We start from the raw sequence: 56956 nt of genomic DNA on the forward strand, positions 1-56956 counted from the left end.
GCAGATGCCTGTCGCGCGGAAGGAAGAGATTTAGCCGATCGGCGAAAATGCCGATCAATAACCAACCGAACCCAAGGAAAAGCCGCCAATCGAAGGCGTTTCGCCCCTTGTGTTCTTTCATTGGAGATAACAATGTCCAACAATGTACAGAGTGGTGGCGACGCGAAGTCCACCGGCGAGAGCGATACGGAGTTTGGCAGATCGATGGAAAGCAAGGCCCAGTTTGCTGACGCGCGGCGCCAATCGACCGATTTTGTCGGGGATGACGACACGTTGAACGTCTATCGGCTGGTGCCGGTGGCCGCACCCACGGACCCGCGGTGGCAGAATGCCCTCAATCAAGGTGAGGTGCTGGTGGCCGCTCGTTCGGCGGGTGATGCGCGTGTCGTCGCTTCGGGATGCGAACTCGACTACATGGAAGTCGATGCAGCACCCGCCGAAGGCGTCAGCACGCTCGACGCAAGCGCATTTCGTGACGAAAAGCTCTATACGGTCATCGAAGTCGAGCATGCCAAACCGGGGTTGGTGCGCGGCCTGATGGAAGGCGACATATCGGTTGCGATGATCAAACCGGTACAGATCTGAGTGTCACGCTAAGAGGAGCTCGGTCTGTGGACGATGGCGGGAGCCTGAATAGTTCACGAACCCTCTACTCTCCCGATGGCCCGGTCTCCGACGGGGGCTCGCAGCCGAAGACACTGCGTCCGCCAAGTGAGGCGGAGTTTCGGAATTCGCCGGCAACGATTTCCTTCAGGTCGGGACCCGTCACGTAGTGTTCGAGGCGACGCGCCTGCTCGTCAAGGCGCCGAAGTGCCTCGAGCTCTTCCGTGTGACCGAGCTTGCCTCTTGAAACGGCGGACTTCATCACCCTGAGTGTTTCATCGTAGACTTTCAGCGGAACAGGGAACGGATGACGATCCTTGCCGCCATGAGCGAGCGAAAACCGTGCGGGGTCGGAAAAGCGGCAAGGTGCGCCGTGGACGACCTCGGCGACCATGGCCAGTGCTTCGACCGTTCGCGCGCCGACGCCGGGGGTCAGAAGCAGCTCCTGAAAATCTTTCGGTCCCCGCTCGGCTGCAGAGGCGAGTGCTGCATGCAGACGGCTCATGTTGACGTCCTTTTCCTGCACGTCGTGGTGAGCCGGCATGATTAGATGCGGGAGCGACAGCTGATCTGGCAGACTTTCGATAACGGGCCCTGCCCGCCGCACGGCGAGGGCCTCGCGGACGATGCGGTCCGGTCCCATATTGGCAAGCAGATCAAGCTGTCCTTCTCGCGATCGCGCCGCCCGTCGGTCGGCGAGATTGACGATGACACCCTGGGTGGTGTCACCTTCAATTGCCGCATGCGGGGAATCGAGAAAGCTTTCCAGGTTTTCCGACAGCCAATGATAGCGCCTGGCCTGTCGTTGATCGCCGTTCATGCCTTGCTGGACGACGACCCATTGTCCGTCGTCGGTGACAATGAAGCCGTGCAGGTATAGATCGAATCCATCCTGAACCGCGGCGCTGTCGATCTTGGCAACGAGGCGGCTGGTGGTCACGAGACGCTGCGCGTCGAAACCGACCCGATCGCCGATCGCAAGCAGTTCCGCCGGGGTTTGGCGCGAGTGCGCACCGCGCCCGCCGCAAACATGAATTCCAAGCTCCGCGGACAGCGGCGTCAGCCCGCGCTTCAGCGCGCCAATGACGCTGGTGGTGATACCGGAAGAGTGCCAGTCCATGCCCATGACCGCGCCAAAGGACTGAAACCAGAAAGGGTGGGCCATTCGACGCAGGAATTCGTCTCGACCGTAGTACAGGATGACGGCTTCGGTAATGACGGCGCCGAGCTTCGTCATGCGATCTCCGAGCCACTTCGGCACGCGCCCGCCGTGGAGCGGAAGATCGGCACTACCGGAACGTTTTGCCATGGGCTTATCCTGTTGATCCGCAATGACGGATGGTGCGCTTTAGCATTTGCGGTGCGGGCTTGGGAAGTTTGCGCATGAGACCGGACGGTCACGGGCTGGATGGTCAGAAGCTCGACTGCCTTTTCGTTGGCCAAAAGGTGAAAGCGGAAAAACCCTGATGTTCTCCATCCCCATCGCGTCCGCTTGGCACAGCCTGCGACCTTTATAGGGAATGCGACCGGTGCTGGAATGTTCCACCGGTGACGCTTGCCCGCCAAGTTCCGACAAAGCCGTCGGCTCAGGAAAAATGCGGCTTAGAAAACCAGAACCCTTTGCGCCTTCCGATCCACGTGGGCGATACATATCGAGTGCGCCGGACCAAGCGGTCCGATGGACTTGGATGACGTCAGAGACCGGCGCAATCGCTAGCGCCGTCGGATAGACGCCCCCCAGAGGTATCCTATGGTGCCGGCTGCAATCAGAACGGGGGCGAGGTGGTCCCTGATCCGGTTCTGCGTTGTTTCAAGAGCGATGACGGCCTCAGTCACGGCCAACCGGGATGTTCCGGCAATGATCGCGGCGAGTTCCTCGCGCAGGTTCGCAATTTCTGTTCGCAGCGCCTCAAGTTGGGCCCGTCGTGCCAGTGTGGCGTCATTTCCTGGAGCCGTCTCGAGTGCCTCGTCGACGGCCACGACTTTTGCGAAATCGTCATCGCTTTCGTAGCCGGTCTGATCCATCATTGCTGTTTCCTCTCACGTGAAGGCGATGCCACCCAACGGTGGAAACGTCGTGTTGTTCCATCGGAAAGGACCGTGGCGCCCGTTTACAAATGCCAGCATCCCAAACCGTGCCATCGTCACGAATGAACCTGTGGCTTTCGTTAGCGTTAGGCTCACCAAACAGCATTTTAAGGTGACGACGATGTCTAAGCCCAAGGAAAGGTCTGATAGCGAGTCCCGTCTTGGCGCCACAGCGAAATTTGCCTACGACAGAATGACGGTGGAGCGCTTCCGCAATGCATTCCCGCGTGCTCGCTGGAACGAGGAGCAACGCAGCTGGTTCGTGCCGGGCAAGACCGCCGGCAAGCGCATTGCAAAGTGGCTGGCGCGCGAGAGCGAAAACCTCGATCTATATGCGGATGCCAAAGGCCACGATGCGTACGCTTTCGATCCTGTTTCCAGTCAATACCTTCAAATCGAAGAGGATATCCAGATACGCACCCCCTATTCCAGGGACGTTGTTGCGCATTTGCGGTCGATCCCTTGGGCTCGGTGGGATGATGAGATGCGCGCCTGGCGCGTGCCGTTCCGATCCTACGAAGCGCTGCGACGATCATGGCCTGATATAGAGGCCGCTGCGCGCGCGAGCGAACCTGAAGAGCGCAAGCGCCGAAAGGAAGCGGAAAAACATACGCCGAAGTACGCGCGCGCGAAATTGCGCTATGACGAACGCCGCCGCCGGCGTTATCCGGTTCCAGCCGGGTCGCTACCACCGATCGGTCAGGCGGTGATGACGTGTTCCTACGGCGTGGTGATTGTAGCCGAGGTGGCGGGAGAATTCGCCGAGCCGGATGATATCAAGCGCTTCTATCCCCATGCTGCAGCCGATCCGCGCGATTTTGTCTGGGTTCGTTGGCGCCCGGCATCACTAGCCGAACTGGTGGCAACCTGGCCAGCGCGTGAGGAGCCGAACGCGTTCGAGAAGGGACGTGGTTGGTGGAGGCCAGATCTGGACGAGTTGCGTGAAGCGCGATCGCAGGCGCGCAGCCTGGAGCGGAAAAAACAAAGGAGAAACACGCCCTCGAGTGAGACGGCTCGTGGCACTGCACGCGAAGGCACACGTTGAGCGCGCCAAGCAGTCGGAAGATTTCCAGCGTAAAAAGTCGTTCGACAGAGGCAGCGTTGCACTAATGGCTCGTCATCCCCAGAAGGACGGGAACAATGATGGCTTTTCCGGCTTTTTCCTCTCGATTGGAGGTTGAGCTTGATGACGCGCTATTTTTTCGATCTGCAAAACAGTGACGGCGAAACACGAGATGAGCAAGGCGTCGAGCTTGGTTCGCGGGATGCTGTGATGCAGGAAGTCACCCGCATCCTCATCGACGTTGCTCGGGACGAACTACCGGATCGCAACCGTACTGATATTTCCGTTCTGGTTCGCACTGACATCGGCAAAACCGTTTCGGTCGCAACGCTCACGTTTCGCAATCAATGGCTCGATTGATTGTCGCGACGCGGGCAGCCTTTAGGATTTACCGCCCTTACGCTGATGCGGTCGCGGTTAGTGCCACATCCAGATGGAGGAGGATGACGTGCGATTTCTACGAGACAACGGCCTGACGATCGTCCTCGTGACCGCAACACTCATGACCATCGCCGGCATGTACATAGCCGGCTGGCTGGCGAACAATGAAGAGTTGACGGCCCACGGATCGCCGGCGCTGACATTGATGCAGTATGGCTTGAGCGGCGATTTTCTATCGGCCGTCTTCGAGAACTGGGAAAGCGAATTTCTGCAAATGTCGGTTTATGTCGTGTTGACCGCCTATCTCTATCAAAGGGGTTCTGCGGAATCCAAGGATCCTGACGAGAGGCCGCCTCAAGATGAAGGACTTGCGGACCGAGAAGAAGATACCGAGGCGCCGTGGCCGGTCAAGATGGGCGGTATAGTGCGGCTCCTATATGCCTACTCGTTGGGAATTGTCCTCACTGGTCTCTTCCTTGCGAGTTTTGTACTCCATCTTGTCTCCAGCGCCAGATCGGAGAGTGAGACGGCGCAATTGCATGGACAAGCGACAACGACGTTCGTGCAGCATCTTGGCAGCGCTGAATTCTGGTTCGAATCTCTTCAGAACTGGCAATCGGAATTCCTGTCTACGGCGGTGATTGTCGTCCTGTCGATCTTCCTGAGGTACCGGGGATCTCCCGAATCGAAGCCTGTCGGCTCGCCTCACCGCGAGACCGGGTCATGAGAGCTGCGTTTGGCTGTGCGATAGTCCGCCGATGCGGTGCGGTGCGGATCGTTGCCCGGACCGACCGCGGTCGGGAAGAGCACGAACGCAGTTGCTCTTACTGCGGTCGGTGGATATGCCGATGCGGTGGAAACAGGTCGGATCTAGTCGCTTTGTTACCAATTGCCGATCGGAGCGCCACTCTTCTCGCACCGAGCTTTCCGGGCAATCGCTGCTAATGGATGAAAGCGAGTTCGCCTGAATCCGCCTTCACTACCAACGCCGGAGGAAATGACGGCGGTTGCCGATCGACGACAACGCCTGGACGATTGAGGAATCGCCTTTGGTGTGAAGGTGAGAGTGCCTATAGGGATCTTGTGCACCCGGACTGGCGCCTATCGGCATTCTCCGGGCTCCGAAATCAACGAAAGCATCCGACAATCGCCCCGTTGGGACTGGATCAGGATGACGGAAAGGTGTTTTGCGCAGCCGTCGGACGACGTCATGGGTGCAGCATCAGCAAACGCCACATACCGACTAACTGGGGCTCGGTGGCGCGACGAGCAAGGCGGACACGCGTGACGGCCTGCGGACTATCAATTAGACGCTCCACTTATTGAAAATGTGCAGTGCAGCATTATCTTGTGCAATGCAGCAATCGCCCTTGATGCTGCACAAGGCCGCTATGACAGCCATCCTGGCCGTTACGGCCTGGAGGTATCCCACCATGCGCTCCCTATCGGACACTCTGGCACGGCTCAACCACTTCCGCCCAACTCCATCTGCACTTGATGGCAAAAGTCGATTGGCCACGTTTGGAGCCTTCGGAACAAACCCGGGCGAACTTGAGGCAAGAATTCACGTCCCGGCAAAGCTGACAAAGTCACCGGCACTCGTGGTGGTATTGCATGGCTGTACCCAGACCGCGGCGAACTATGACAAGGGCTCGGGCTGGAGCAAGCTCGCCGACGAATACGGCTTCGTCGTTTTGTATCCGCAGCAGACGCGCACCAACAACGCCAATCTTTGCTTCAACTGGTTTCAGCCAAACGATATAGCGCGCGATCGAGGCGAGGCTCTTTCAATTTGCCAGATGATCAATACCGCCGAAACGCGCTACGACATAGATCGCAGTCGTGTCTATATCACTGGCCTGTCGGCAGGCGGGGCCATGGCCAATGTGATGCTGGCTACCTATCCCGAAGTCTTTGCCGGCGGGGCGATCATCGCGGGCCTTCCCTATGGGACGGCGCGCACTGTGCCCCAGGCGTTCGACCGCATGCGCGCGCAAGGTATTCCCGACGGGCAATCTCTTCAAAAGGCACTCCGAGGCGCATCGAAATCAAACGGTCCTTGGCCGGCGATCTCGGTCTGGCATGGTACCCAAGATGCTACCGTCAATTCCGCAAACGCAGACGCGATTGTGGAGCAGTGGAAGGTTATTCACGAGGCAGAAGCTGCCGTTGCATCGGACACATCGAGCGGGCCGCTCGAACGCGCGATTTGGGTTTGCCCCGATGGCAAGGAACGTCTCCAACTCTATCGCATCAAGGGCATGGGGCACGGCACGCCGATAGACGTCAAAAGCGGTTACGGGCAGGCAGGACCCTACATGCTCGACGTCGGCATTTCATCGACCGAGGAAATTGCACGGTCATTCGGAATTGTCGCGCCGTCTTTGAGGCAGGCAAGTGCGGACGCCAAAGTAAACGTTCTAGCCCCCGCGTCGCGCAACGCCGACAGCCAGCGTCAAGAGGGACCCGCAGACGGCATTCGTCGCACCATCGAAGACGCGTTGCGTGCAGCGGGTTTGATGCGCTAGCGGCAGTTACGCCTCTTTTAGCAAAGCGCCTGAACGGGCAAACAAAATCCCGGCTCCCGCGTTGTCTAAGCACAGCGAGAAAGGAGACGTCGCAATGACAAAATCAGCAACCGCCGCAAAGCAACGGGCCATCCAGAATGAAGTTGCCAATGAAAATCAAGGTGCGTGTTCCCAATGAATTGCCCACCATCGCTCTTGGTCCAGAGGTATGGATCGAATTTTTCGGGGATTTGCGGCTGTGCTGGAATCTCGCTTTAAAGCAAAGTGCATAAACAAGAAAGGCCGCCCATATGGACGGCCTTTCGATGTTCTGGTTGTTTAGATCAACGTCCCGCGACTTGCGTATCGTGAGCGTTCTTCTTCAATCTGCGCTGGGCTATAGGGATCGAGTGTCTCGTCGAATCGGTTCCAACCTTGCTCGCGATAAGAGGAGCGACGCTCTTCGAGATCCACCCAGTTTGAGCGCCTGAGGATCGCCTCCGCTTCGGCGGTATCGCTCTCGGTAACGCGCGCCGTGACCAATGTACCGCCGCGGCGGACACCTTCGGCATAGACGTGTGCATCTTCTTCAGGCACGCCGGAATCCGTTAGCGCGCCGATAATGCCGCCGACTGCACCACCGGCAACCGCACCGGCAGCAGCACCCGCAGCCGTCGCCGCAAGCCAACCGGCCGCAACGACCGGCGACGCCCGGGATCGCCATCAGCCCAAGGCCGGTCAGAAGGCCGCCTGCACCGCCGACCGCAGCACCGATGCCGGCGCCAGTGCCAGTGCCAGCCCCTTCGGCCGCACCTTCTGTGTCGTCAACCTCGTATCGGCCCTCGGCATTGCTCACGACCATGCTGATATCTTCATCGGGAATGCCGGCCGCTTTCAGCGCTCGCACAGCTTCAGACGCTTGGTCATAGGTGTCGAAAAGTCCAGTAACGGTTTTCATATTGGTTTTCCTTCGTTCGGTTTGCTGAGATCTTTCGGCCAACATCAGTTGGCGACGATGTTGCCCTGGTAGTCGAGCGTGACGGTCACGGGCTTTCCGTCCTTGGTGGCCGAGGCGTGCCATATGCCCTTGTCGTCCAGCTTCAGCCCGGTCACGGATATGTAGCCATTCTCCTCAAGGCGGGCGCGCGCCTGCTCTTCGGTGAAGCTGTTGGCGCCCGCGACAGGGGCTGTCGGATTGGTGGTGTCGGGCGTGGCGATTGCTGGCGTTTCAGGGTCCGGCGACGGTGTTGCCGTCTGTGCATAGGCACTAAGTGCGCTTGCCGCCAGAAAGGCTGTCGCGACGATCACTCGTTTCATTGTTGTCTCCTCGATGCTGTCATTGAACGATGCGGGGACAACGCGAGTGCTTGGCTATGGTTCCTATTCCATCTGAAAGAATGGTATATTTATCTCTATATTACAACGACTTACGCAAACCACGCGTGTGCCAACCACCCTTCGTGGGTGAGGCCGAACTTCTTGAGAATTCGCCCGATGACGAGGCGCTTCAATAAAACTTCGACGCAAGTTGGAAGTTCCCCAAGTCAACCGTCGAAGCGCTCAAATCGAATGCTGGCGTAGGACGTGCGGGTGTCCGCATCGCGCTGGGAGTGGAACAAAGCTACAAGATGTCGGCGCCGAGGTGGAAATTGGACTGCCAATGTCCAGACTGGTGCGACGTTATCGATCACCACCACTCCCGAAGGCGGCAATAGCGCTCTATCGCGATCGCTGCCGGGTGGCTACAACGCCTTTCTTCTGTCCTTTCCCGCTCTATTTCTTAGACGGAACAATATCGCCGGCAAGAAATGACCCACTCCGCAGACAGTCCAAATCAGACCGATGATGAAGGTGCCAATTCTTCGACGATAGGGATCGAACCAGAACCCCTTCGGGCAGCGGTAGAGCCGGCTGTCAGCGCTAGCGACAGCGCATCAGCGATTGCATCGTCAGACGAGAGCGAGCCGCACCCACCAGCCTTCACGGAAAGCAAGCGCGCGCTTCGCCATCTTGCATCCGCTTTTCGCCGCGATCTCGGCACGGTCGTACAGCGTTGCTTGGCGGGTTCGTCCGCGCTGATCAAGAAACTCAAACCGGTCGCGAGCGCTTCGCGCGCCTGGATCCCGCATGATTTTCGACTGAGGGCGGCATCAGCCACAGGCCCCCTCCGCAAAGGCATATCCGGTGCAATAGGCATCATCTCCACGTCGGCATGGCTTCGTGCCTTGCGACCTCAGCCTCGATCCTGGAAAGCCGTGATTTTGATGGTGACGTTGACCTTTGTGATCTTCGTGACCGGAATGCTGATCTGGGCACTGAAGGATGTGCCGTGGCGAGAAATCGCCGACGGCTCCCTAAAACCTATTGTGGTCCTTGAAGCCGCTGACGGCCAGCCAATCGTAAGGCAAGGTCCTTTCCAGGGTCCCTATGCCCGATACGAGGAGTTTCCCGCGCATCTGGTCGATGCCGTACTTTCAATCGAGGATCGGCGGTTCATGGATCACTACGGTGTCGATTTGAAAGGGATCATGCGGGCCGTATTGAGAAACTTCCAGGCCGGCTCGGTCGTTCAAGGCGGCAGCACGATCACCCAGCAACTGATCAAAGTGCAGTATCTTGAAAGCGATCGCACGCTGAAGCGCAAGCTGCAAGAACTGGTCATCGCATTCTGGCTCGAGTGGAAGCTTGGCAAGCGGGAGATCCTCACGCGATACTTGAACACCGTTTACCTCGGTTCCGGCGCGACAGGAATGCCCGCGGCTGCCCGGATCTATTTCAACAAGGACATTGCCGCACTCAGCGTCCAGGAGGCCGCGATGCTGGCCGGACTGCTGAAGGCACCGAGCCAATTAAATCCGATCGACAATTTCGAAGCCGCACGCGAGAGGACGGCAACGGTCCTGGACGCGATGGTGGCAAACGGCAAGCTCGCAGCGCAAGATGCGTCCGCCGCCAAGGCGGAGTTTGCCGAGTTGCATCCGACCACGCCGACGCCACGCTCGGGCAGTTGGTTTGCAGACTGGATCTCGCCCCAGGCCGGCGAAATTGCAGGTGCCTCTCCAGGTTCGACAACAGTGCGCACGACGCTGGTGCCACGCCTTCAGCAGCTTGCCGAAGATGTCGTCGCTCGCAATCTTGATAAGGAAGGGAAAGCGCTGGGTGCTTCACAGGCCGCACTGGTGGCAATGACGCCGGATGGAGCAGTGGTCGCGATGGTCGGCGGACGCGACTACAAAGCCAGCCAGTTTAATCGCGCCGTTGCCGCCAAGAGACAACCGGGCTCAACGTTCAAGCTTTTCGTCTTTTATGCCGCATTGAAGAACGGACTTACCCTGCGTGATCGGGTCTTCGATGGCCCGATTGAAGTCGACGGGTGGTCGCCGCAAAACTCGACAGGCCGCTATCGTGGCTGGGTAACACTTGCGGAAGCCTTCGCCCGATCGCTCAATGGTGCAACCGTTGCGCTGGCGCAGGAAGTGGGCATCGAGAATGTTGTCGCGGCCGCAAGGGAGCTCGGCATCGACAGCCCCCTTAATCCGGTGCCTGCATTGGCGCTCGGATCATCCGAAGTCAGTCTGCTTGACCTGACGGGCGCCTACGCCTCGATCCGCCTTGGCAAATCGCCGGTCGAACCTTGGGGCGTGATCGATTTTCAGGCGTCGACCCAAGCCAAGGCGTTCCGCGTCGGCCCGCTCACAGCCGCTTCGACCGATCTCTCCATCTACCAACAGGATCTGGTGAGCCTATTGCAGCTCGTGGTCGAGCGCGGCACCGGACGGGACGCTTTCCCGGGTTCATTTGCAGCCGGTAAGACCGGCACCAGCCAGAACAACCGTGACGCCTGGTTTGTAGGTTTTACGGAAGATCTTGTTGCCGGCGTCTGGGTCGGTAACGATGACGACACGCCCATGAAGGGCGTCACCGGCGGCACGCTTCCGGCGCGCATTTGGCGGGATTTCATGCAAGCGGCAATGGCCCAACCTGCACCCCAGATTGATCCAGATACGGGGCTCATGACAAGCCAAGGAGGGCCCGCGGCGTCCTGCAATATTAGAGCTTGCGCGCGGAGCTATCGATCGTTTCGAGCGTCCGATTGCACCTACCAGCCTTATCGGGGAGAGCGCCGGCTGTGTGAGCGGTAGCTGTTTGTCTACTGGGCAGCCTTACGCGACCAGCCATAGCGCCTATAACAAAGACGAAGACTTTCAGGAAGAAGTGCGAAACGCCACACTCACACTGCGGGATGCAGTGATGGCTCAATATTCAGGCAAGCAGGTCGCTGCAGGATCTCAATTGGAGATGCCTCGACAGAAGTGACGTGGGAACACGAAACCCGACTGGTCCGGTCTGCTACGGGCTTCGTTTGCTGCTAGAGCAATACTATGTGCGATGTTGTCACCCCTATTGCCGCTGCGGAAGCATTGAGAAGGTTTCGCGACCTTGCCCCGTCGATATCAACGAACTCGTTGGGCTGTGGCGCGCGTCTGGTGTGCCAACAGGCTATCCCCTGGACGATGTTCTTGAAACCCTCGGCTGGTTTGGCAAGCGCTTCCACACGAACCTTCGTGCCGACGGCATGGGAGGAAAAACCGGACTGCTCACCCTGTGGGGGGGCAGGCACGATGAAAAGGGCGAGAGACCGTCCGGCTCACTCACAACTGCCCAAACTTCTTTCGCATACAAATGTTCCACAGGCCCAAGCATCTAACTGATCGCGTCGGCCACCCTCCCCGGCATGGCTGCCAGTTGCTTGCGGAGGTCGCGGGCCATCTTGTCGGTAAAGCCTGTACCGACGCCGCCGACATAGACCAACTCGTCGCCTCGCCGAGCCGCCAGCAGAAGCCGGGATATCGCACCGGTCACTTTCGTTGAAAGCTCGAACCCGACGACGACAAAGCCATCGCTCTGGATGCATTTCAGCTTGAGCCAATCACCGAGCCGACCGGGACGGTATGCGCTTGAACCCCTTGTTCGCGCGCCCGTCGTTTGGCAGCCGCCAAGGACATCCCCGCTGAAGCAACGACATGAACCTCGTTCCTCGCAAACATCGGGTCTGCGGCGAAGGGCGGCGAATTGCGATCGCTGTTGAACAACTCGACCACGCTTGGCGGAAGCGCCAGATGATCGAGGCGCCAGCTTCAGATCATCGGCTATTCCAGTTCGGGGAGCGTGAAGATGGCTTCGCGGATCGTCGCAGCTGCACCAAGGCCGCTCCGTCGGCGCCGAACTTGGCGACCGAGATTGGGGCGGGATCGAAACCTGGCAGCAGCTTCGAGGCTAGCTTCGACCGAACGAGACCGGCGACGGGAGGATAAAGGGCCGCGATGGGCCACCGAGGACGATGCGGCCGTCGCGCATCCTTCGAACTTCGAACGACCGGACGCGCACGTCATCAGCAACTCGCTGCCTGAGGGCAAGCCCCCACGAAAATTGAACTCGCGAGCACCTGCAGCACTTCTGCCGTCGCGAAGTGCCGGAACTCTTCCGGCTTCACCCCTTCAGCACGAGGCTTGGGACATTCGACTCGCCAGGCGGAGGGCCTATCCACACGCCTGCTGGTATCGCGGGGATACTGTTCGCCAGTCCATCGAGCATGCCTTGCAAGACGCTCTCGCTCAGCTCGTCCATCTTTTCGCGGGGGCCGACGAGGCGGTCTACCAGCAGCAAAGTGAGACCATGCATCTGCGACCAAAAAATTAGAATGGCACCATCAATCTCACGTGTGTTTGCCGCGGCGGTCGGAATGAGGCGCCCGAGAGCGCCATCACTTATCGCGTCCACCAGAAGCGCTTTCATGTTCTCAGCCGCAGTTCTTTCGATTGCAGGGCGCCCATCATCCTGACCGGTAAGATAGCCGCCGAACATCAATCTGTAGAGCGCAGGATTGTTGACGCCGCCGCGCACATAAGCGCGCGCCATAGCTGCCAACCGCTCGCGCGGACTGTCGTGTTCCTTCGTCGCATCGGTCATCTGCTTTGCAAGGAGCTCGAAACCAACTGCCGAGACCGCCGCCAACAAATCACGCTTATCGGCGAAGTGTTTGTAAGGGGCATTATGGCTGACGCCCGCTCGACGGGCGAGCTCTCGAAGCGAGAACTCTGTGCTTTGGGATTCGCTGAGCACATCGAGTGCGGCACCTACGATCGCCCTGTGCAGGTCACCATGGTGGTAGGGGCGCGGATCTGCAGTGGGGGTGGCTTTGATCATACTCGTCCGTCTAGGCCCTTATGTTGCGCGCGTCAACATTTTTGCCGAAGCGATGTTGACGTCGTCCACTTTAATCTCTAAGTGGGCACTGTCAACATCTGGCCATGGCCCTTCTAACCATCAGATTTGAAACCCGCAGGCGAACCGGCCTGCTCTCTGATGGGTGCAAATGGCAACGGAGAAAAAAATGCAGCCCCTTCGAATTCTGGGAATTGGTCTCGCCTGCGCCTATCTCGCCGCCTGCGACGACAAAACTGAAGCCGCGCCGCCGGCGCCGCAACAGGTGCGGGTCATTCCGGCCGCCTCTGTTCGATATCAGCCGAGTGCGGAAATTACCGGTGAGGTAAAGGCGCGGATCCAGACCGAACTCTCATTTCGCGTCAGTGGCAGGGTGATCGAGAGGCAGGTTGACGTGGGTGCGCACGTTCGCGCCGGCGAGGTCCTGGCGCGCCTCAACGATACCGAACAGCAAGCAGATATCAGCGTTGCAAGAGCTGCATTGGAGTCGGCGCAGGCGGTGGTCAAACAGAGGACGCTGGCATTTGAGCGATCAAAGGCCCTCGTGCAATCGCAGGTCATTTCGCAGGAGACCTTTGATGATGCTCGAAAAGACCTGACGAGTGCCCAAGCCTCTTTGGAAGCTGCCGCAGCCGCGCTGGCCACAGCCGAGGATGCGGTGTCCTATACGGAGTTGAAGGCTGAAGCCGACGGGATCATCACCGCCCGCGGCTTAGAAGTGGGGCAGGTTGTCTCGGCGGCGCAGTCGGTCTTCACGCTCGCCCACGACGGCCCGAGAGATGTGGTGTTCGATGTCTTCGAGGCATTCTTTCTGGACGGCCCGCCGTCGTCGGATGTCGCGGTGGCACCAGTCGGGGACCGGGCACTCGAAGTGCACGCGAACATCCGGGAGGTCTCCCCGGTGATCGACACCAAGACCGGCACAATCCGGATCAAGGTGGAGCTCCAGGAGAACTCTCACTGGCCTCTAGGCACACCGGTGGTCGGCAAACTCCACTCCGCGCCGCGCGACGGAATCGTGCTGCCCTACAACGCGATTGCCTCCGCCAAGGGTGAACCCGCCGTGTGGCTGATCAACAACGAAAACCTCTCCGTTACCCTCCGCAAAGTTTCGGTCGCCCGTTACCGCAAAAGCGATTTCGTCGTGACCGGCGGCATCGCCCCGGACGACCTGATCGTCACGGATGGCGGAAAGTTCCTCAAGGAAGGCCAGGCAGTAGCTTGGGAAGGCAAGTGAGATGATCCTTAGTCACCTATACACCACTCTTCCACTCTTTCTGTCGATCTCGCTCCTTGTCGGCTGCGAGCAAAGCTCGATCGCAGGGGAAGAGGCGAGCCCCCGTCCCGTCAAATCCGTGGCTACCCAAGGCGAGCGTGAAGTTGTCGAGAGCTTGCCCGGCATCGTGCGGGCCCGCATCGAGACCGACCTGGCATTCCGAACACTTGGACGAATCGTATCACGCAAGGTCGATGTTGGCGATCTCGTGCAGAAAGGTGATGTCGTAGCGGAAATTGATCCCCTCAGTCTCCGCCTCGCAGTCAGGAGTGCAGATGCCAACTTGCGTGATGCCAAGGCGCAGTTAGAGAACGCCGTACTGACAGAAGGGCGTAAACGAACTCTCGCCCACAAGAGCGCCTCGAGCATTGCCGATCACGAACTTGCCGAACAACAACTAAAGTCGGCCGAGGCCAACGTCGCAAAAGAGACGGCCAGCCTCGCCAAAGCGCACGAGCAGCTTGGCTACGCGGAGTTGAGGGCGGAATTCGACGGTGTCGTCACGGCCACATACGCAGAAACGGGCCAGACAGTCTCGACGGGCCAGCCGGTCTTGAAGCTGGCGCGTCTCGAACAGCGTGATGTGGTCGTCGATGTTCCCGATGCGCAATTTCGATCCGTTCGCCTGAATGACAAATTCAGCATTGCCCTTCAACTCGACCGTACGGCGCAGACTGTTGGCGTCGTGCGCGAGATCGCGCCGCAAGCGGACCCCAATACCCGCACCCACAGACTGAAGGTCGCCATAGATCAGGCGCCGGAGGTCTTCCGCCTGGGTGCCGTGGTGACTGCGACACCCTTGGTCGAAGGGCGAAAACGAGCAGTCGCCCTGCCGGGTTCTGCCATCAGCGACAGGGGTGGCGCCATCCACGTCTGGGTCGTGGATCAATCGACCGGCACCGTCTCACCAAGACCGGTCCAACTCGACACCCAGGCGAGTGGTTCCCGTTGGGCGCGGGTTCTGTCCGGGTTGCAGGAAGGTGAAGAAGTCGTCGTCGCCGGCGTCAACGAACTTGTCGAAGGACAGAAGGTAAAACGCGTACAGGAGCGCCACCCGTGACAAAATTCAATCTTTCAGACTGGGCGCTCGAGCATCGTTCTCTCGTCTGGTATTTCATGATCATCTTCGCAGTGGCAGGCGCCTATGCCTATGTGGGCCTTGGCCGTGAAGAGGATCCATCCTTCACGATCAAGACGATGGTAATCCAGGCCCAATGGCCCGGCGCCTCCGCCCAGGAAGTGACTCAGCAGGTTACCGACCGCATTGAGAAAAAGCTGCAGGAACTCAACAATCTCGAACATACTCGCAGCATCACCACCGCAGGTCAGACGATCGTCTTCGTCGATCTGTTGCCGGATACAAACGCGCGCGATGTAAAGCCCACCTGGTCGCGAGTGCGCAACCTGATCGACGATGTAAAGCACGAGTTTCCCCAGGGCGTGATCGGTCCTTTCTTCGATGACCAGTTCGGAGATGTCTACGGCAACATCTTTGCCTTCGCTGGTGAAGGGCTTAGTCATCGGGAATTGCGCGATTTCGCGGAGGACGCCCGGACGCGAATCCTCAAGATTCCGGACGTGGGCAAGGTCGACATTGTCGGTGCGCAGGACGAGGTCATCTACCTCGAATTCTCCACCCGCAAAATCGCCGCCCTCGGCATCGACCGCGCAGACGTCATTGCCACGCTGCAGGCGCAGAACGCCGTCACCCAGTCAGGCTTCATCCAGACGGGACCGGAACGCATTGCCCTTCGCGTTGGCGGACGCTTCATCTCCGAAGAGACCTTGCGCGGGATTAACCTCAGGGTCAACGATCGCTTCTTTCCGCTGACGGACGTAGCCAACATCACCCGCGGCTATGTAGACCCGCCGATTTCGCACTTCCGTTTCAATGGAAAACCGGCGATCGGGCTAGCGATTGGCATGAAGACTGGGGGCAATCTGCTTGCCTTTGGCGAAGCGCTCGAAAAGACGATGAGCAGGATCGTTCAGGATCTTCCGGTCGGCGTTTCGGTCGACCAGGTCTCCGACCAACCGAAGGTGGTTCACGAGGCAGTTGGAGGCTTCACGAAGGCCCTGTTCGAGGCGGTCGCCATCGTGCTCGCGATCAGTTTCATCAGTCTAGGGTTCAGGGCCGGCCTGGTCGTGGCGATCGCAATCCCGCTGGTTCTCGCCATCACCTTTATGGTGATGCTCTATTCAGGTATTTCACTGCAGCGAATCTCGCTCGGTGCGCTCATCATCGCACTCGGTCTTCTCGTCGACGACGCCATGATCGCAGTCGAAATGATGGTGGCAAGGCTGGAAATGGGTGACAGTCTCAGGAAGGCCGCCACCTACGTCTACACCTCCACGGCCTTCCCAATGCTAACCGGCACGCTTGTGACCGTCGCGGGCTTCATACCCGTTGCATTCAACAAAAGCAGCGCCGGCGAGTTCACCTTCACCCTCTTCGTCGTCATCGCCGTATCGCTCGTCGTCTCCTGGATCGTTGCCGTCTTGTTCACACCACTCATCGGCGTGACCCTGCTTCCCAAGACCATGAAGAAGCACTCCGACCACAAGGGACGGTTCGCCACGGCATTCTCCAGCATACTGCAGTTCTGCCTGCGCTGGCGCTGGATGACGATTATCGCCACGATCGCCCTCTTCGTCGGATCGCTCGTCGGCTTGTCGATGGTGCAACAGCAGTTCTTTCCGAGCTCCGACCGACCGGAACTGATCGTTGACTGGAACCTGCCGCAAAACAGCTCGATTGCGGAAACCAGCAGGCAAATGGCTCAGCTCGAGCGTGAAGTGCTGACCGACAACCCTGCGGTCGAGCATTGGTCTACATACGTCGGAAGGGGCGCACCGCGCTTTATCCTTTCGTTCGACGTACAGCCGGCTGACGTTTCATTCGGCCAGACCGTCATCCTGACCAAGGGGCTCCAGGATCGCGACAAGCTGAAGAGGCAAGTGGAGGCCTACCTACAGAAGACTTTTCCTGGAACTGACGCCTATGTGAAGCTTCTGGAAATCGGGCCCCCGGTCGGCAAGCCAATTCAGTACCGCGTGTCCGGCGAGAATCTCCAGACGGTACGCGACCTGGCACAGAAACTGGGGTCTGTTGTAGGCACCCACCCTTCACTCAAGAACCTCGCCTTTGACTGGAATGAACCGGCGCGCGTCGTGAAGATCGACGTGCTGCAGGACAAGGCACGACAGCTTGGTGTCTCCTCCCAGGATATCGCGATGGCCTTGAACACCGTCGTGCAAGGGGACGCGGTAACGCAGGTTCGGGACGACATTTATCTGGTCGATGTGGTCGGCCGAGCCGCGGCGAAGGAGCGAGAGTCGATCGACACTCTGCTCGACCTGCAACTGCAGAGCAGCAGCGGCCAGTCGGTCCCATTGTCATCGGTCGCAACGTTCCGATACGAGCTCGAACAGCCGACGATCTGGCGCCGGGATAGGGTTCCAACCATCACGGTCAAGGCGGGGATCGCCGATGCGACGCAGCCGGCGACCATTGTGAAGGCGCTCAGCGATAGGATTGCGGCGTTCGAAAAGACGCTGCCGGTCGGCTACTCCGTCGCAGTCGGCGGCGCGGTCGAGGAAAGCGCCAAGTCGCAGGGGCCCATCGCGCAAGTCGTACCGGCCATGCTCTTGATGATGGCGACGCTCCTGATGGTTCAGCTTCAGAGCTTCCACAGGCTGTTCCTGGTCTTCTCGGTTGCCCCGTTGGCGCTCATCGGTGTCGTGGTGGCTCTGGTCGCCAGCAATTCCCCGCTTGGGTTCGTCGCACTCCTTGGTGTGCTTGCACTCGTCGGCATCCTCATCCGCAACTCCGTCATCCTGATCGTGGAGATCGAAGAATTACGGGCAGTGGGTAAGTCGCCATGGAATGCGGTCGTGGAGGCGACAGAACACCGTATGCGGCCGATCATGCTCACCGCCGCGGCGGCGACCCTGGCGCTGATCCCGATCTCGCACGAAATCTTCTGGGGGCCCATGGCCTACGCAATGATGGGCGGCATCGTCGTGGGAACGGCGCTGACGCTTCTCTTCCTGCCGTCGCTCTATGTCGCCTGGTTCCGGATCCCGCGTGAAGTCGAGCAAAACTGATATGACAATTTCCAGGTTCTCTTTCCCCGGACGAAACGACGCCCGGGGACCGCAACGGACTGCCCGACCGTACCGGATCGCTGCAATATATGCGTTCCCGCGGCGGGCGCTTGCTTCCCTGCTGGTGCTATCTATCCTCGCACCCGGCTGCGCGACTCGGGTGGAGAATGTCCTTCAGCCCCCTGAGGTGGCCGCCCGCGACGCCAGCAGGGTGAACATGCTGGTTGCTACGACACGCAAGCCTTCGGAAAGCCCCGGCAAACTCTATACCGGCGAGCGCGGAACGGCGATCTCGCTCAACAGCGTCGCCGTCTCCATTCCTCCGGATCGGAACCGCAAGATCGGCGAGGTGCAGTGGCCTTCCCGCGTGCCGCCGAATCCGGATAAGGAATTTGCGGTACTCGAAGTCACCAAAGCCGACTCCGAACGTCAGGCACTGGAGTGGTTTCGCAAAAATCGAAACTCCAAGCGTCAGGTGCTCATCTTTGTACACGGCTTCAACAATACCTATGCCGACGCCGTCTTCCGCCTTGCGCAAATCGTTCACGACTCGGGAACAGCTGCGGCGCCGATCCTGTTCACTTGGCCGTCGCGAGGGCGCGCGTTCGACTACCTCTATGACAGGGAGAGCGCCAACTATTCGCGTCGCGCCTTGGAGGATTTGATCCTTCAGGTTGCAAAAAGTCCCGATGTTCAAGACGTCACGATTCTTGCTCATTCCATGGGAGGTTGGCTCGCGGCAGAGGCGCTGCGGGGTGTCGCGATGCGTGAAAAATCAATCCCGGCGAAGGTCAGAAATGTCATTCTGGCGTCGCCGGACATCGACATCGACGTGTTTCGTCGTCAGTTCGTCGAGATGGGGCCAAAGCGACCGCACTTTGCGATCTTGACATCCACACGCGATAAGGCGCTCGAGGTGTCTGGCTGGCTCTCGGGCGGCGTAGACCGTGTCGGTGGAACCGATCTCAAACCCTATGCCTCTGTGCTTGACGAACTGGGCGTTTCGGTCATCGACACCAGTGCCGTCGCGACCAAAGATCCACTCGGCCACAATGCCTTCGCCGACAGTCCTGAGATCGTACGCATGCTTGGGCGACGTCTGGCTGGTCAGACGCTGACGGGTGGAGAGGCGACATTCGCGGATCGTGTAGGGGTGGCCGCCGCCAATTTCGCCGGATCGGCAGCGCGCGTGGCCGTCGCGGCTCCGGTCTCGGTCATCAGCGGCGAGGCTCGCGAAGTATTGAAACGCGAGCTTACCCCGTCGACCGGCCAGATGGTGGACGGGCAGATCGCGTACTAGGTCAGGACTGGCTGGGCAGGCGGTCGACGCTGGCCTTCGCCTTCGCTGGGGTCGGCATACCGTGATCCTGCTCTCGGTCGCCTCGATCCATGACTGATGCCTGTTGTGCAAAGACGTCAGAGTTGTGTGCCGCCTCGTCGGCCCGCCGCGCCGCGTCGTCTGGTGTGCATCCCATCGCACGCAAAACGGCACGCACGATGTCCGGCACCGCCGCCGCGTCGATCCTGCCGTCGCCTGAGAGGTTGGAGAACCAAATGCGGCTCGACCTCACGATTTCAGTTGATACATTATGCAACTTCAGAGGTCTAAAACAGGAAACCGTCCGTCGAATGGACAGAGTGAATGCCGGCATACAACGGGTGATCGGCGCCGAGCGGCTCACGCCGACCTCTCCCAAGGGTTGATCACGGAGGCGTCTGTGTCTTCGAAATCCTTGACGTTGCGTGTGACAAGGATGAGATCGTGGACGATCGCGGTCGCGGCGATCAACCCGTCGATATCGCCGCGAGGGCGGATTGCCGCGATGCGGCCCCATTCGACCGCGATTTGGTCGGTTATCGGCAGAATGCGGTCGCCATGGTCGTGGCGCAGCTTGCGCAACCATTCGGTCAGGTGCGCGGCAGTCTTTGGATCCGACCTCTGTTTCAGGGCAATGCCGCGCATGATTTCGCCGAGGGTGAGCGCACTCAGGTGGACGCTGAGCGGATCGACAGAGCGCAGCCAGGACACCGCCTGCGGCGTGCCGCGTCGCGCCTCTGAGACGATGTTGGTGTCAACCAGATACATCAGAAGGCCACATCGCGGCTTGGCGTCTTGACGCGTACATTTACCACATCAGCGAGCTGATCGTCCCACACGGGACCGCCAAGCAGATCGTCGACCAGCGTTGGCCGGCCGGCGCGCAGAGCGTCGTAGTCGTGAGCGGACAGCACGACGGCCGTGCGCTCACCGCGCAGCGTGACAATCTGCGGCCCTTCATGGCGCGCCTTCTGCACCACCTTCGAGAACTGGTTCTTGGCGTCCTGCAGTTGCCATTCCATAGTTTCGCTCCAAATTGGCTAGACTGTCTAGCTATATAGTCCTATTTGTCTGCCATTGAAAGTGCCAATGTACCACGCGGCCGATCGACGGACGGCGCGCGATGCCGCACGATCAGCGATCTCGATAACCGAGCTAACGCTGGTTTGCGGAATTGACCCGCAAGCAACTACGACGTGGCGTCCATACTTCGACAGCTCAACTCGAGGCCGACATCAAAAACTTCATCGAGCGCCACAACGAAAACCCCAAGCCGTATCGGTGGACCAAATCGGCGGACGACATTCTCGCATCCGTCAAGCGCTTCTGTCAGAAGGTCGACAACAGCTTATGATACGAATTTCGGATTCAGAGGACTAGGGGGAACACGAGCGACTGCTTCCGCACATCCCATGCGGTATAACATGCCCGTAACATCGCGAGCGGCTTCGAACGGAAGGTCAATCTGCTGAACGTTTTTCACATACGGGGAGAAGCTCGCAAGGAACCCCACCCAGGCCGACTTGATGTCCCGCGACCGACTGCACTCCCCAACACGTCTCGAAATTGCCCGTTTACGCTCGCATTATTGAATGTCCATGAGCGTGTGATGGCTTGCTGCCACCTCTTCATGCCCCTTTCGATGCGATGAGAAACGATGTCGTCAACGTGGGAGGAAGTAATGAATGAGAATTGTAGAATTTTGTTCGCGGCGATAATCTCCACCATAGCAACCGCCGCCCCCCTTTCTTCTCTTGCACAAGAATGCGACGGAGATTACTACCCGGGGATTGGCGCAAACCAACACTACACTGGCGACAAACGCCAACCCACCAATGCCTATCTCTTTAAGCACAAGGCTAACCAGCAACAGCCTCAAAGAGCTACAGATGCCGCTCACAACCGGGCACCAACTTAATCAAGGGGGCCATTGAGGAGCCCTGCCGCAAGGCCTAGGAGGGGATGTTCGCTTCGGTCGAGGCGGAGCAATCATGGCTTGAGCGGCAACGACCGATCAGATCGCAACCGGTCGATAGGATTGGACGCGATTCAATGCGTCCATAATATTGTTCTTTGGCCTGCGGCGACTACCCATCAACGTCAGGCAGCGTCGCCCTCTGCCAGCAGCGCTGCCTCGGCCTTTTTGGTTTCCCGCTGGAGCTGGTGGGCCGCGGCGGCGGTCTCGCCGCTTCCTTCCACATGGACTGTCGGAACGGCGATCTTGATTCCGTTCTCGTCGAATGCCTTCTTGATCATGACGAAGGCACGTCTTCTGATGGGAAACTGCACTCCGGGCTTGGTCATGAGCTTGAGCCTCAGAACGATGGCAAAGTCGCCGAAGCTGTCGACGCCCTGCATTTTTAGTGGCTGCAGTGTGTCGGCGGCGAATTCCGGATCGGCTGCAAGTTCTTGACCGATCTTTTTGATAAGTTTGCGTGCCAACTCTACATCGGAGTCGTAGGTTACATTGATCGTCATCTTGTCGATCACCCAATCGCGGCTCAGGTTCTGGATCGCGCCAAGCTCCCCGAACGGAACCGTGAAGATGGGACCACGGTGGTGTCGGAGGCGAACCGAACGCAGACTGAACGATTCGACAGTTCCCTTGTAACTGCCGCTCTGTATGTATTCGCCGACACGGAAAGCATCGTCGAGCATGTAAAAAACGCCGCTCAGAATGTCCTTGACCAAAGTCTGTGAGCCGAAACCGATTGCGACGCCGAAAATGCCGGCACCCGCTATCAATGGTGCGATCTGGACGCCCAGCCCCGACAGGATCGTCAACACCGCGATTGCACCAATGAATACGGCCAACGTGTTACGGAAAATCGGCAGAAGCGTCCGCAACCTGCCACTTCGTGCCAATTCATCCGTGGTACTTCCGGAGTGCTCGGCAAGATCCATTCGATAGGCAATCAGCGCCTTGGACGATTGCCAAAGCAAGTCGGCAAACAGCAGGACGACAATGGCGTTCAATATGCCGTTGACTATGAGCCCGCCAATTTGGCTACCGGCCAACGCTGCAGAACTGAAGCGCCAGACATAGGCTAACCAGGCCACTGCGGCCACGATTACAAGTGCCCGGCACCCCTGACGATCGTCACATTGACAACCACACCAAGAGCGCCGGTCAGTCGTACCTTGTCGGCGATTACTTGAGCCACGTGTCCAACGCCGCGGGTCGCTGCCGGCAGAACCAGCGAATAGATGCCGATGAACAGCAATCCAACAAGTCCCCCAACCCAGGCAAGCCAGAGCGCGAGCAAATATAGGGTAAGGAGCGCGCGCACGATGGGAGTCCTTGCAGAACCCGGACGGCGCCAAACCACTTCAATGGCTGTGGCCAGGATCCCCAACCCTAAAACCAAGGCCGCGAGCCTCGTCACGTCCATCGAAAAGCCCAAGGAGGGCATGACGTTGACAACGGCCCAGCCGAACAACGAGAAACCGGCAATCAATCCTATCCGCCGAAGCCAGTACTGCCGTGCACCATCACCTGTGCTGACCCCTGCCGTCTGGTCCGACGACACGCTATCAGCGCTGCCGAATGCAACCAGCAGTCGCGCCGCCGTATAGGCGAACCGGTACGCGATCATTGCCACGAGCAACGTCAACACGACCTTGCGCAGCAAGGGCGGCCATTCGAATGCGAGGAACGATCCAACGCTCGACAACGAAAACGTTACAAGTGCGACGGCATCCGAGGCAAGTGAGTGTCTGCGGACCTCACCCACTACGGGCGTTTGCGCCCGCCAAAGTGCCTGCCGTACCAGCCGCTCGGCGCCAAAGCCAATTGCGAGAACGATCGCCAGGATGCCAACGACGAGACCGGGCCTGCCCGAGTTGACGTCCCTGATTACCACGCCAGCAGCTCGGTTCAGCTCCGCCGGGACGCGGCTGGTCGCATTGGCAAGTGCTTCGATCCGAGCGTCGACTGCAGTTGCCCAATCCGAGAGGGCGTCGGCAAACTGCGAATCCGTTTTTGCGGCTGGAACGGTGACCTTGCCTTCCAACCACGCCTTGACCTCTGGCGTGCTCGCCAGCTCGATGAACTGGCGCACCTTTTCGGGTGGGAGGTCGCCAGAATCAGCCGTTTGGGCCCCTGATGCGCACTGCAGAACCAAGAGCATGACGACTGCGAGAGGAAAGGCCTGCAACCTTGCTGCCGGCAGAAGGCGAGTTAAGAATCTGAACATGTGTTGGCCTCACCTATCGTGGCGCCTTCCCTCAGCAGTTTCTGGCGACCGCGGCGCGACATCAGGACCGTGTTCATGACGATGGGACTTACCATCAACGCTTCCTACGAGGCATGACGTGGCAGGTCGAAACCCCGATGATTGGGGCACTGTTGGCGTTCAGTGAAAGTACTACGAAATTAGCAAGGAGTATTGATGCGGATCAAACCGACACGCGCTTGACATACCTCGCGGGCGATATCGGAACACTCCATCGGCATTTCCTCGGCGATCGAGACGGCAACCCCGAAAACGAAAACGCGAACGGTGCCAGTTTGGCGTGATGGCCGCTCCTGACGTCAAGAGGTCGCTGCCAGTCGCTGCAACCACATTGTTCTCGATCAATGTCGGGCATGCATTCCTGCTCTAATAATAGTCGTCTGAGCAGGCACCCGTAACCAGCGGCTCCACGGTAAGTGTCGGCAAGGCCGTGCGTTCATGTTGAGCGTCGATCGACATCGTAGGGAGTGATACGTCGCGTTGTCGAACGATATTTGAATTTTGGTCCTCTCCAGGGGTGGAAATGACTGCCGAGATCGAACGAAAATTCCAGGTCTCGAACGATCGCTGGCGCAAACACGCTTCCGCCGGCTCTGAGCTTCGGCAGGCCTACATTGTGGCGACGAAGAACCGCATCGTGCGGGTAAGGACCATTGATGCTCAACGCGCGGTGCTCACCGTGAAGATCCGCAGTGGCCGTATGCAACGCGAGGAGTACGAGTACGAAATTCCTTACGCCGATGCTATGGAGATGTTTGGGCGCGCCTCGGGATAATTGAGAAGACACGCTATGAAGTAACCTATCGCGGCCACGTTTGGGAAGTCGACGTCTACTCTGGCGAACATCGTGGCCTTGTCACAGCGGAAATTGAGCTGGCGAGCTGTGACGACGCTCCGCCGCAGCCCGATTGGCTCGGGCAGGAGATAACTGGAAACCCACTCTATTCAAATAGGGCGCTGGCAATGGAGCGCCCCGCGCCGAGACCGGATACTGGCGAGAATACAGGACAACCGCGGCCGCGGCACGGGTCGGCGCCCAGTGCCTAGGGCCGAGCAGTCATCAAACATAAATAGCGTGCCCCTTCAGCTGCGGACGAGTTACTTGGTGCGTGCGAGTAATCAACGACCGCAAGCAACCAAGGTTCGAGCGCGCGTCACCTCGAAGACTTCTGGAAACGTTGATGTCGGTCAATGCACAGTGTTCCATGTTGATTTATTCAACGAGACGAACAAGCCCAACAAACCGGTTCGCCTTGGCCGAATTTTGTTCATCGACCCTGGCGCATTCGCTGCCACTCGAGTGCAGATGTCCAGTGAGGTGAATTCCGGCCTGCGGGCGCGCGAAGTTCCTTGTGACAACCGGCAAACAGATTCCAGTCGTGCTGCAATATTGTGCACCAGTTTGGATAGGGCCATAGCGGCCCAGGACCGGCAAACTGCAGAGTGAGAACCATGCTGGGGGACAGATCGTTGTTCAGCTTTATCTGGCAAGTTAGCGGTGCCCATCAAATCGGGATCGCTGGGCTGACCGTAATCCTGTTCGCGGTAGGAGCCGTGCCACTCGAAATTCAAAGGCGCATCGTCAACATCGCCACCGACGGCGGGCCGTATCGCAGTATCGCTTTATTGGCTCTGCTCTATGCGGCCATCGCTTTGATTGAGGGGGCCACCAAGCTCGTCCTCAACATTTATCGCAATTGGGTCAGTGAATCGGCGACACGGTGGCTGAGGTTCAATCTACTGGAGATCGTCGCCCTTTCTTCCGCGCCGACCTCACCGCAGAGCGAAGGCGTGCAACTCTCGATCATCGTTGCTGAAGCGGAACCAATCGGCAGCTTCGTCGGCGATGGAATGTCGCAGCCGCTTCTGCAGATCGGCATCCTGATAACTGTCATCGCCTATCTGATCTTCTTGCAGCCTGCGATGGCGCTCGTCGTTGCGATCGTCTTTCTTCCGCAGCTGTTTTTTGTGCCCGTCATGCAGAATGCCATCAATCGGAGAGTTGTACAGAAGACGTCAACAATGCGCGAAGTCAGTATCGCAATTGTCGACGCCGGTGGCGCATTCGACCGCAATGGCGAGCAACGCGAGAGGCTTCAAGACGTATTTGTCTTCAATATGGGAATATACAAAATAAAATTCACCATGAATTTTGCAATTAACTTGATGACACAGATTGGTTACATCGGAATACTTTCGCTGGGCGGATATTTCGTTGTGACAAAGGCTACCGAAATTGGAACGGTCATTGCTTTCCTTTCGGGTCTGTCAAAAATAGCAGCTCCCTGGGATGACCTCATCGATTGGTATCGCAACCTGCGCATCACACAGGTCAAATACGATCTGGTCAGGCGTGTGGCTCAAGGCATCCGTGAACCCAAATCCCGCCCTGCGGTGCAGCCCTAACGGAGGGACGAGCCTTCGTTGCGCGACAGATGTGGCGTGAATAGCGGAGCACCTTGGAAAGAGTCGAGCTTGGTCAATATGCTTGGCGACAGATCTGCCTCGGAAAGTGGGCCGACCAGTAGCATTGACCAGGATCAATGCTACTTTTGGCGCCTTCCGTGCATGCAGATGGCTACTTCGCGGGACGTCTCATCCCGTTGCTTCCAAAACACTGACAACGGCTGACTTGATCGGCCATTAATGCGGATCAATGTCGGGTGAGGTCGATTATCATAACGTTCCCGCCAGACAGGGGTCATAGAAGCGAAGGAGCATATCCATGTCTCAGACAAACCCGTATCCGTCGGTCGCCTATGTGCCAACAGACTGGCTTTGCCTGGATGGTTTGAAGACATTCATTTCCGTCGCACGGTTTCAAGCAGACGCTCTGACAACAATCCTCGAATTTCAGATCGATGCACTAAACCAGTTTTCCCTTCTTTGGGATGCTCCCTATTCGGAGCTTGTCGACGAACTCTATCTTGCCCCGAACAATGAGCTTGGTGAAGAAAGACACGAACTTTGCCCTATGCCCACAAGGGGCAGCCAAGGACCTGAACTTGACCTGCAGTGCCTGTCCGGTTGAACCCAGGCGAATAAAGGCAGGTATCGAACGAGTGCCGATCAGGCAGACCGGGACGACGTACAAGTTTGGGCCGCTCCAGTGCAACTCAAGCGCAACTTCGTGCGCCGTCGCGGCCCCGCACACCGCAATCCCTGGTGAACGCAGAAGCCGATGCGAGCCCTTCAGGATGAAGCGACTGCGGCGCTGGAATTCTCCTCAATTCAGGTGCAACCGCACGTTTGCGATGTGGTCCGGGCGTTCAGAACACTTGGGCCTCCGCCAGTCGATGGCAGACGACATGTCGGATACATCCATTGGCACGGAAAGCGTAGGTGCTGGCAGGTTTGGAGATTATCCGGGAGGTATTCGACAAAATGCCGCCGACAATTTATTCACCTTGATGACGACATCGACCTCGTCTCGCCCCAACGTGGAAACCGGCAGATCGCTGTTGCCGAGCAATGCAAGCGGATTATCCGTGCTCCTCGTCTTCCGCCATATCAAAAGCACGCCTCATCTTACGTAACACCGCCCTTCGCGCCCTGTCATCCGGCGCGCGATCGAGTTGGTCCCGCAGGTCAAGAACGAGGGATTGGAAATCATTGTGCCAGTCCTTGCGGCCCGCCCTTATGGGATCGATCCTTGGCGGCAGCAGCGCCTGGGCAATCGCCGACGCTCCTTCCGGGCCGAGGACAAAGCCTGAATCCAGACGAGGCTGGATGAGCGTCTCCTCCGGCAAGAAACCTGCCAGGCGTTCCTGGAGGCCGGCAAGCCCGGCTTCTTCGCCATGGACCAGAAAGACATCCCTCTTTATCGGTTGGCGCGCTCGCATCCATTCCGCCAACTCGCGACCGTCGGCATGGCCACTATAGATGTCCAGCTTTCGAATCCGGGCGCGCACGGTGATTTCTTCGCCCTGGATGCGGACGACCGATGCCCCATCCTGAAGAATCCGGCCAAGGGTACCAGCCGCCTGATAACCGACGAGGAGCACAGTGCCCTCGTCGCGCCAAAGCCAGTTTTTCAGTCGATGACGAATTCGGCCGGCTTCGCACATTCCGCTCGCTGCAATCACGATATGGAAGCCCTTTATAAAGTCGATCGCCTTTGACTGTTCGACTGTCTCCGTGAAGCGAACATTGTTTGCCCGCATTGCCTCAGACAACAACTTGCCGTTTTCAAGCTCTGCAGCATGTCTCGAGAAGACCTCGCTGGCGCGTGTCGCCAGCGGCGAATCGATCAGGATCGGATAGGTCTTGATTGCCCCAGAACGCATAAGGACGATAAGGTCCGTCAGAAGCTCTTGTGTCCGTTCCACCGCAAACGATGGCACGATAAGCGCTCCGTTGGGATGTTCTGCGGCGAGCACCTCGTCGCGTAGCTGTCGGCGGCGATCTTCATCCGTGACATCGTTGCGATCGACCGCACCGTATGTGCTTTCGCATATGACGTAATCCAGATCTCTGGGGCCGTCGGCGTCAAACTGCAGCAATTTATTGCGAGGACCAATGTCACCTGAGAAAAGCAGGCGCCGAGGAGACGTCGCAGTTTCGATCTCCATCTCGACCGACGCAGAGCCCAACAGATGACCGGCATCCCAAAACCGAAAACGAATGCCTTCGGCAGCTTTTTGCCACCTGCCCAACGGAACCTGACGAAACAAGGTAATCGTCCTCGCAGCATCGGCGGCGGTGTAGATGGGCGTGACAATATGCTTGCCGCGTCTCTGATTACGGCGGTTGAGATGTTCGACCTCGCTCTCTTGGATATGGGCCGCATCAGGAAGCATGACCGAACACAGATCGACGGTCGCCGGCGTTGCGAAGATTGGCCCGCCGTAGCCCATGCGGGAAAGCTTCGGCAACAGGCCGGAATGGTCGATATGCGCATGGGTCAGAATGACCGCGTCAATGTCGTTGGGCTCGAAGGGGAAGAGACGGTAGTTCAGTTCCTTTTCGGTCTTAGAGCCCTGAAACAGGCCGCAGTCGACAAGTATTCTTGCATCTGACGTCTCGATAAGTTGGCAAGATCCGGTCACCGCGCCGGCGGCACCGTGAAAGTGAATGGTGGGCTCCATCGGCATTTCACGGGCCTCCCGAGAGTTGAGAGCGGCTGCGTTCAACACGGTAGCCGCTTTTTGTAGTTGGTCGGCATGCCGGCCAGATTATCGCGCCAGCGTCGCCACAAGGATCGCCTTCGTTGCGTGCATGCGGTTTTCAGCCTGGTCGAGAACAATAGAAGCCTTTGATTCCAGAACATTCTGAGATGCGTCTGGCGAACCGGTTTCGTCGCCCCCTGACTTGCGCGTCTGATGACAAACAAAATCAGGCACGAAGCGCATGAACTTGCTATGCGGGTTGCCGGTCGCCTCAAGCGTCGCCATTCTGACGCCAAACGGAGTGAGAAGCTGAACTGCGCGGTCGGCTCGGGCGTTTTCCTCGTCGTGAGAAAACCAACGACTGGCATAGACGAAATCCGCATCAAGCACGCCGGCTGCAATGTCTTCCAGCACGGCAAACTTGCCACCGTTTTTCCATGCCTCGGCTTTGGCTCGATCGATAAATTGCTGATCCGGCCACAATTCCTTGGGCGACACGAGGCGGAAATCCATCCCCACCTTTGCGGCACCGATCGCCAGCGATCGAGCGCCGCTGACGCGACCGTTTCCTATCACCGACAACGTTACATCCGAGAGGTGCTTGTGGGTGAACTCACGCATGGTCTGAAAGTCGGCGACCACCTGGCAAGGGTCGCATTGCTGTGACAAAACATTGTAGACAGGAATACCCGCCCGTTCGGCAACCGCAGTCATGATGTCATGGGAAAGTCCGCAGCATTCGATTGCATCGAATATTCTTCCCAGCATCCCCGCCATTTGCCTGATCTCGCTGGACGGTTCTCTTGCAAATTGGTCTGGGCCGATGCAGATGACACGCGCGCCTTGATCGCAAGCCGCCACCTCAAATGCCGCACGCACGAACGGTAAGTTGCGCTCATACATGAATGCCAGGCTTCTGGTGCAAAGCTGCTTACGTTCACTGCCGCTGCGTTTTGCGACTTTCAGATCGCTGGCCAACTGCACAAGGAACCGCAACTCGCCTGGGGCGAGCGTGTCCACCGATAGTACGTTTCGGCCATGGAGATTGATCGACATGGCGCTCCTTACTCCGCTTTGCGAGCCGAATTTGGATCCTCGTCTGCCGTCGCGATCACGCCGTCAACGGCAGGTTCAACTAACCACAGTCTGTCACCATCGGCATTGATCGGGGTCAATGATCCTGCAGGCGGGTTGGCTGATCCTGTGTGGGGCTAAGCTGCAAACACCAGTGACTAACCGCTCGACAGATTTTGATGTTGCAGACATCTGCGCCTCTCCACAGGCGACATCTCGCGTTGGATTGCGGAGATCACATCAGGGAGACGATAATGGCAATGGCGTATCAAGTCGGGCCCATACAGCGACATCAGGTTGATTTGGCGTTCCGCTTAATCGAAGTCGTTGATTATCCGATCAATCTCGCGCACTGGCGAAACATTTGCGAACGCGGCTTCAACCGGCGATATGTTTCTTCCAGACTGGGTGACGTCATCACTGTCGAAAATGCACTTGGCTATATCCAAGGTGTCAGTGTTGCTCATCCGGGAAACGACCCGAACTACGGCCACATACTCGATGTGCCCGTTTTTATTGTCGCGACCGCTGCCGACACCGCAGGCGTCTCCAACGCACTTCTGGGTCATTTGAAGACGATGGCGCGAGCGGACAATTGCGGATATTTAATTGTCGCAAGTATCGGCCCACATGCATGGCCAGACAAAGGGTCTAGCCATCCCAAGGGCATCGTCATACCCGTGCCGGCATAACTATTGCCGAACCGGGCGGGCGCTGAAGAGGTATCCCACCCCCCGCACCGATTTGATCAGCGAGGGGTTTGCCGGATCTACTTCGATCTTTCGGCGCAACCGCGCAACCTGGGCATCGATAGTTCGGTCAAATGCTTCGAGGTTCCGACCCCGCGTGAGGTCCATCAACATCTCGCGCGCCATCACGCGACCGGGGTGTTTGACAAAAACGCACAGCATATCGAATTCGCCTGTTGTTAACCGAATCTCTTCTCCGGCACGCGACCAGAGCTCGCGCCGCGCCACATCCAGCTGCCAGCCTTCAAAGCAAAAAACCTCGCTCTCTCGGGCTTCAACATGGCCTTCGGTGACAGGACGCCTGCGACGCAGAGCAACCTTGATTCGTGCTAGTAATTCGCGAAGATGGAAAGGCTTGGCGATGTAGTCGTCGGCACCAAGTTCAAGGCCGACAACCCGATCGACCACATCGTTGCGTCCCGTCAGCATGATGAACGGAATGTCAGACCGGCTGCGAAGATCGCGAGCCAAGGCAAAGCCATCGGCATCGGGCAGGACCACGTCGAGAAGCACGATATCGATGCCGCCGCGCGTTAGGCAGTCGCGCATCGCACGACCATCGCCTGCTACACTGACTCGGAATCCTTGATCTTGAAGGTACCGATGGAGCATTTGGCGAATTTTTTCGTCATCATCGACAATAAGAACATGCTCCGGCTGCTTGCGTGAAAGCATTTTGAAGCACCTTGTCAGCGGCCAAATCAGGCGCGCAGTCACACTCTGTTACATATCCGCACAAAGTCTAGCACAGCTGTCGTCGGCTCGTCACGAGTACGGCTTCAACTCCTTGTCTCATCATAGGCGGAGGATGTCTGATGAACATGCAGCTTACGAGCGTGCATCTTGCAAAGCAGATCTCGACCGAAAATGCCCCGCTGGCCGCGACAGACCTGTCATCTCTGTTTATTCATCAACCGCGTGAACGGTTCGCGGCGGGTGCACCTATTTTCTGGGAGGGCGACCGGGCCACGCATGTCTACGAGGTTACCGATGGGATGTTGCGAGCAGTTCGATTGCTAAGCGATGGCCGTCGCATAATCGTTGGCTTTTTGCGGCCTGGCGATCTCCTTGGAGTGTCCTTCAGGGATCAGTATATCTACACCGTCGAAGCCGTGACAAAGGTCGAGTTGCGCCGGTTTCCGCGCCATCTTTTCGAGGGCGAGATCGCTCGCCAACCGATCTTGCGGGAACTGCTTTTTTCGAGACTCTGCGATGAAATGTCGGCGGCACAGGATCAGGCGGTGTTGCTGTCGCGAAGAAGCGCCGATGAAAAATTGGCAAGTTTTCTTCTCCGTATGGCGAGCCGTCGTATTGGACAGCATATGGCTGTCGATCTTCCAATGACAAGGCAGGATATCGCCGATTACCTCGGCATGACGATCGAGACTGTCTCGCGCACCACGACCAAACTTTCAAACAGCGGTATTGTCGCTACTCCGGACAGACATATCATTACGATCTTGAGGATGGATGCGCTGCGCTCGATCGCTGAGGGTGAGGAATGCGAGACTTGGTTTGCTCCCTCGACGTTTAAGATGCGCCGCCAGGCGGGGGATCCGCAAAACGCAATGGATGAACATGATCGACAACCGCATTGACGAAATCCTCAAGGTGTTCGACGACGCGAACGTCATTGTGCACGCAAGCGACGGGACGATCAGCCGTTGGAGCAGAGGATGCGAGCAGCTTTACGGCTGGTCGCGCAATGAGGCGAAGGGACAGATCGCGAGCGAATTGCTGAACACCTCGTTTCCGATCGCACTGGAGGTAATCCACGCCCACTTGGCATCATCAGGGGGGTGGAGCGGTGAACTGAGACATACGCACCGTGATTCCAGTTTCGTGTTCGTGGCAACACGCTGGGTGCGACTAGGACCGACTAACATGATCGTGCAGACAGACACCGACATTACCAGCCTGCGGAAAACGCAGTCGGAGCTAGCCGCCAGGGAAGCACATCTGCGGTCGATACTAGACACCGTGCCGGAAGCCATGGTGGTCATCGATGAAGATGCTAAAATCATATCGTTCAGCGCGGCGGCCGAAAGCCTGTTTGGATACACGGAAAAGGACGTTCGGGGCCTGAATGTCCGAATGCTGATGCCATCTCCCGATCGGGACGCACATGATCGCTATATCGAACACTATCTACGCACCGGCGAGCGTCGGATCATTGGCATCGGTCGCGTGGTGACGGGCCTGCGCCAGGATGGATCGAGCTTCCCGATGGAATTGTCCGTCGGCGAGGCGAATTCCGATGGCCAACGCATATTCACTGGCTTCATAAGAGACCTCACCAGCCGCCAGCGGACCGAAGAGGACCTCCGGCAAGCACAGAAGATGGAAGCCGTGGGTCAATTGACCGGGGGGTTGGCGCACGATTTCAACAACTTGCTGACGATCATCACTGGAAATCTGGAGATGCTCGAGGCCCGCGTCGGCGATGATAAACTGCTCGCTCTGTTGAGGGATGCCCAAGCCGCAGCGGATGACGGCGCAAAACTAACCGCGCAACTCCTGGCCTTTGGACGAAGGCAACCGCTCAATCCAACAATCGTCGACGTCGGCGAACTGGTTTCAGATTTCTCAAAATTGCTGGCTCGAACACTTGGCGAAACAGCCGAACTGCACACAGCAACCACAGGCGTCGGCAACGCGGCCCTCGTCGACGCTTCTCAACTTCAGAACGCTCTGTTGAATTTGGCGCTGAACGCGCGCGATGCCATGCCCAATGGTGGACGCGTCAGCATTGAGACATCCACTGCGACCCTCGACCGCGGCTATGTTCTTATGAACCCGCAAGCACGCATGGGTCAGTATATCCTCATCACCGTCACCGACACCGGCGTCGGCATGACTGACGAGGTAAGACAGCGCGCCTTCGAACCCTTCTTCACGACAAAAGCGGTTGGCGCTGGAACCGGGCTTGGGTTGAGCATGGTTTATGGCTTCGTCAAGCAATCAGGCGGCCATATCCAGCTAGATAGCGAACCTGGACGCGGCACCCGCGCTTGCCTGTATCTGCCGGCAGCCCCTAGGCAGAAGGACTCCATTGATGCTGAAGTCCCCGCGGCCGATGCCCTGCTTACCCAAGGACACGAGACAATTCTCGTGGTGGAGGACGAACCCCGCGTTCGCCGTGTGGCCGTCGCCCGTCTTCGTCAGGCGGGATACGGTATCGTTGAAGCAGCAGCCGGCGCCGAAGCGCTTAGCCTCCTGGCAAAGCATCCGGAGGTGGCGTTGCTTTTTACGGACGTTATCATTCCGGGTGGGATGACCGGTGACGAATTGGCACATCGCGCACGGTTGTTGCGGCCGGATATCAGGGTGCTCTTCACATCCGGCTACGCCGAGCCAACGATATCCGGCCGCCAACTGTCTGGCGATGAGGAATGGTTGGCGAAGCCTTATACAGCACGTGAACTGGAAAATAGGCTGCGCAAACTGCTGGACAGTTGAAGATGCTCACGCGGCCATAGCGAGTCTGACCTCTGCCGTTTTGAGCCGCGGCTCAACCGCTCCCAACTCTGGACGAAGGAAGACTATATTCGTCCTGATCGCCTGCCTGCCGACCTGTCATGGTGGCGATATCGATGCTGTAGAACACGTGTTTGTAGCCGGATGCGATCTCCGGAGTAGTCGGCTTCAGGCCGCCAGGCTCCCACCAGTTGGTGTGTTTTTCGAGCAGCAACCACGCATGAAGGTATTCCCGATGCCATTGACCTTCCGGTGAGAGTTCCTGAAAATGCCCATGGATCACGACGCTTCGCCATTGGCGCAGGCTAGCCATTTCTTCTACCAGAACACAGACCTTAGGATTGGTCCGCATCCATTCGATCTTCTTGCCCGGCATCGAGAAGCTGTAGAGACAATTTCCAGCCATCGCATAGTAGATCGGGACCACATAGGGATCGTTATCCACGCAGCAGGCAAGCCTTGCGAGGTGAGAAGCGCCGACAAGGCTGCTGCATTCGTGATGAGACATCTCTCTGACGAACATGGCCTTTCCTTTCCGAAAACCGCTCACCTCCAACCATGGCGATGGAAGCGAACGTTTGCATTGATGCCGCGCAATGACAGCACGACGGCGCCGGTATTCTTCCATGGACAGAACGCATAGTGAGGGACGAGCGCTATGAATGACCTCAGCCTTCGACAGGATATTATCGACGAACTCGAATATGAGCCCAGCATCGATGCCGCCTGTATCGGCGTTGCCGTCGACCACGGCATGGTGACATTGAGCGGCTATGTGCGAAGCTTCATGGAGAAACACACCGTTGAGCGGATTGTTCGCGGCATGCCGGGTGTAAGGGCCATTGCCCTGGAGCTTGAAGTTCGCCTGCCTGAACATCAGAGCAGGTCGGACGATGAGATCGCCAGCCGCGTGCTCGCTGTGCTTGCATGGGCTGCCACAGTGTCCAATCCACGGGATATCGAAGTGACGGTCAGGCGAGGGTTCGTGATCCTCAGGGGCATGGTCGATTGGCACTTCCAACGCACAGCCGCCGATGCCGCTGTGCGGCAGCTCGCCGGGGTGACGGGCTTGAGCAATCAGCTCGAGATCCTCCGGAGCGTCAACCGGTTTGCTATAGCGCGGGAGATCGAGGAGGCACTGAGACGAAACACCGAGATCGATGCTGACTATATCCGGATAGAGACCTCCGGCAGCCAAGTCACGTTGCGTGGCAGCGTACGGACGCTTCGCGAGCGCGCTTTGGCCGAGAGGGCAGCTTGGTCGGCCCGAGACGTCACCTTTGTTGAGGATCGACTGCTCGTCGACGACCAACGCGACGGTCTATCCACCTGAGCAAGCTATGCGGGAAGGGGATGCGATCCGTTGCAGTGAAGGGTCAATGAAATGCCGAAGAGGAGCGCGGGCATTCTCGCCTACAAGTTCGACCTAGGCTTGCCCCGCGTCTTGCTGGTGCATCCTGGTGGCCCCTTCTGGGGCAACCGCGACCGCGGCGCCTGGTCGATCCCTAAAGGCGAATATGGTGTTGACGAGGCAGCTGAAGATGCGGCACGGCGCGAATTCGAGGAGGAAACCGGCCGAGCTTTGACCGAGCCCCTATTTGGGCTTGGAGAGGTCCGCCAGAAAAGTGGCAAGATCATCGTGGCTTATGCCGCGGCCGTCGATTTCACAACGTCTCGCCTTCAAAGCAACGCTTTCGACCTGGAGTGGCCGCCGCGAAGTGGGCGCATCCAGCAATTTCCTGAGGTTGATCGAGCCGAATGGTTTGCGCTTGCCGAGGCCCGCGGTAAAATCAATGTTGGCCAGCTGCCTCTGCTTGATCGGCTCGAAAAAATGCTGACCTCTGGCGTTCGTCCTTGACCGCCGTCAAAACGTTGATCGCGTTTGGCCGTAAGATCACCGGCAAGAGGAACACAAGCGACGCTCCCAAGTCCAACACGGCGACAGATGCTGATCTGTGGTGCTGCCAAGGCGAATGCTGCCAACCAGGGAAGGACAATACCATGCAGGTCCTAAGCGACATCCAGGCAAACCTGACCACACGATCGGGGGTTCAGCTCCGCGTTCGGCAAGCGCTCCCTGCGGATGAAATGCTTGTCGCGGACTTCTTCGCCCATGTTACGCCGGAAGATCTCTCGTTCCGGTTCTTGTCCGGCATGAAGGAAGTCTCACACGAACGGCTACAGGCGATTACCTGCGCTGACGATCCGCGGTCCATCAATTTTCTGGCATTCTCACCCGCCGATGTGCTGGTGGCAGTTGGGGCTCTTGCGATCGATGAGAGCCTCCTGCGCGGAGAAGTCGCCCTCTCGGTGCGCGCCGACCACAAACACCTTGGCGTCAGTTGGACGTTGCTTTCCCACATTGCTCACTACGCGGAGCGCCGGGGCCTCAAGAGCATTGAATCGGTTGAAAGTCGTGCAAATCGCGCCGCGATCAAACTGGAGCGGGAGATGGGTTTCGAGATAACCCAGGTTCCCGATGACCCAACGTTGGTCCTCGTCAGGCGGGAGTTGCAGTCAGGCATCTAGACGCTCTCGTGCTTTCCTAGCATGCCCCGCTGGCCCCGCCCATTCAATCACAAAAGCGCGTACGCGACCGCGCCGGCACTACCGGCAAAGCCCGTGGCAATCACCAACTGGCCCCAATACGCGATCGGCGAAGCGATGGCGGCGAGCACCAGCCTGCCAAACGCATTCGCGACAAGCGCCACCAGGATCGCGGACGTGACGATGTCGGCACTTGCGGAATGGCCGAGCAGGCGAAGGGTGCTTAGTACCGATACGTCGGCATCAAGAAGAGCCGATAGGGCCGAGACCACGAGTATCCCGGCATTGCCGGCGCGATTGGCCAAGGCTGCACTGAGCGTCATCGTGATCGCAAACAGTGCGGCGAACATCAAAAGCGGTGGTAGGTTGAAGGGATTGTTGGCAGCGACATGAGAGCCCTCTGTCAGATTGCCTCTGACCAGCAAAGCGGTGCCGCAGAGTGCAAAAGCCAGAGCTGCAGCAGACACGGGCGCAAGCAATCCAGCAGCGAGCGACGGCGCCAGGATAAGCACCAAAACGAACACACGCAGGAGCGACACGGTCGCTGCCAGCATTGCAGCCCCCGCCAAGGGCAACGGCTGCTCGCCGCCGGCCGCCTTCTGCCCGAAGCTGACCGTTACCGCTGTCGATGAGACGAGCGCGCCGGCGAGGCTGCTGACGATCAGACCCTTTGTCGTCCCCAGCAAACGGACCGCAATGTATCCGACGTAGGAAATCGCCGCACTTAGAACCGTGAAGAACCAGACTGCATGCGGATTGAGGCCACCCCATGGATCGATCGGTCGGTCCGGAAGCAGAGGCAGAATGATGGCCGTCATGACGGCGAGCAACAGCGCCGAACGCAGTTCCGCCCACGTCAGGCGCTGCAGCAAGCCATGCAATACGTCGCGGCTGGACAGAACTGCGGCCAACGCTGCCCCACCCGCGGCAGCAGATCGGTAGTCGCCAGAGACTGCCAGGCCGCCGAGGGCAAAGACGCACATCCCAGCAACGACCCCGGTCACACTATAATTCCTATCGTGTCTGGCTTCTCTGACCTTGAACCAGGAAAGACTGAACGCGAATCCGATAAAGCCGGCGGCAAAGATGATCCCCCGATCGTGCTCTTGCGACAAGGCCGCAAAGACACCACCGAGCAATCCGGCTATGCCGTAGGTGCGGATTCCCGCTGTGCGGCTTCCGGCCGGCGCGTCCCGTTCGCGCCATCCCCGTTCCAGGCCGACAAGCAAGCCAATCGCCAAGGCGATACCGAGCCGAAAGATAAGCTCTTCCATCTTAATCCACCCGAACGAATTCAATTGCGGCCAAGCTTTGTCACAGCGCAAGCACGGCGCCCAAGGGGCGATGTTCAGGACGAGCGGTTCCTCCCACCATGCAAATCGGCACCTGCCCAGGTACCTTAACCCACTGTCGTGGACCTCTGTTGACGCTGATCAATGCGCACGTCCTGCCCACGGCTAGATTTGACGACATTGGCCCTTGGGCAAACCATTGGGAGAAACTGCGATGACTTATAAAACAATTCTCGCTGTTTTCAGCATTCATCACAAGGAGCAGAGCCTGCGCTCTGCAGCCGAGATTTGCGCCTCCGTCGGCGCCCATCTTTCACTGTTGATTGTCAAACTCGCGTCACCTCCGCCAATTGGCGAATATGCAGCTGCTGTGTCCGTCGATTGGCTCGATGAAAGGCAGCGCGATATCGTCAGGCTTGAGACATGTGTGGAAAAGGCAAAAGCGATCCTGGATCAGACGGGAATATCCTTCGACGTCGCCACGATGTACACAGAAGTTGCCTGGGCAGACGACGAAATCGGAGAGAGGGCGCGCTATTGCGATCTCACGCTTGTCGGCGATGGGCTGATGGCCGATCCGGAACTACGCTCCCGCACACTCGACGGAGCGTTGTTTCGTTCCGCACGTCCAGTACTGATCGTGCCCAGAGGCAAAACCGCGACACTTACTCCGAAAAAAGTCGTGCTGGCTTGGGATTCGGGTTTCGAGGCGGCTCGGGCGGCCCGCGAGGCAATGGGCATTCTGGCAGGCGCAGATGACGTGCAGGTCACGATGGTCGATCCGCGCGCCAGCTACGGTCGCAATGGCGAAGAACCCGGCGCCGACATCGCGGCATACCTTGTTCGCCATGGCGTCTCGGTCGCCGTCGAGCGGTTGCCAAGCGAGGGACGCAGCATTGACGAAGTGCTGAACCGATACGCGCGGGACGCCTCGGCAGAGCTGATGGTGATGGGCGCCTATGGCCATTCGCGAATGCGCGAGCGGGTTTTTGGCGGGGTAACCCGCTCGATGCTCGAGACCGCGTCAGTGCCGGTTCTCATGGTACATTGAACAACTGCTTCGAAGCCTGCTGCTTGGTGGGCGCTTGGCCTGCTGTTCGGCATCGAGCGGTCAACCGGGGCTGCCGCGCCGGTACTCTATTGCGGCACAATCGCCTGAGCCTCGGAATGGACAGCGGGAGGTGCGGATTGCATGAGAGCGGGTTTCTTCCACCTTGCATTTCTGGCGGTCGCTCTAACCGGCATGCTTGCCGGCTTACTGGTAAAATACTTCGGCTGGCCGCTGGCACCCGAGCTCATTTGGAGCGCCGCGACAGTTCCGGTCGTCGCAGCGCTCGCAATCACGATTGTGCGCGATTTCCTGGTCGGACGGATGGGTGTGGACGCCATAGCGCTCGTTGCGATGATAGCTTCTATCGCCATGGGGCAGCCACTCGCGGGTGTGGTGGTCGCCATGATGTATACTGGCGGCAACCTGCTGGAAGATTACGCACGCGGCAAAGCCGAACGCGACCTGAGGTCGCTTCGTGATCGAACGCCCCGCATTGCCCACAAGGTCGCTGAGGGCGAAGTAACGGACATTGCGGCTGGAGAGATCGTCGTAGGTGACGACTTGCTGGTAAGAGCCGGCGAGTTGTTGCCCGTAGACGGACACCTTCTTAATGAACGGGCCAAGCTTGACGAGTCCGCCGTGACCGGCGAGCCTTTGCCGGAAATTCGGCGGAAGGGTGAACACCTTAGAAGCGGCACCGTCAATGCCGGCGAGGCGTTCCACTATCGAGCGTCTGCCCCGGCCAGTAAGAGCACCTATGCCGGCATTGTCCGCATGGTCGAAGAGGCACAGACCGCCAAGGCACCGTTCATCCGAATAGCCGATCGTTTCGCCCTGCTGCTTTTGCCAGCGACGCTTCTCGTTGCAGGTCTTGCGTGGTGGCTATCGGGTGATCGCATCAGGGCACTCGCCGTGCTCGTTGTTGCCACTCCCTGCCCGCTCATTCTCGCCGCACCCGTTGCCTTCATCGGCGGCGTCTCGCGCGCCGCACGCGCGGGCGTCCTGATGAAAGGAAGCGCCGCGCTCGAGGCGCTTGCCCTTGTCCGCACCGCCATTTTCGACAAGACAGGAACATTGACCGAAGGTGGGGCACGCATCACTTTTTTCGAAACGGCGCCAAATGGTGACGCCGAAGACATCTTGCGCCTTCTCGCATCCCTCGAGCAGGCCTCACACCATGTTCTGGCCGAGACCATCGTTGCCTTGGCGCGAGCAAAGGGAATGCCACTGTCATCGCCGACAGATGTCCAGGAGTTTCGCGGCTCCGGATTGGAGGGCATTGTCGATGGTAAGCATGTGCGTGCCGGGTCGCGTGCGCTTGTCCTTGGAGACGGAGAGCCACCGGCATGGGCCTGTTCGGTTGCATTGGCTAGGGAAGGCAGTTCGGGACTCACAATCTATGTGTCGGTGGACGGTCGGATCGTTGCATTCCTCGTTTTGGCGGACGCAATCCGCCTTGAGGCGCCGGCCGCATTGGCTCAGCTTCATGAAGCCGGCATTTCGCGTATCATCATGGTCACCGGCGATGACGCCGAGACCGCCAGCGTCGTCGGATCTTCCCTTGGGATCGACGAGGTCTATGCCGATCGTAGTCCGGCCGAAAAGCTTGCAGCCGTTACGGCCGAACAGCGTCGCCAGCCGACGATGATGGTGGGTGACGGGATCAATGATGCGCCGGCACTGGCTGCGGCTGATATTGGCATCGCCCTGGGTGCCCGCGGGGCGACCGCCTCGTCAGAAGCTGCGGATGTCGTGATCCTGGTCGATCGGATTGATCGCGTACCTCATGCTGTCATGATCGCACGGCGTACAAGGCGAATCGCCTTGCAAAGCATCGTTGTCGGTCTGGCTTTGTCGGGGATCGCGATGGTCTTTGCGGCTTTTGGATACATAACTCCGGTCGCCGGCGCCCTTTTGCAGGAAGGGATAGACATCGCAGTGATCGTCAACGCTTTGCGAGCCTTGAGCGGGCCGTCCACCGAAGGATCGGCCTCGCCTGCCACGGCAATTTCGTAAGTGCATATTTTCGGGAAGGTGGCGAGGATTGCCTATCGGGCTTCGGTCTATGCCATCGCCTTGTCTCAAAACCTGATCACGACACGCTGACCACTACCCGCCCTATTTTCGATCGTAAGGCGCAGCCCCTAGACGTCGGAAAACCCTATCGTGGTTCGGATATTGACGCCTCCGGTGGGACCGCGTGCAACCAGATCAGAACGGTGAACGCCGGCTTGACAGTCGCGTGAATATCGCCGAACTCGTCAGCAATATAAGCCGCTACAGCCCACTTGCGGGAACTGCCAGAAGCATGAAGTGGAACAAGGTGAGCATCGCCTGCACTGCCATTTCAAAGGGTTGCCGCCTGTTTGGGCGCGCCGACACTACGCGCACCAGTATCTGCAGGATTACCAGCGCAAGGATGACAAGGCCGCCCCAGAAGTGTGCGCTCGCGAGCATGTCGAACTCCGGACGATTTTGTATCACCACGACGTATGCCAGTCTCCCTGTCGTCGTGCTATTTCCTATATATCAGGACAGGGATGGTCGAATGCGTAAGAACCTTGGCGGCGACGCTGCCGATGATCAATGCGCCGACACCGCTTCGGCCGTGCGAAGCCATCATGATGAGATCGGCGCCGATATCCTCCGCTTTCCTGATGATCTCGAGGTAAACCTCGTGCGCGATGGAATGATCGGTCACGCAGCGAACGCCGGCCGCTTCGGCCCTAGTCCGAGCGGCGCAAAGCGTCTCGGCAGCATGCACCTCGGAAAGCGCCTCATATTGCGCGCGGGTGTTGCTGACCTGCTCCGCATCCAGAGAAACGAGGTGAAAAGGTTCCGTCACGATAAAGATGGTGATGTTCGCGCCCACTTCCTTTGCGAATGTGATGGCGGCATCCACGGCCAGCGTCGCGAGCGGTGAGCCGTCGGTGGGTATGAGGATGTTGCTGAACATGAAAGCCTCCCGATTGAAATCGGAATCAAAGTAGCCGCATCGCCCTCAGCCACATTGACCCAGATCAATTAATTTAGCTTTTGCTAATCTATCCAATGAACAAAAAAAATAAAACGAATGACCAGCTTCGGTCATGGGGGTGAGTTTGGCCGACAGCGACAGAACTTCCGAAAAATGTCGTTTTCCGACGTCCCGTTTGTCGGTTCACAACTTAGACAATTCAACTCACTGAGAGGGAAGCAAGGACTTTTCCCTGTCCGCCTGATCGTGCAGCCGATCGAAATAGACGAGCGCCATCGGGTGTATCTGGATGGAGTTGGTGATCACAAATTCCATGCATGCAAGGCCGACACCGTCTGCGGGCAACCTCCACCAGCGCGACGCGGACTTCGGATCGGCGAGCTTCAGCATACTTTCGTCCGCGTCTCAGGAATGTCGGCAGGGTTATCGTTTCGGCGTTGAACTGCGCTCGCCCCGCGTAGATCAAGCCTCATCGCCTTCGGCACGGGATACCGACCATCTTGTCGGCAGCAGCCTGCTCTGGACGGCGGCTTGTGCGAGGCGAAGCGTGCGTTGCTCATGCTGATTTCCACGGAAGGATCACCATCAATCGATTGGAAGTACATCCCTCAAGCGAGCAGCATCGCTCGTCGTCAAACGACGAGATTGAGATCGGTTTGGGCCGCGCATTTTTGACGCGCATCAATGCACGTTTCTCTGGATGTGGCGTCATAGATCGATAGCCGAGTGACTACCCGCTCGAGGGAAATGGAAGACCACAGGGCTCGCGCCTCGGCGGTCGCGGCCTGTTTATCCGAAGGAGAACCAGTCATGGCTGAACCAGCAACCCGAGTACCCACCAAACCAGAAGAAAAAGCGATCAAGCGCGGTACCGAAGCATGGCTTCCGTTTGAGAGCCTTCGGGCCGAAATCGACCGACTATTCGACGATTTTCCCCCGAACTTCTGGAGCCGCCCTCGTGGAGTCGGCCTCAGCCGTCGAGCGCCGCTTCTGTCCAACTGGGCGGTCGCTCCCGCCGTCGACCTGATCGAAAAGGAAAACAACTACGAGATGACCGCCGAACTTCCGGGAATGGAGGAAAAGGACGTTGAGGTCAGCGTTTCGAACGGGACCTTGACGATCCGCGGCGAGAAGCAGGAAGCGAAGGAGGAGAAGGAGAAGGAATACGTTCTGTCGGAACGACGATTTGGCTCGTTCCGCCGCACGTTCAAGATTCCCGAGGACGTCAAGACCGACGACATCGCCGCCACCTTCTCGAAAGGCGTTCTGACGCTAACGCTGCCGAAAGCCGAGGAAGCACGGCAGGACGAGCGCAAGATCCAGATAAACACAGACTGACAGCGAACTCTCGCTCCACAAACGCGCGAGTGCGTTTGCGGACGGCGGCGCACCAAATGGAGGAAACCGATGTCTTTCAAGACCATTCTCAACGTGACCGGCGTGTCTGAGATCGATCAGGATCTTCAAGTCGCGATGGACCTCTGCAGTCAAGTGGGCGCCCATCTCAGCGTTTTTCTTGCTGTGATGGCACCCCAACCGACCGGGCGCTATGCAACGCTGGCGCCGAGCTGGCTGGAACAGCGAGAGCGCAACCTGCAGGAACTCGCGGAACGGGTAGGCAACGTCCGCGGCCGCATTGCCAAAACGGAACTGTCGTTTGACGTGGATAGCGTCTATGCGGAGGTGGCCGGAGCCAGCTATGCCATCGGCCAGCGGGCGCTTTATGCGGACCTGCTTCTGGTCGGCCCGGCTGTCTTTGGGAACGAGGATCTGAAGTCGCAGATCGTCAACGGCAGCCTCTTTCAGGCGCAGCGTCCCGTCCTCTTCGTCCCACCCGGCAGCAAAGCGACCTTGCAACCGAGAACGGTCCTGCTGGCATGGGACTCCCGCCCGAGCGCGACCCATGCTGCCCGAGACGCACTCGAAATGATGAAGGCGGCGGAATCGGTTCACGTCACCATGGTCGATCCGGTTTTAGCGCAGACGGCAAGCGGGGAGGAACCAGGGGCCGACGTAGCTGCCTACCTCGCCCGCCACGGTATCAACGTGTCGGTCGAGAACCTGCCGAGCTCGGGACGAGCCGTGCCTGACGTGCTGCAACAGCACGCGGTGGACATCGACGCCGACATGATTGTCATGGGCGCCTATGGCCATTCCCGGCTGCTGGAGCTTCTCCTTGGAGGCGTCACGAAATCGACGCTCAAGCACGCGAAGTCACCCGTCTTCATGGCGCATTGAAGCGATTGGGGACCTGCTCGTGGCAGGACGGGATTATCCTTTGGTCGAGGCGGACAAGCCCGGACTGGGTTTCGGTCGAACGGAGGTGCCCGCGCTCGGCCGATGGCAAAACCGACGCAAGTGGAACGTGCTGCCGGCAAGAAAGAGGATGGCACCTGGCAATGACCCGAACACTCCGCATTCTAAGTGGCACTGCCGTTGCCGTCGCGGTGTTAGTCAGTAGCGCGAGCGTTGCCAGCGATCGTGTCGACGGGCGACGCATAGCACAGCGCTGGTGCAGCGGGTGTCACGTCGTGGCATCCGAGCAACGTCAAGGTTCGGACACTGTTCCAACATTCGCACAGATCGCCGAAGCTGAGCGCTTCGATGAGGCCACCCTTGCAACGTTCCTGGCGGCACCGCACCATTCCCGAATGCCCAACCTTTCGCTCACTCGCTCCGAGATTGCCGATCTTGTCGCCTATATCGCGGCGCAACGACATTGACTCGGCCATTGCTCATCTCAGCGACTGTCGATCTATCGGTTAGTCCGTCCCGGGTAGCGCGCGGTCGCCTTGTCGGCATGTTGAACTTACAGCACGGTCATCACGCTATATCTGGCCTACCTCGGTTTCGCAGGTTCGTTGACGGGTGTCCTGCTGGCGCGCGCCTCGCGTGCCATGTAGTGAAATACCGGACCTCGGGTCTGAACCCTCGTCATTGCGGACGTAGCAAGCTCCTCGCCGATAACGATGTTGAAGCCGACTGGGCCGACGCCGACCTCGACATTCTCGCGTCGGGCAGCCTGATCCAGCTCACCAGCCACCGTTGCGTCGCGCGGATCATTTCGAAGTCACGGCAGGCGAGCCGCGCTCTGGCCCTCCGGTGGCGGCGCGGAGGGCGAATTGGCCGCATGTGATGGCTTGAAATTGCCTTCTGTGGGCCTACCTACCATCGCGTTGCCTACCTTGGAGGAGCGCAGCCATGGAACTTACCGTGGTGCCCATCGTCAAGCCGGACGCCGCCAACTTCATTTTTGGCCAGTCGCATTTCATCAAGACGGTGGAAGATCTCCACGAGGCGTTGGTGGGCGCGGTTCCAGGCATCCGCTTCGGGCTGGCCTTCTGCGAGGCCTCCGGTAAGCGGCTGGTGCGTTGGTCGGGTAATGACGAAGCCGTGCTTGCCCTGGCACGTGACAACGCATTGGCCATTGGCGCCGGCCACACTTTCCTGATCTTCCTCGGCGACGGATTCTTTCCCGTCAACGTGCTGGCTGCGGTGCGTGCGGTGCCAGAGGTCTGTCGCATCTATTGTGCGACTGCCAACCCGACACAGGTGATCGTCGCGCAAACTGAACTGGGCCGCGGCGTGCTCGGCGTGGTGGATGGCGCCTCACCGCTGGGCGTCGAAACCGATGCGGACATTGCGTGGCGGAAAGACCTGCTCCGAAAGATCGGCTACAAGCTGTAGTGGCTGGACAAAGCCGGCGCCTGCGGTGCCAAGGGAATTCGAGACTGCCGGATGCGGAGGGCGACAAACCGTCGGGAATGAAGTTCAATTTACGACCCTGCATCAGAATGCCAACTCGATATTGGAAACCGTATTATCGATTGCAAAAACAAGGGGCTGGTTGTCACCACGGCCCTCGTTTTTTGAGCGCAACGACAAACGGTGAGCAATTGTTTTCACTACGATGCAGGCATTGCGCCAGCTACACAGGCGCGGCGGAGCCGCGTGTGGGGACGTTTGCGAACGGACGGATCCGGCTCTCCAGACCTTCTTATGGTCCGCATGCCGGCAAAAAACGCCGGTTTCCAGGCCTCATTGATCGCGCATGAAGGCCTGCATCTCCTCGGGCGTCACCTTGCCGTCCTTGTTCGCATCGACCGTCTCGAAGATCCTCTTGTGGATCGTTGTGACTTCGTCGAACGACAGGGCGCCGTCGCCATCAACATCGGCAACGGCAAACATGATCTTCATCATGTGGCCTTGCATCATGTTTTGGCGCATGCCACCCATCATGCCGCGCTGCCTCCCCCCCATCATCTCGCCAGGCATCATCTCAGAGTAACCCGGCCGCGCATCTTGTTTCTCGGCGGGGGCTGTTTGGGCCAATGATGGCGTGGGGCTGTTTGCTAGGAGCGTGGCGCCAATCGCCACATATGCAAGTTTTGCTGTAGTCATGTTCGTTCTCCTTTCGAGAAGCAGGAGATCCGAGGCAAGGCACGGGTTTGCGTCCGCGCTTTGGCGCTCAAGTGCAGTCGTATGAACATGCGACAAACTACCAATAGGGCGGACCGGTTTCCTTGCGCCACGTCAATTGGAGCACGACATTTATCCGATGGGCATGATCGCAGGTTCAAGGATCGAAATTCACAGACCGCCCCTCCACTTCGACGCAAAGCCGATGCCAAGACCGGCCGACACCAGTGACACCGGCGAGAAGGTGTCGTCACAGGTGTGTAAATGACGTCCTTCGAAAGATTGTGCTCCTCGAACTTCTCGGCGCAATAGCGCTCGGCTGTATAATCGCATTCCGTTCGTCAATGGCGCGCAGGCCCGATCGAACACGACGGTCCATAAATGGACGCTCAGCGAGGCTTGAAACGTCGATGGTGAGGTTGAGAGCGATAACGAGAACGGACATCGATAACGTCGTGGACTGCGTAGGCGGTTCCAGCCTCACACGCGACACGGAGCACAGTGCTGACACCGCCGCCTGCGCCCTCTCCCGCAGCGTACCAAGCTGAGGCTCGCCTGAGATTTTTTGGTTCAGAAGAATAGAAATTATGCCCGGCTGTCGGTCGCAAGTATCGTAAAACCAGTTTGCGGAAATCCATCCGGAACGCGACCAGAGAGCCTACATTGATCGGCATCAAGGATGCCGATGCCAAGTCTGCGTGGCCGCAGCCGCGCTGTCCGTATTATCCGGCGCCTTGGCGCTCGCCGCGACGTCAGCGCAGGTTTCGAAGTACGCTTGCAGTCCTTTGACCAGTATCAATACATTCCGCCTCAGTTGTGGGAGACTTGCTGAACCGGAGGGACGATGATGATCAAACACGTTCTTGTTGCAACAGACGGCTCCGATACGGCTTGGAAAGCCGTGGAGATGGCAGCCAACATCGCAAGGGGTCCGGGCGCGCGCTTTACTATCCTTCACGTCATATTGAACGCCGTGAGGGCCGAGGAAGCAAGCCAACTTGCACGAGCCGAGCATATGGTGCGGCGTGTCTCGGCGATCACGATGCCTGGGCAAGAGCGCGCCCTCTCCTCGAGGCACGATTTATTCAAAAGTTCGCAAGGCGGCATTGGCGAGACGAGGTCGGTGCTCGGAGAACGCATTGTCGAGAATGCGGCGGAACGTGCACGAACTCTTGGCGTCAACGACGTGCACACGCGGGTCGAACCTGGCGACTATGCTGAGACCATTCTCGCCGTAGCGGACGAGATTGGTGCAGACATGATCGTCGTCGGCAGCCGTGGGCTGGGAAGGTTAGCCGGGATGCTGCTTGGAAGCGTCTCGCAGAAGGTCGCACAACAGGCGCTTTGCTCGGTCACGATAGTGCGGTGAACTCACCCGCCAGCGTGAGATCAGCCGTGGACAACACAAATCGCGCTTCGGACCCGCTGACCTTCCGCGGCGTCGTTGATGCCAACGATCGCGAGGGGCCGAGCCCGGCGGCTTGAGTGCGGCCAGCATCGCTTCCGTTCCCGGCTGAGGATCAGACCATGATGGCGTGGTGGCGGCAAGTGTGGCGGGCAAGGTGGCCAGCTACAGACCGAGGCGCCCGCCAGTGGCAGGGCAATCAGTACCGATCCGGCTCGGATGAGCACATGGACATCAGCCGCTCCTATCGGGCGTGCAAGTCTGCCTATTGGCATGAGCAAGTCCATTGCGAAGACCGCTTCCGTAACAAGCGTCGCGCGCCGCTCAAGGTCATGGGCGAAGTCACGGCGCGGCATGTCCACGCTTATCGATTTCCATCAATGGCGTGATGACGGCCTATTTCGAACGAGTGCGAGGCGGATGCGCAACAGTTCCGTAAGACCGTATGTCCGTCTTCGTCCCTGAGGTGGCTCGCCCTGCACTGGTCTTCCGAGGGCTGCTCGGGTGGGCCAAGCCGATCCTCACCACAGGAGGACGAGCCGTGCGCCCCAGTTAATCCGAGGCGGTTCCGATCGATTCACTATGCGATATTCGAAGCACAGAACCTCCCCCGCATCGACGTAGACATAACGGCGAAACGAACGCACCCTTCCGTTGACTATCAAAATCCGGCTTCGGCTTTTCGCGGGCAATGCCCTCGATGCTGCGCGAGCTCGTTGTGAGTGCGCGGTGAATGGCTCTATCTTTTTGCACCGTCGCCCGACGCTCGGGTGCGCTTCCGCGCGACAGCTAAGAGCCGAAGATCGGCAACAACTGGTGTAAATCTCGACATTACTTTGCTGGTTGTCGCCAAGTCGACCAAGGACAACTTTCGACATCAAACCGCCGTTCGCGTGACTTTGCGCAATTCCGATAATCGTCTTTTCGTAAAATGCGCACTCCGATGCGCAGTGGCGCACGGCGCCTGAGGGCTGTCTCGTCCATTTCCCGAAATTCGAGAGAATGACAGGGAACGGACAGAACCGGCCTCGTACGTTCGGCGCACAGCAGCATCACCGTCTAGACCTCATGAACTGCTGAACTGCACCATTCAAAAAGGAGAATTCCGCGTGCGATACCTCCAGAACACATTTGCCGCCTTTGCCATCGTCTGTCTTGCAACGCCTGCATTCGCAGCAACCATGGTCAAGGTCACCGAGGGTGGTGAAGGTGGTGGCCCGATGGCCCTGACTCTCGACCAGGCCACGATCAAGGCCGGTGAGACGACATTTCTCGTCCACAACGACGCCATGACTGAAGAGCATGAGATGGTGCTTGTGAAGCTGAAGTCAGCCGATCAGAAGATTGCCATTGATGCCGCCAAGGGACGGGTCAACGAGGAGAAGCTCCAAAGCTTGGGCGAAGTCTCCGAGCTGAAGCCGGGAGCCAATGGCCAGTTAAAGGCGAAACTCGCGCCGGGCTCCTACGTACTTCTCTGCAACATCAAGGGCCATTTCGAAGCCGGCATGCAAGCCAGGTTGACGGTCACGAAATAACTCGGCCCTTGTTGGCCAGAGAGCTTACTTCGATCTCGGAGATTGCGAAATGTTCGTCTCCGAGATCAGGTACAGCAATAGGCGCATTTGTCTGTTGCAAACACGAATCTCATTTTCCCTACCGCAAGCCTTGCCACTTGGCGCTTCAGCATGTCCATGGCTCCGGCCAAGGAACGCGCGCAGTCCCAGCAGCGCCGGTGACCGGCCATCTGCATGTGCACGATAGCTTCGGCCTGCCCTATTCGATGAAGCGTTTCTATCATCCGGCCGAGGCAGCCGCGCTCGGTATCGGCGACCTTCATCTGCCGATCGGCTGGGGCGACTCCCATGGGCCGGACACGACGCCGATTTGCAGACCAGCAACCAGCCTGCCTCGAAACGGTAAGGCATCTTGCCGCATTGCGCGCCTGACCGACCTACTGGCAGCCGACACTCCGCTGTCTCAAACGCCTTATTGCCAAAGGGAGGCGGCGGTGATCGTCGTAGTGAAGACCGCCGCACCCCAGCGATGTGACTGCCGCCCCGTCCAAGCAGCAGTAAGTGCTCCAGGGATACACTGCCAGCCACGGGTGGCTGTGGAAGAGCGTTCTGAGCCGCTTCTAGTGGGAAGTCGTCCATCTAGAAGACGGCCCATCGGAGTGCCCGCCCAACCGACGCCGGAGGCTGAGGTAAATTCGGACACAGCGCACCGACTGCAAGTCCGGCCAACTGATGTCGTCGGTCACCGCTTGCGGACAAACTCGGTGCGCAGGACCAGTCCCTTGATCGCGTCGTGCCGGCAGTCGATCTCTTCCGGGTTGTTGGTGAGCCGGATCGACCTGATGATTGTGCCCTGCTTGAGGGTCTGGCCGGCCCCCTTCACCTTGAGGTCTTTGATAAGGACCACAGAGTCTCCGTCGGTAAGAAGATTACCGGACGCATCGCGAACCTCCGCAGCTTTCGCGGCCTCCGCGGCGATTTCCGATGCCAGCCGCCATTCGCCGGTCGCCTCGTCGTAAACGTAGTCATCGCCCTGGTCGCTCATGTTCGCTCCGCTGTAGTACCCTGCTTGTCTTGATCGCATCGCCGTGATGCTCTCGGCATCGGCTGCTAAACTCATATGTGCCTCTATCCCTGTCACCGCGCGAAAGCAAATCGCGGTTTAGCGCCGGAGGCGAACCCAGCGAACGAGCCGTTGAGATAGTTCTCTGGCGCATCGTCGGTGTCTCAGGATTTAGGCTTGAAACATGAACTTCAATGCGTCACTAATTTAGATTAACGGCTATGGAACAAATCTGAATGATCACAGCTGCACAGATGCGTGCCGCTCGTGCCCTTGCCGGCATCGACCAAAAGATGCTTGCAGAGAAGGCCGGCGTGTCAGTACCGACGATCCAGCGCATGGAGGCCAGCGAGGGCATTGTGCGTGGCGTGGTCGAAACGTTGACGCGAGTGATCGAAGCGCTCAATGCCTGCGGCGTAGAGCTGATCGGCGACAACCAGCCGAGTGAGCGCGGCGGGCGCGGTGTCCGCCTAGTCCAGCCGGGTCCATCCGTCGATGCGAAGAGGTGAAACGCGGAGTTCTCTCCAACGGCGGCAATCGCCGACCGTGACGTCGACGTCCCGTCGCCTATAACGAAGGCCGGAATAACAAATGGGGATATCGCGGCAAACGCAGACGGTATTAACGGCCCGCAGGCCGAACTCGGCACAATTTTCTGCCCCAACATTCTGGGAATTGTTCACACCCAAACTCGTCACCGTGCTTCGCGAGGGGTATGGCTGGTCGCAATTTCGCAGCGACGCGGTCGCCGGGCTTACCGTGGCGATCGTGGCCTTGCCGCTTTCCATGGCGATTGCCATTGCTTCGGGCGTCTCCCCCGAACGCGGCCTCTTCACCGCGATTGTCGGCGGCTTCCTGATATCCGCTCTCGGCGGCAGCCGTTTCCAGATCGGTGGACCAGCAGGTGCCTTCATCGTGCTCGTGGCGGCGACGGTACACAGCCACGGGCTGGAAGGCCTGCTTCTTGCGACAATGATATCAGGTGTCTTCATGCTGACCGCCGGCTATATGCGGCTCGGCACCTATATCAAATTTATCCCCTATCCGGTGACCATCGGGTTTACCGCCGGTATCGCCGTCATCATCTTCGCCAGCCAGATCAAAGAACTGTTCGGGCTGAGATTGTCGGGCGCGGAACCGGGTGAACTTTTGGCGAAGCTGGCCACACTGACCGCCGCAGCGCCCACGTTCAATTCTTCAGCGCTTGCCGTGGCAATACTGACGATCGGCACTATCCTCGCCCTGAAACGTTTACGGCCGCGCTGGCCAGGCATGCTGCTGGCCGTCGCCGCCGCCGCGCTCGTCGCGGCAGTCTTCTCCTTGCCTGTGGACACAATTGGGACTCGCTTCGGCGGCATTCCGCGCGGCCTGCCGCTGCCCTCATTTCCCGCGATGAGCAACGAACTTTTGCTTGCCGTTTTGCCAAATGCTGTTGCCTTCGCCTTGCTCGGTTCAATCGAGTCGCTGCTTTCGGCGGTCGTTGCCGATGGCATGACAGGACGACGTCACCGTTCCAATTGCGAACTTGTAGCGCAGGGCTTGGCCAATATAGCCTCGGCGCTGTTTGGCGGCATCTGTGCGACCGGCACGATCGCGCGCACGGCGACCAATGTCCGTGCCGGCGCGCATGGCCCCATCTCTGGGATGCTACATGCCTTGTTCCTCCTCGGCTTTATGCTAATTGCCGCACCGCTCGCGAGCTACATCCCGCTCTCTGCGCTCGCCGGTTTGCTCACCGTCGTCGCCTGGAACATGATCGAGACGCAATCAGTGGCCGCGCTGATCCGCTCCTCGCGGGGCGATGCACTGGTGCTGCTCGTCACGTTCCTGCTTGTCGTCTTCCGCGACCTGACAGAGGGCATCGTCGTGGGTTTCGCGCTCGGAGCAGTGCTCTTCATCGACCGTATGTCGAAGACGATCGCCGTCGAAGCTCACACTCCTCCGTCGCTAGACGACACCGCCGACGAGGCAAATGGCGGGCGCGAGGCTTATCGCGCGGAAGCCGCCAGCGATCCGGACACGGTCGTTTACCGCATTTCCGGCGCCTTTTTCTTCGCCGCTGCCACGACGGTCGGCGCAATCCTCGACCGCATCGCCGACCAGCGGCGTAACTTCATCCTCGATTGCTCGGCAGTCTCCTTTCTCGATTCTACTGCTGCCAGTGTCATTGAAGGCGCGGTGCACAAAGCTGGGCGTGCCAAAGTGCGCTTCTTCATCACGGGCGCCTCTACGCAGGCTCGCCGCATGCTGTTTGCGCACAATGTGCGGCCCCCTCGCGTGCGATACAAAGCCACGATTGAGGGCGCCCTAAGGCAAATTGAGAAGGAAGATAAACCCGGCGGAGCATAACAACTGTACGATTGTCGGGTGCGACACGTTCATCGCCGGTGAGACGAGTTTCAGCCTCGACCGCTATCATGCCGGCATGCTCGCCGCCGGCCCGGCCAATTTACAGGTCTACGGCTTGCCCTCGCGCTGCTCAACCCCGGCGACACGAACCTCGGGCGGGACCTCAAGACCGGTGGGGATCTCACCCATAGAGCGCCCGTCAACATGTCCGGCCGCTGCCGGGTGGTCAGATTGAACTGATTGGACTTGTTTATCAGCTGCGCGATCCGTGATCGACCGGTGCGATCAAACGGCCTGAAAGTGATCTCCATCTCAAGCGAAGCCTGGGTCGCCGTTCCCGACGATACATCATGCGATCAATTTAGTACAAACAGTGCAGATAGCGACGTTTGAGGCGTACGCTCAATTGAAGAACTTCTCGACCAGGTTCTCCGTGGGATTCAATTAAAACCTGCGGGCACGTGCTCACCGTTGGGAGAGCCCGTGGCGCGCCTGTTTTGACAGGTGGGTGCGCAGTCAAAACACCTTTCCTTCCCTCAGATGGGTGGTCGTCCCGTTAACCAGGTAGTCGCCCAGCACCCTCGCCTTGTGCAGGAGCGGGTTGTGATTGAGGACCGTGCGGATATTGCGCCAGTGCCGATCGAAGTTGTTGTTGCGGGAGGTCGCCGACCCGCCGCCCAGTTCGAAGATGCGTTCGGCGCTTCGCAATCCGAGCTGGCCAAGAACGAGCTGTGCTCGCGCCGTCGAAAGCGCGCTGGCGATCAGGGCATCCTCGATCGCGACGTCGGTTCCCCCGCCGAACGCGGCGGCCGTGCGGTCCAGCGCCTCCGCGGCTGCGGCGACCGCCGTATCGATGGCGAAGGAGTTTGCAGCGATCTCGCCAATGACCTGCTGGACGAAGGGATCCTCGCTTGCCGTTTCGGCGCTGCTGTGGGCGGCGGCGCGCGCCTGCTTGCGGACATAGGCAAGGCCATCGGAAAGGACGTTGCGCACGGCACCGGCCGCACTTGCAGCCAGGTGCAACTGCCGCAGCGTCGAGCAATGGCGACCAACGAGATTGTCGAGTGCGCGGCGGGCCAACTCGTGCGGGAACACCTCGACATTGTCGAGGATCACGCCTCCACTTGCAGTCAGCCGCTGCCCCATGCCATCCCAATCGTCGAGAATGGTGATGCCTTGCCGATCGACCGGCAGGAGAACGCCGACCGCCTGCCCTTCCTCGTCCAGCGCACTGAACGAAGCAAAGTCGGCGAAGGCGGTGCCCGTGGCGTACCATTTGCGACCGTTGAGCCTGTAGGTGTCGCCCTGCCTGATGATCGTCGTCGTCACTTGGCCGGGGCGAGCCGTACTTTGTTCGGTATGAGCGCCGCCAAAGAGCTTTCCGGCCAGGATCAGTTCTACGGCGTTGGCATCCCGCTCCCGAGGCTCGCTGAGAATGACGTTTTCGACGTAGTTGAAATGAGACCGAAGTGCATGTGCGACGTTGGAATCGGCAGCACCGATCGCAGCGATCATCTCGATATAGTCGGCAACCGAACCGCCAGGCCCACCGAGGGCGACCGGAATGCGCAGGGTCCCAAGTTCCAGTTCACGAAACAGTTCGAAGGCTTCGAAAGGGAGCGAGCGCGACAGATCGCGCTCGGCCGCGCCCTTTGAGACTTCGGACACAAAGCCAGGGACGCGCGCGAGAAGTTCCGCACGTGTCGGACGGGGAACGGTCAGCACCTTGGTTATCGTCACGCGTCAACTCCAAGACTGGAAAAAAGACGATGCAGCCGGGTACCACTCCGGCTGCACTGGCGCCTTCGACGATTGCTCGTCGCGATCATTTACGATTGCCCGTCGAGATAGATGTCTGCCCCATTGCTCCAGAGATGCTCGACACCGAGCTTCAGGTTCTTCACCCGCTTGTCGTAGACGGTGATCACCGCCGGGGTGACGATGTCGAGCGTCGGAAGGTCCTGAACCACCAGCTTCTGGAACTCGTTGAAGAGTTGCAGGCGCTTCTTCGGGTCGATCTCGACGGCGGCCGTCTCGAGAAGCCGGTCGACCTCCGGGTTCGAATACCTGGAGCCGTTGGTGAACGGGACACCCGGCTTGAAGTTCTTCGACCAGTAGAGGCGCTGGACGCCGACGGTCGGATCGTAAAGGTTGCTCATGCCTTCGATGGCAATGTCGAAGTCGCGATCGGTGAACACCCGTTTCACGAAGGTCGCGAAGTCCTGCGTTCGCAGTTCCACCTTGATGCCGACCTTTGCAAGGGCCTGCGCTATATATTCCGCGGTCTGCTTGGGAGGACCGGAAGGCTGGGTTGGATCGATGAACAGCTTGAAGCGGAAACCATCGGCGCCGCGCGCGTAGCCTGCCTCATCCAGGAGCTTCTCGGCCTTGGCCGGATCGAACTCGTATTTGGGGAGGTCCGGGGTGTAGAACTTCGCGAGGTCCGGGCTGACCGGCCCATCGAGCCGGGTGGCGTAGCCGAGATAGACGGTGTTGACGATGAAGTCCTTGTCGACCGCATGGGCAATTGCATGGCGGACCTTGATATCGGCCAGATACTTGTTCTCGAGGTTGAACTCGGCACGGGCAATGCTCGGCGAATAGGGCGCCGGGTCGGTATCAACGACGAGGTTCGGATTGGCTTTCAGGCGGTCGATGTCGGTCAGCGGTAGATTGGCCGTGGAGACCTGCACTTCACCCGTCTCGATCGCCGCGACGGCTGCGGCCGGATCGATGATGAAGCGGAAGATGATTTGGTCGAGATAGGGCTTGGGCGAACCCCAATAGTCCTCGTTCCGGACGAAGAGCGCATGGCTGCCGCGAACCCATTCTACGAACTTGTAGGGGCCGGTGCCGACCGGGGCGACGTTGTGCGGGTTTTCCGCGATCTTCGTCCCTTCGTAGAGATGTTTCGGAACGATCGGCGCCTCGAAGCTGGCAAAGGCAGTCAGCAGGTAGGGCGCCGGCTTTGAAAGGATCAGCTCCACTTCATGCGAATTGAGGACATTTGCCTCTTTTACGTGGGCAAAGGTCGCGCGACCGCGCGGATGGTTCTCCTTCAGCGCCAGGATCGAAAAGGCGACATCCTCGGCAGTGAAATCCTTGCCGTCGTGCCAACGAACGCCCTGACGTAGCTTGAACCAATAGCGCAGGCCGTCTTCGCTCACCGTCCACTCCGTGGCGAGCAACGGCTGAGCATTGAAGTCCTTGTCATAGGTCAGCAGGCTCTCAGTCGCCTTGCCGCTGATATAGTAGGCGGCGCCGGCGCTATGGGCGATGAGCACGAGCACGGGCGGCTCGGTGCCGATGTTGATCGAGACGCTGCCGCCGCGCGTCGGCTCCTCCGCCGCGAACGAGGGCACCGGCAGCAATGGCACGGCAATCGCAGTCGCCAGAGCAACGGAGGAAAGGAGGAACGCGCGGCGCGTCGGTTTCAAAGTCCCGTTATGTCTTGCTATCATCTGAGTATCCCCTAGCAGGCGAAGCGCAGGCAACGCCGATTTCTCCAGCACCCGATGGAGGTGTTAGCCAGACCATATAAAATCTACTATATTTATCGAGATAGTGTAATTCTAAACTCCGCGGCTTTTATGAAAAAAGCTACTCAGGCCACTCCGTTTGGCGGATGCCTGGCCTGCGGGCGGACAGTGCGAGGGCCGGAGCGGGCTCTAGAGGAGGAAAAATTTCGGCAATGGCCGATCGCGTGACAATCCGTCCCAAGATTGGCCCGCAAAATGTAATCGACAAAATACATCTACGATATAGATTATTGAACTCTACGCGCCTAGCCTTTTGAAGGAGTTCCTCCATGCGCCCCGAATTCATCGGCCACACGTCCAACAGGCAAGGGTCCGACATTGTGCCCGCGTCCGGTCCAGTCATCGACAAGGCCTATATCCGCAATCACGTCCAGGCGGCGGAAGCGGCAGGCATCGACCGCCTGCTGATCGGCCAATTCGCGCAATGGCCCGACAACAATCAGATCGCGGCTTATGTCTTCAGCCAGACCGACCGGATCGGGGCCCTGCTTGCCCACCGGCCCGGCCTGATGGCCCCGACACTCGGCGCGCGCCAGCTCGCCACACTGGATCAGTTCTCGGAAGGGCGTGTGTGGGTGCATATCATCAC

General features: G+C 58.9%; 52 protein-coding genes and 6 pseudogenes (1 of these 58 cut by a window edge). 34 read left to right on the forward strand and 24 right to left on the reverse strand.

The features are described from left to right. Positions 1 to 132: 132 nt before the first annotated feature. Complete coding sequence (locus BKP54_RS20605) at positions 133 to 585, forward strand: hypothetical protein (RefSeq protein WP_084814758.1); 453 nt, start codon at positions 133 to 135, stop codon at positions 583 to 585. A gap of 64 nt (positions 586 to 649) precedes the next feature. Here the strand turns inward: BKP54_RS20605 and BKP54_RS20610 are convergent, their stop codons facing one another. Continuing rightward, entirely contained in the window at positions 650 to 1912 is a 1263-nt protein-coding gene (locus BKP54_RS20610) for a DUF763 domain-containing protein (RefSeq protein ID WP_084814759.1), read from the reverse strand. A 404-nt stretch (positions 1913 to 2316) separates the two neighbouring features. Further along, entirely contained in the window at positions 2317 to 2631 is a 315-nt protein-coding gene (locus BKP54_RS20615) for a hypothetical protein (protein WP_084814760.1), read from the reverse strand. A gap of 181 nt (positions 2632 to 2812) precedes the next feature. Here BKP54_RS20615 and BKP54_RS20620 point away from each other — a divergent pair, with 181 nt between their 5' ends. From BKP54_RS20620 to BKP54_RS20635, 4 genes are all read left to right on the forward strand, one after another. Continuing rightward, entirely contained in the window at positions 2813 to 3736 is a 924-nt protein-coding gene (locus tag BKP54_RS20620) for a hypothetical protein (protein WP_084814761.1), read from the forward strand. 141 nt (positions 3737 to 3877) lie between these two features. Next, positions 3878 to 4114: a hypothetical protein gene (locus BKP54_RS20625; RefSeq protein WP_041692939.1), complete on the forward strand. Its 237-nt coding sequence runs from the start codon at positions 3878 to 3880 to the stop codon at positions 4112 to 4114. An 88-nt stretch (positions 4115 to 4202) separates the two neighbouring features. Then, positions 4203 to 4862: a DUF6766 family protein gene (locus BKP54_RS20630; protein ID WP_084814828.1), complete on the forward strand. Its 660-nt coding sequence runs from the start codon at positions 4203 to 4205 to the stop codon at positions 4860 to 4862. A gap of 706 nt (positions 4863 to 5568) precedes the next feature. Beyond that, positions 5569 to 6663: a PHB depolymerase family esterase gene (locus BKP54_RS20635; protein WP_084814829.1), complete on the forward strand. Its 1095-nt coding sequence runs from the start codon at positions 5569 to 5571 to the stop codon at positions 6661 to 6663. A gap of 318 nt (positions 6664 to 6981) precedes the next feature. Here BKP54_RS20635 and BKP54_RS20640 read toward each other — a convergent pair. Together BKP54_RS20640 and BKP54_RS20645 are read right to left on the reverse strand one after the other, a co-directional pair. Next, positions 6982 to 7600 (reverse strand): annotated as a pseudogene (locus BKP54_RS20640) (hypothetical protein). Positions 7601 to 7644: 44 nt separating this feature from the next. Further along, positions 7645 to 7959 (reverse strand): PepSY domain-containing protein, encoded by a 315-nt coding sequence (locus BKP54_RS20645; protein WP_025430733.1) that lies wholly within the window; start codon positions 7957 to 7959, stop codon positions 7645 to 7647. A 491-nt stretch (positions 7960 to 8450) separates the two neighbouring features. Here BKP54_RS20645 and BKP54_RS20650 point away from each other — a divergent pair, with 491 nt between their 5' ends. Both BKP54_RS20650 and BKP54_RS37325 read left to right on the forward strand, forming a co-directional pair. After that, the gene (locus tag BKP54_RS20650) at positions 8451 to 10784 is read left to right on the forward strand and encodes a PBP1A family penicillin-binding protein (protein WP_084814762.1); all 2334 of its coding nucleotides are present in this window, start codon (positions 8451 to 8453) and stop codon (positions 10782 to 10784) included. 347 nt (positions 10785 to 11131) lie between these two features. Next, on the forward strand, positions 11132 to 11350 hold the full coding sequence (locus BKP54_RS37325) for a hypothetical protein (protein ID WP_348626749.1): 219 nt from the start codon (positions 11132 to 11134) through the stop codon (positions 11348 to 11350). A gap of 35 nt (positions 11351 to 11385) precedes the next feature. Here the strand turns inward: BKP54_RS37325 and BKP54_RS36620 are convergent. Further along, positions 11386 to 11619, reverse strand: a pseudogene (locus tag BKP54_RS36620) (ATP-dependent DNA ligase); the annotation flags it as partial. Positions 11620 to 12132: 513 nt separating this feature from the next. Next, positions 12133 to 12849: a TetR/AcrR family transcriptional regulator gene (locus BKP54_RS20665; RefSeq protein ID WP_025430750.1), complete on the reverse strand. Its 717-nt coding sequence runs from the start codon at positions 12847 to 12849 to the stop codon at positions 12133 to 12135. 187 nt (positions 12850 to 13036) lie between these two features. Here BKP54_RS20665 and BKP54_RS20670 point away from each other — a divergent pair, with 187 nt between their 5' ends. Genes BKP54_RS20670 through BKP54_RS20685 form a run of 4 tightly spaced genes read left to right on the forward strand, consistent with a single transcriptional unit; the run spans position 13037 to position 19550 of the window. Beyond that, a complete protein-coding gene (locus BKP54_RS20670) occupies positions 13037 to 14104 on the forward strand; it encodes an efflux RND transporter periplasmic adaptor subunit (RefSeq protein WP_084814764.1) in 1068 nt (355 codons plus the stop codon). A 1-nt stretch (position 14105) separates the two neighbouring features. After that, the gene (locus BKP54_RS20675) at positions 14106 to 15203 is read left to right on the forward strand and encodes an efflux RND transporter periplasmic adaptor subunit (RefSeq protein ID WP_084814765.1); all 1098 of its coding nucleotides are present in this window, start codon (positions 14106 to 14108) and stop codon (positions 15201 to 15203) included. Further along, positions 15200 to 18250: an efflux RND transporter permease subunit gene (locus BKP54_RS20680; protein WP_084814766.1), complete on the forward strand. Its 3051-nt coding sequence runs from the start codon at positions 15200 to 15202 to the stop codon at positions 18248 to 18250. Before BKP54_RS20675 ends, BKP54_RS20680 begins: the two co-directional genes overlap by 4 nt. Position 18251: 1 nt before the next feature. Further along, complete coding sequence (locus tag BKP54_RS20685; protein WP_084814767.1) at positions 18252 to 19550, forward strand: alpha/beta hydrolase; 1299 nt, start codon at positions 18252 to 18254, stop codon at positions 19548 to 19550. Between the two features lies 1 nt (position 19551). On the opposite strand, the gene BKP54_RS36105 is transcribed toward BKP54_RS20685, so the two are convergent. The 3 genes from BKP54_RS36105 to BKP54_RS20700 are packed head-to-tail and all read right to left on the reverse strand — an operon-like array spanning position 19552 to position 20590. Next, positions 19552 to 19932 carry a hypothetical protein gene (locus BKP54_RS36105; protein WP_198956850.1) on the reverse strand — a complete coding sequence of 127 codons (381 nt, stop codon included), beginning with the start codon at positions 19930 to 19932 and terminating at the stop codon, positions 19552 to 19554. Next, complete coding sequence (locus tag BKP54_RS20695) at positions 19929 to 20336, reverse strand: type II toxin-antitoxin system VapC family toxin (protein WP_025430756.1); 408 nt, start codon at positions 20334 to 20336, stop codon at positions 19929 to 19931. The genes BKP54_RS36105 and BKP54_RS20695 overlap by 4 nt, the downstream gene beginning before the upstream one ends. Further along, complete coding sequence (locus tag BKP54_RS20700) at positions 20336 to 20590, reverse strand: type II toxin-antitoxin system Phd/YefM family antitoxin (protein ID WP_025430757.1); 255 nt, start codon at positions 20588 to 20590, stop codon at positions 20336 to 20338. The genes BKP54_RS20695 and BKP54_RS20700 overlap by 1 nt, the downstream gene beginning before the upstream one ends. 137 nt (positions 20591 to 20727) lie before the next feature. On the opposite strand from BKP54_RS20700, the pseudogene BKP54_RS20705 reads away from it, so the two are divergent. After that, positions 20728 to 20922 (forward strand): annotated as a pseudogene (locus BKP54_RS20705) (IS630 family transposase); the annotation flags it as partial. Between the two features lie 746 nt (positions 20923 to 21668). Here BKP54_RS20705 and BKP54_RS36625 read toward each other — a convergent pair. Continuing rightward, positions 21669 to 22637 (reverse strand): mechanosensitive ion channel family protein, encoded by a 969-nt coding sequence (locus BKP54_RS36625; RefSeq protein ID WP_245317865.1) that lies wholly within the window; start codon positions 22635 to 22637, stop codon positions 21669 to 21671. A 2-nt stretch (positions 22638 to 22639) separates the two neighbouring features. Further along, positions 22640 to 23698, reverse strand: coding sequence for a hypothetical protein (locus tag BKP54_RS36630; RefSeq protein WP_245317866.1), 1059 nt, complete (start codon positions 23696 to 23698; stop codon positions 22640 to 22642). Positions 23699 to 24326: 628 nt separating this feature from the next. On the opposite strand from BKP54_RS36630, the pseudogene BKP54_RS20720 reads away from it, so the two are divergent. From BKP54_RS20720 to BKP54_RS20730, 3 genes and pseudogenes are all read left to right on the forward strand, one after another. Then, a pseudogene (locus tag BKP54_RS20720) lies at positions 24327 to 24850 on the forward strand (CYTH domain-containing protein). 423 nt (positions 24851 to 25273) lie between these two features. After that, positions 25274 to 26209, forward strand: coding sequence for an ABC transporter transmembrane domain-containing protein (locus BKP54_RS20725; RefSeq protein ID WP_244445552.1), 936 nt, complete (start codon positions 25274 to 25276; stop codon positions 26207 to 26209). A 319-nt stretch (positions 26210 to 26528) separates the two neighbouring features. Beyond that, the gene (locus tag BKP54_RS20730; RefSeq protein WP_084814770.1) at positions 26529 to 26834 is read left to right on the forward strand and encodes a hypothetical protein; all 306 of its coding nucleotides are present in this window, start codon (positions 26529 to 26531) and stop codon (positions 26832 to 26834) included. Positions 26835 to 27285: 451 nt separating this feature from the next. Here BKP54_RS20730 and BKP54_RS20735 read toward each other — a convergent pair whose 3' ends face one another. Further along, positions 27286 to 28896 carry an MBL fold metallo-hydrolase gene (locus BKP54_RS20735; protein WP_084814771.1) on the reverse strand — a complete coding sequence of 537 codons (1611 nt, stop codon included), beginning with the start codon at positions 28894 to 28896 and terminating at the stop codon, positions 27286 to 27288. An 81-nt stretch (positions 28897 to 28977) separates the two neighbouring features. Then, entirely contained in the window at positions 28978 to 29967 is a 990-nt protein-coding gene (locus tag BKP54_RS20740; protein WP_084814772.1) for a hypothetical protein, read from the reverse strand. A gap of 272 nt (positions 29968 to 30239) precedes the next feature. Between BKP54_RS20740 and BKP54_RS20745 the strand changes: the two genes are divergently transcribed. Then, positions 30240 to 30677, forward strand: coding sequence for a hypothetical protein (locus BKP54_RS20745; protein ID WP_025430767.1), 438 nt, complete (start codon positions 30240 to 30242; stop codon positions 30675 to 30677). On the opposite strand, the gene BKP54_RS20750 is transcribed toward BKP54_RS20745, so the two are convergent. Further along, positions 30678 to 31409, reverse strand: coding sequence for a response regulator (locus BKP54_RS20750; RefSeq protein WP_025430768.1), 732 nt, complete (start codon positions 31407 to 31409; stop codon positions 30678 to 30680). Between the two features lie 140 nt (positions 31410 to 31549). On the opposite strand from BKP54_RS20750, the gene BKP54_RS20755 reads away from it, so the two are divergent. Together BKP54_RS20755 and BKP54_RS20760 are read left to right on the forward strand one after the other, a co-directional pair. Continuing rightward, positions 31550 to 32332: a helix-turn-helix domain-containing protein gene (locus BKP54_RS20755; RefSeq protein ID WP_025430769.1), complete on the forward strand. Its 783-nt coding sequence runs from the start codon at positions 31550 to 31552 to the stop codon at positions 32330 to 32332. After that, positions 32307 to 34193, forward strand: a complete 1887-nt coding sequence (locus tag BKP54_RS20760; protein ID WP_245317867.1) for a PAS domain-containing sensor histidine kinase — start codon at positions 32307 to 32309, stop codon at positions 34191 to 34193. Before BKP54_RS20755 ends, BKP54_RS20760 begins: the two co-directional genes overlap by 26 nt. A gap of 52 nt (positions 34194 to 34245) precedes the next feature. Here the strand turns inward: BKP54_RS20760 and BKP54_RS20765 are convergent, their stop codons facing one another. Then, the gene (locus BKP54_RS20765) at positions 34246 to 34734 is read right to left on the reverse strand and encodes a pyridoxamine 5'-phosphate oxidase family protein (protein ID WP_084814773.1); all 489 of its coding nucleotides are present in this window, start codon (positions 34732 to 34734) and stop codon (positions 34246 to 34248) included. Between the two features lie 135 nt (positions 34735 to 34869). On the opposite strand from BKP54_RS20765, the gene BKP54_RS20770 reads away from it, so the two are divergent. From BKP54_RS20770 to BKP54_RS20780, 3 genes are read left to right on the forward strand one after another with little or no spacing between them, the layout of a single operon-like run. Next, the gene (locus BKP54_RS20770) at positions 34870 to 35544 is read left to right on the forward strand and encodes a BON domain-containing protein (protein ID WP_084814774.1); all 675 of its coding nucleotides are present in this window, start codon (positions 34870 to 34872) and stop codon (positions 35542 to 35544) included. Positions 35545 to 35595: 51 nt separating this feature from the next. After that, complete coding sequence (locus BKP54_RS20775; protein WP_084814775.1) at positions 35596 to 36069, forward strand: NUDIX domain-containing protein; 474 nt, start codon at positions 35596 to 35598, stop codon at positions 36067 to 36069. Then, the gene (locus tag BKP54_RS20780; RefSeq protein ID WP_245317868.1) at positions 36066 to 36740 is read left to right on the forward strand and encodes a GNAT family N-acetyltransferase; all 675 of its coding nucleotides are present in this window, start codon (positions 36066 to 36068) and stop codon (positions 36738 to 36740) included. The genes BKP54_RS20775 and BKP54_RS20780 overlap by 4 nt, the downstream gene beginning before the upstream one ends. A 47-nt stretch (positions 36741 to 36787) precedes the next feature. On the opposite strand, the gene BKP54_RS20785 is transcribed toward BKP54_RS20780, so the two are convergent. Continuing rightward, entirely contained in the window at positions 36788 to 38032 is a 1245-nt protein-coding gene (locus BKP54_RS20785) for an MgtC/SapB family protein (RefSeq protein ID WP_084814776.1), read from the reverse strand. A 232-nt stretch (positions 38033 to 38264) separates the two neighbouring features. Here BKP54_RS20785 and BKP54_RS20790 point away from each other — a divergent pair, with 232 nt between their 5' ends. Next, the gene (locus BKP54_RS20790; protein WP_084814777.1) at positions 38265 to 39101 is read left to right on the forward strand and encodes a universal stress protein; all 837 of its coding nucleotides are present in this window, start codon (positions 38265 to 38267) and stop codon (positions 39099 to 39101) included. A gap of 141 nt (positions 39102 to 39242) precedes the next feature. Then, positions 39243 to 41117, forward strand: coding sequence for a heavy metal translocating P-type ATPase (locus BKP54_RS20795; protein ID WP_084814778.1), 1875 nt, complete (start codon positions 39243 to 39245; stop codon positions 41115 to 41117). Positions 41118 to 41378: 261 nt separating this feature from the next. On the opposite strand, the gene BKP54_RS20800 is transcribed toward BKP54_RS20795, so the two are convergent. From BKP54_RS20800 to BKP54_RS20810, 3 genes are all read right to left on the reverse strand, one after another. Then, positions 41379 to 41558, reverse strand: a complete 180-nt coding sequence (locus BKP54_RS20800; RefSeq protein ID WP_128090458.1) for a hypothetical protein — start codon at positions 41556 to 41558, stop codon at positions 41379 to 41381. 58 nt (positions 41559 to 41616) lie between these two features. Next, on the reverse strand, positions 41617 to 42057 hold the full coding sequence (locus tag BKP54_RS20805) for a universal stress protein (protein WP_025430778.1): 441 nt from the start codon (positions 42055 to 42057) through the stop codon (positions 41617 to 41619). Positions 42058 to 42282: 225 nt separating this feature from the next. Further along, entirely contained in the window at positions 42283 to 42468 is a 186-nt protein-coding gene (locus BKP54_RS20810; RefSeq protein WP_198956851.1) for a hypothetical protein, read from the reverse strand. A gap of 420 nt (positions 42469 to 42888) precedes the next feature. On the opposite strand from BKP54_RS20810, the gene BKP54_RS20815 reads away from it, so the two are divergent. The 4 genes from BKP54_RS20815 to BKP54_RS20835 all read left to right on the forward strand — a co-directional run bounded on the left by BKP54_RS20815 (position 42889) and on the right by BKP54_RS20835 (position 45765). Beyond that, a complete protein-coding gene (locus BKP54_RS20815) occupies positions 42889 to 43416 on the forward strand; it encodes an Hsp20/alpha crystallin family protein (protein ID WP_084814780.1) in 528 nt (175 codons plus the stop codon). Between the two features lie 69 nt (positions 43417 to 43485). Further along, complete coding sequence (locus tag BKP54_RS20820; RefSeq protein WP_084814781.1) at positions 43486 to 44316, forward strand: universal stress protein; 831 nt, start codon at positions 43486 to 43488, stop codon at positions 44314 to 44316. A gap of 161 nt (positions 44317 to 44477) precedes the next feature. Further along, complete coding sequence (locus tag BKP54_RS20825; RefSeq protein WP_084814782.1) at positions 44478 to 44801, forward strand: cytochrome c; 324 nt, start codon at positions 44478 to 44480, stop codon at positions 44799 to 44801. A gap of 478 nt (positions 44802 to 45279) precedes the next feature. Next, the gene (locus BKP54_RS20835; RefSeq protein WP_025430781.1) at positions 45280 to 45765 is read left to right on the forward strand and encodes an adenosine-specific kinase; all 486 of its coding nucleotides are present in this window, start codon (positions 45280 to 45282) and stop codon (positions 45763 to 45765) included. A gap of 351 nt (positions 45766 to 46116) precedes the next feature. Here BKP54_RS20835 and BKP54_RS20840 read toward each other — a convergent pair whose 3' ends face one another. Then, positions 46117 to 46479, reverse strand: coding sequence for an EF-hand domain-containing protein (locus BKP54_RS20840; protein ID WP_025430782.1), 363 nt, complete (start codon positions 46477 to 46479; stop codon positions 46117 to 46119). A gap of 192 nt (positions 46480 to 46671) precedes the next feature. Beyond that, a pseudogene (locus BKP54_RS37330) lies at positions 46672 to 46823 on the reverse strand (LysR family transcriptional regulator); the annotation flags it as partial. 521 nt (positions 46824 to 47344) lie between these two features. Here BKP54_RS37330 and BKP54_RS20845 point away from each other — a divergent pair. From BKP54_RS20845 to BKP54_RS37335, 4 genes and pseudogenes are all read left to right on the forward strand, one after another. Further along, positions 47345 to 47866, forward strand: a complete 522-nt coding sequence (locus BKP54_RS20845) for a universal stress protein (RefSeq protein ID WP_084814833.1) — start codon at positions 47345 to 47347, stop codon at positions 47864 to 47866. 263 nt (positions 47867 to 48129) lie between these two features. Further along, on the forward strand, positions 48130 to 48291 hold the full coding sequence (locus tag BKP54_RS35880) for a hypothetical protein (RefSeq protein WP_158071711.1): 162 nt from the start codon (positions 48130 to 48132) through the stop codon (positions 48289 to 48291). A 720-nt stretch (positions 48292 to 49011) separates the two neighbouring features. Further along, complete coding sequence (locus BKP54_RS20850; RefSeq protein WP_025430785.1) at positions 49012 to 49437, forward strand: plastocyanin/azurin family copper-binding protein; 426 nt, start codon at positions 49012 to 49014, stop codon at positions 49435 to 49437. A 182-nt stretch (positions 49438 to 49619) separates the two neighbouring features. Continuing rightward, positions 49620 to 49848, forward strand: a pseudogene (locus tag BKP54_RS37335) (sugar phosphate isomerase/epimerase); the annotation flags it as partial. 310 nt (positions 49849 to 50158) lie between these two features. On the opposite strand, the gene BKP54_RS20860 reads toward BKP54_RS37335, so the two are convergent. Then, a complete protein-coding gene (locus BKP54_RS20860; RefSeq protein WP_025430786.1) occupies positions 50159 to 50461 on the reverse strand; it encodes an alkylphosphonate utilization protein in 303 nt (100 codons plus the stop codon). 254 nt (positions 50462 to 50715) lie between these two features. Here BKP54_RS20860 and BKP54_RS20865 point away from each other — a divergent pair, with 254 nt between their 5' ends. Together BKP54_RS20865 and BKP54_RS20870 are read left to right on the forward strand one after the other, a co-directional pair. After that, positions 50716 to 50988 (forward strand): helix-turn-helix transcriptional regulator, encoded by a 273-nt coding sequence (locus tag BKP54_RS20865; RefSeq protein ID WP_025430787.1) that lies wholly within the window; start codon positions 50716 to 50718, stop codon positions 50986 to 50988. A gap of 82 nt (positions 50989 to 51070) precedes the next feature. After that, positions 51071 to 52828, forward strand: a complete 1758-nt coding sequence (locus BKP54_RS20870; protein ID WP_051509340.1) for a SulP family inorganic anion transporter — start codon at positions 51071 to 51073, stop codon at positions 52826 to 52828. 516 nt (positions 52829 to 53344) lie between these two features. Here the strand turns inward: BKP54_RS20870 and BKP54_RS20880 are convergent. Both BKP54_RS20880 and BKP54_RS20885 read right to left on the reverse strand, forming a co-directional pair. Then, entirely contained in the window at positions 53345 to 54568 is a 1224-nt protein-coding gene (locus BKP54_RS20880; protein ID WP_084814785.1) for an acyl-CoA dehydrogenase family protein, read from the reverse strand. An 89-nt stretch (positions 54569 to 54657) separates the two neighbouring features. Next, the gene (locus BKP54_RS20885; RefSeq protein WP_084814786.1) at positions 54658 to 56289 is read right to left on the reverse strand and encodes an ABC transporter substrate-binding protein; all 1632 of its coding nucleotides are present in this window, start codon (positions 56287 to 56289) and stop codon (positions 54658 to 54660) included. Between the two features lie 347 nt (positions 56290 to 56636). Between BKP54_RS20885 and BKP54_RS20890 the strand changes: the two genes are divergently transcribed. Beyond that, on the forward strand, positions 56637 to 56956 hold the 5' portion of the coding sequence (locus BKP54_RS20890; RefSeq protein WP_084814787.1) for an LLM class flavin-dependent oxidoreductase. Its footprint extends 781 nt past the window's final position; only the first 320 of its 1101 coding nucleotides appear in the window; it begins with the start codon at positions 56637 to 56639; its stop codon lies beyond the right edge, outside the window.

Origin of the sequence: Ensifer sp. 1H6 (assembly GCF_001976035.1) — a bacterium.
Classification (GTDB): domain Bacteria; phylum Pseudomonadota; class Alphaproteobacteria; order Rhizobiales; family Rhizobiaceae; genus Ensifer; species Ensifer canadensis.

Bases quoted from the DNA above. Each gene is read 5' to 3' on its own strand.
- BKP54_RS20685 (WP_084814767.1), top strand. From the start codon at position 18,252: ATGACAATTTCCAGGTTCTCTTTCCCCGGACGAAACGACGCCCGGGGA.
- BKP54_RS20625 (WP_041692939.1), top strand. From the start codon at position 3,878: ATGACGCGCTATTTTTTCGATCTGCAAAACAGTGACGGCGAAACACGA.
- BKP54_RS20775 (WP_084814775.1), top strand. From the start codon at position 35,596: ATGCCGAAGAGGAGCGCGGGCATTCTCGCCTACAAGTTCGACCTAGGC.
- BKP54_RS20790 (WP_084814777.1), top strand. From the start codon at position 38,265: ATGACTTATAAAACAATTCTCGCTGTTTTCAGCATTCATCACAAGGAG.
- BKP54_RS20610 (WP_084814759.1), bottom strand. From the start codon at position 1,912: ATGGCAAAACGTTCCGGTAGTGCCGATCTTCCGCTCCACGGCGGGCGC.
- BKP54_RS20745 (WP_025430767.1), top strand. From the start codon at position 30,240: ATGGCAATGGCGTATCAAGTCGGGCCCATACAGCGACATCAGGTTGAT.
- BKP54_RS20770 (WP_084814774.1), top strand. From the start codon at position 34,870: ATGAATGACCTCAGCCTTCGACAGGATATTATCGACGAACTCGAATAT.
- BKP54_RS20765 (WP_084814773.1), bottom strand. From the start codon at position 34,734: ATGTTCGTCAGAGAGATGTCTCATCACGAATGCAGCAGCCTTGTCGGC.
- BKP54_RS20835 (WP_025430781.1), top strand. From the start codon at position 45,280: ATGGAACTTACCGTGGTGCCCATCGTCAAGCCGGACGCCGCCAACTTC.
- BKP54_RS20845 (WP_084814833.1), top strand. From the start codon at position 47,345: ATGATCAAACACGTTCTTGTTGCAACAGACGGCTCCGATACGGCTTGG.
- BKP54_RS20695 (WP_025430756.1), bottom strand. From the start codon at position 20,336: ATGTATCTGGTTGACACCAACATCGTCTCAGAGGCGCGACGCGGCACG.
- BKP54_RS20755 (WP_025430769.1), top strand. From the start codon at position 31,550: ATGAACATGCAGCTTACGAGCGTGCATCTTGCAAAGCAGATCTCGACC.
- BKP54_RS20825 (WP_084814782.1), top strand. From the start codon at position 44,478: ATGACCCGAACACTCCGCATTCTAAGTGGCACTGCCGTTGCCGTCGCG.
- BKP54_RS20810 (WP_198956851.1), bottom strand. From the start codon at position 42,468: ATGCTGAAGCTCGCCGATCCGAAGTCCGCGTCGCGCTGGTGGAGGTTG.
- BKP54_RS20615 (WP_084814760.1), bottom strand. From the start codon at position 2,631: ATGATGGATCAGACCGGCTACGAAAGCGATGACGATTTCGCAAAAGTC.
- BKP54_RS20865 (WP_025430787.1), top strand. From the start codon at position 50,716: ATGATCACAGCTGCACAGATGCGTGCCGCTCGTGCCCTTGCCGGCATC.
- BKP54_RS20800 (WP_128090458.1), bottom strand. From the start codon at position 41,558: ATGCTCGCGAGCGCACACTTCTGGGGCGGCCTTGTCATCCTTGCGCTG.
- BKP54_RS20750 (WP_025430768.1), bottom strand. From the start codon at position 31,409: ATGCTTTCACGCAAGCAGCCGGAGCATGTTCTTATTGTCGATGATGAC.
- BKP54_RS20665 (WP_025430750.1), bottom strand. From the start codon at position 12,849: ATGATCAAAGCCACCCCCACTGCAGATCCGCGCCCCTACCACCATGGT.
- BKP54_RS20620 (WP_084814761.1), top strand. From the start codon at position 2,813: ATGTCTAAGCCCAAGGAAAGGTCTGATAGCGAGTCCCGTCTTGGCGCC.
- BKP54_RS20740 (WP_084814772.1), bottom strand. From the start codon at position 29,967: ATGTCGATCAATCTCCATGGCCGAAACGTACTATCGGTGGACACGCTC.
- BKP54_RS35880 (WP_158071711.1), top strand. From the start codon at position 48,130: ATGGACATCAGCCGCTCCTATCGGGCGTGCAAGTCTGCCTATTGGCAT.
- BKP54_RS20860 (WP_025430786.1), bottom strand. From the start codon at position 50,461: ATGAGCGACCAGGGCGATGACTACGTTTACGACGAGGCGACCGGCGAA.
- BKP54_RS20730 (WP_084814770.1), top strand. From the start codon at position 26,529: ATGTCTCAGACAAACCCGTATCCGTCGGTCGCCTATGTGCCAACAGAC.
- BKP54_RS20605 (WP_084814758.1), top strand. From the start codon at position 133: ATGTCCAACAATGTACAGAGTGGTGGCGACGCGAAGTCCACCGGCGAG.
- BKP54_RS20870 (WP_051509340.1), top strand. From the start codon at position 51,071: ATGGGGATATCGCGGCAAACGCAGACGGTATTAACGGCCCGCAGGCCG.
- BKP54_RS20840 (WP_025430782.1), bottom strand. From the start codon at position 46,479: ATGACTACAGCAAAACTTGCATATGTGGCGATTGGCGCCACGCTCCTA.
- BKP54_RS20885 (WP_084814786.1), bottom strand. From the start codon at position 56,289: ATGATAGCAAGACATAACGGGACTTTGAAACCGACGCGCCGCGCGTTC.
- BKP54_RS20795 (WP_084814778.1), top strand. From the start codon at position 39,243: ATGAGAGCGGGTTTCTTCCACCTTGCATTTCTGGCGGTCGCTCTAACC.
- BKP54_RS20675 (WP_084814765.1), top strand. From the start codon at position 14,106: ATGATCCTTAGTCACCTATACACCACTCTTCCACTCTTTCTGTCGATC.
- BKP54_RS20820 (WP_084814781.1), top strand. From the start codon at position 43,486: ATGTCTTTCAAGACCATTCTCAACGTGACCGGCGTGTCTGAGATCGAT.
- BKP54_RS20650 (WP_084814762.1), top strand. From the start codon at position 8,451: ATGACCCACTCCGCAGACAGTCCAAATCAGACCGATGATGAAGGTGCC.
- BKP54_RS20635 (WP_084814829.1), top strand. From the start codon at position 5,569: ATGCGCTCCCTATCGGACACTCTGGCACGGCTCAACCACTTCCGCCCA.
- BKP54_RS20805 (WP_025430778.1), bottom strand. From the start codon at position 42,057: ATGTTCAGCAACATCCTCATACCCACCGACGGCTCACCGCTCGCGACG.
- BKP54_RS20785 (WP_084814776.1), bottom strand. From the start codon at position 38,032: ATGGAAGAGCTTATCTTTCGGCTCGGTATCGCCTTGGCGATTGGCTTG.
- BKP54_RS20645 (WP_025430733.1), bottom strand. From the start codon at position 7,959: ATGAAACGAGTGATCGTCGCGACAGCCTTTCTGGCGGCAAGCGCACTT.
- BKP54_RS36630 (WP_245317866.1), bottom strand. From the start codon at position 23,698: ATGCTCTTGGTTCTGCAGTGCGCATCAGGGGCCCAAACGGCTGATTCT.
- BKP54_RS20735 (WP_084814771.1), bottom strand. From the start codon at position 28,896: ATGCCGATGGAGCCCACCATTCACTTTCACGGTGCCGCCGGCGCGGTG.
- BKP54_RS20815 (WP_084814780.1), top strand. From the start codon at position 42,889: ATGGCTGAACCAGCAACCCGAGTACCCACCAAACCAGAAGAAAAAGCG.
- BKP54_RS20700 (WP_025430757.1), bottom strand. From the start codon at position 20,590: ATGGAATGGCAACTGCAGGACGCCAAGAACCAGTTCTCGAAGGTGGTG.
- BKP54_RS20760 (WP_245317867.1), top strand. From the start codon at position 32,307: ATGAACATGATCGACAACCGCATTGACGAAATCCTCAAGGTGTTCGAC.
- BKP54_RS20670 (WP_084814764.1), top strand. From the start codon at position 13,037: ATGCAGCCCCTTCGAATTCTGGGAATTGGTCTCGCCTGCGCCTATCTC.